Origin of the sequence: Buttiauxella sp. B2 (genome assembly GCF_006376615.1) — a bacterium.
Classification (GTDB): Bacteria; Pseudomonadota; Gammaproteobacteria; order Enterobacterales; family Enterobacteriaceae; genus Buttiauxella.
The window spans coordinates 57672-115342 of sequence record NZ_VEXQ01000010.1 but is presented as its reverse complement, the minus strand read 5'-3'; the positions used below and the strand labels follow the sequence as shown (position 1 = coordinate 115342).

The 57671-nt window shown below is 48.7% G+C and carries 48 protein-coding genes (1 of these 48 only partly in view); 30 read left to right on the top strand and 18 right to left on the bottom strand.

Translation table 11 applies throughout. The annotated features are described in order from the left end of the window. The first annotated feature begins 20 nt into the window (after nt 1–20). Both FH968_RS13140 and cirA read left to right on the top strand, forming a co-directional pair. The gene (locus FH968_RS13140; protein ID WP_139880236.1) at nt 21–1490 is read left to right on the top strand and encodes an amino acid permease; all 1470 of its coding nucleotides are present in this window, start codon (nt 21–23) and stop codon (nt 1488–1490) included. Between the two features lie 246 nt (nt 1491–1736). Next, on the top strand, nt 1737–3707 hold the full coding sequence (gene cirA, locus FH968_RS13135; RefSeq protein ID WP_139880233.1) for a catecholate siderophore receptor CirA: 1971 nt from the start codon (nt 1737–1739) through the stop codon (nt 3705–3707). 95 nt (nt 3708–3802) lie between these two features. Here cirA and fghA read toward each other — a convergent pair whose 3' ends face one another. Beyond that, on the bottom strand, nt 3803–4633 hold the full coding sequence (gene fghA / locus FH968_RS13130) for an S-formylglutathione hydrolase (RefSeq protein ID WP_139880231.1): 831 nt from the start codon (nt 4631–4633) through the stop codon (nt 3803–3805). Nucleotides 4634–4741: 108 nt separating this feature from the next. Between fghA and FH968_RS13125 the strand changes: the two genes are divergently transcribed. From FH968_RS13125 to mglC, 7 genes are all read left to right on the top strand, one after another. Continuing rightward, a complete protein-coding gene (locus FH968_RS13125) occupies nt 4742–5866 on the top strand; it encodes a YbfB/YjiJ family MFS transporter (RefSeq protein ID WP_139880325.1) in 1125 nt (374 codons plus the stop codon). 116 nt (nt 5867–5982) lie between these two features. Continuing rightward, the gene (folE, locus tag FH968_RS13120) at nt 5983–6648 is read left to right on the top strand and encodes a GTP cyclohydrolase I FolE (RefSeq protein ID WP_139880227.1); all 666 of its coding nucleotides are present in this window, start codon (nt 5983–5985) and stop codon (nt 6646–6648) included. 20 nt (nt 6649–6668) lie between these two features. Beyond that, on the top strand, nt 6669–7826 hold the full coding sequence (gene yeiB / locus FH968_RS13115) for a DUF418 domain-containing protein YeiB (RefSeq protein WP_139880223.1): 1158 nt from the start codon (nt 6669–6671) through the stop codon (nt 7824–7826). A 155-nt stretch (nt 7827–7981) separates the two neighbouring features. Beyond that, complete coding sequence (gene galS, locus FH968_RS13110) at nt 7982–9004, top strand: HTH-type transcriptional regulator GalS (protein ID WP_139880221.1); 1023 nt, start codon at nt 7982–7984, stop codon at nt 9002–9004. Nucleotides 9005–9293: 289 nt separating this feature from the next. Then, complete coding sequence (mglB, locus tag FH968_RS13105) at nt 9294–10292, top strand: galactose/glucose ABC transporter substrate-binding protein MglB (RefSeq protein ID WP_139880218.1); 999 nt, start codon at nt 9294–9296, stop codon at nt 10290–10292. Nucleotides 10293–10374: 82 nt separating this feature from the next. Beyond that, nucleotides 10375–11895: a galactose/methyl galactoside ABC transporter ATP-binding protein MglA gene (gene mglA, locus FH968_RS13100; protein WP_139880214.1), complete on the top strand. Its 1521-nt coding sequence runs from the start codon at nt 10375–10377 to the stop codon at nt 11893–11895. 20 nt (nt 11896–11915) lie between these two features. Further along, the gene (gene mglC / locus FH968_RS13095; RefSeq protein WP_139880210.1) at nt 11916–12926 is read left to right on the top strand and encodes a galactose/methyl galactoside ABC transporter permease MglC; all 1011 of its coding nucleotides are present in this window, start codon (nt 11916–11918) and stop codon (nt 12924–12926) included. A 99-nt stretch (nt 12927–13025) separates the two neighbouring features. On the opposite strand, the gene FH968_RS13090 is transcribed toward mglC, so the two are convergent. Continuing rightward, complete coding sequence (locus FH968_RS13090; RefSeq protein WP_139880206.1) at nt 13026–14720, bottom strand: aryl-sulfate sulfotransferase; 1695 nt, start codon at nt 14718–14720, stop codon at nt 13026–13028. Between the two features lie 383 nt (nt 14721–15103). Here FH968_RS13090 and FH968_RS13085 point away from each other — a divergent pair, with 383 nt between their 5' ends. From FH968_RS13085 to FH968_RS13070, 4 genes are all read left to right on the top strand, one after another. Further along, complete coding sequence (locus FH968_RS13085) at nt 15104–15829, top strand: outer membrane protein OmpK (protein WP_139880324.1); 726 nt, start codon at nt 15104–15106, stop codon at nt 15827–15829. A gap of 24 nt (nt 15830–15853) precedes the next feature. Next, nucleotides 15854–17362, top strand: a complete 1509-nt coding sequence (locus tag FH968_RS13080) for a sulfatase (protein ID WP_139880202.1) — start codon at nt 15854–15856, stop codon at nt 17360–17362. Nucleotide 17363: 1 nt separating this feature from the next. Then, entirely contained in the window at nt 17364–18566 is a 1203-nt protein-coding gene (locus tag FH968_RS13075) for an anaerobic sulfatase maturase (protein ID WP_139880198.1), read from the top strand. 99 nt (nt 18567–18665) lie between these two features. Then, nucleotides 18666–19880, top strand: coding sequence for a cytoplasmic protein (locus tag FH968_RS13070; RefSeq protein WP_223271320.1), 1215 nt, complete (start codon nt 18666–18668; stop codon nt 19878–19880). 36 nt (nt 19881–19916) lie between these two features. Here the strand turns inward: FH968_RS13070 and sanA are convergent, their stop codons facing one another. The 5 genes from sanA to ldtB form a co-directional block, all read right to left on the bottom strand. Next, nucleotides 19917–20657, bottom strand: a complete 741-nt coding sequence (gene sanA, locus FH968_RS13065) for an outer membrane permeability protein SanA (protein WP_139880189.1) — start codon at nt 20655–20657, stop codon at nt 19917–19919. Between the two features lie 129 nt (nt 20658–20786). Continuing rightward, on the bottom strand, nt 20787–21671 hold the full coding sequence (cdd, locus tag FH968_RS13060) for a cytidine deaminase (RefSeq protein ID WP_139880186.1): 885 nt from the start codon (nt 21669–21671) through the stop codon (nt 20787–20789). Nucleotides 21672–21801: 130 nt separating this feature from the next. After that, nucleotides 21802–22497: a CidB/LrgB family autolysis modulator gene (locus FH968_RS13055; RefSeq protein WP_139880182.1), complete on the bottom strand. Its 696-nt coding sequence runs from the start codon at nt 22495–22497 to the stop codon at nt 21802–21804. Beyond that, nucleotides 22494–22895, bottom strand: a complete 402-nt coding sequence (locus FH968_RS13050; protein ID WP_139880178.1) for a CidA/LrgA family protein — start codon at nt 22893–22895, stop codon at nt 22494–22496. The genes FH968_RS13055 and FH968_RS13050 overlap by 4 nt, the downstream gene beginning before the upstream one ends. Before the next feature lie 202 nt (nt 22896–23097). Beyond that, a complete protein-coding gene (gene ldtB, locus FH968_RS13045) occupies nt 23098–24018 on the bottom strand; it encodes a L,D-transpeptidase (protein WP_139880174.1) in 921 nt (306 codons plus the stop codon). 233 nt (nt 24019–24251) lie between these two features. Here ldtB and FH968_RS13040 point away from each other — a divergent pair, with 233 nt between their 5' ends. After that, nucleotides 24252–25847 carry an ABC-F family ATPase gene (locus FH968_RS13040; RefSeq protein ID WP_139880172.1) on the top strand — a complete coding sequence of 532 codons (1596 nt, stop codon included), beginning with the start codon at nt 24252–24254 and terminating at the stop codon, nt 25845–25847. 71 nt (nt 25848–25918) lie between these two features. Here the strand turns inward: FH968_RS13040 and FH968_RS13035 are convergent, their stop codons facing one another. Both FH968_RS13035 and FH968_RS13030 read right to left on the bottom strand, forming a co-directional pair. Further along, nucleotides 25919–28279 (bottom strand): TIM-barrel domain-containing protein, encoded by a 2361-nt coding sequence (locus FH968_RS13035; RefSeq protein ID WP_139880170.1) that lies wholly within the window; start codon nt 28277–28279, stop codon nt 25919–25921. A 17-nt stretch (nt 28280–28296) separates the two neighbouring features. Next, complete coding sequence (locus tag FH968_RS13030; protein ID WP_139880168.1) at nt 28297–29598, bottom strand: MFS transporter; 1302 nt, start codon at nt 29596–29598, stop codon at nt 28297–28299. A gap of 297 nt (nt 29599–29895) precedes the next feature. Here FH968_RS13030 and FH968_RS13025 point away from each other — a divergent pair, with 297 nt between their 5' ends. Beyond that, nucleotides 29896–30969, top strand: a complete 1074-nt coding sequence (locus FH968_RS13025) for a LacI family DNA-binding transcriptional regulator (RefSeq protein ID WP_139880166.1) — start codon at nt 29896–29898, stop codon at nt 30967–30969. Here FH968_RS13025 and moeB read toward each other — a convergent pair. Beyond that, complete coding sequence (gene moeB, locus FH968_RS13020) at nt 30957–31718, bottom strand: molybdopterin-synthase adenylyltransferase MoeB (RefSeq protein ID WP_139880164.1); 762 nt, start codon at nt 31716–31718, stop codon at nt 30957–30959. The genes FH968_RS13025 and moeB overlap by 13 nt on opposite strands. A 2-nt stretch (nt 31719–31720) precedes the next feature. Beyond that, a complete protein-coding gene (moeA, locus tag FH968_RS13015) occupies nt 31721–32953 on the bottom strand; it encodes a molybdopterin molybdotransferase MoeA (RefSeq protein ID WP_139880162.1) in 1233 nt (410 codons plus the stop codon). Between the two features lie 214 nt (nt 32954–33167). Between moeA and iaaA the strand changes: the two genes are divergently transcribed. The 5 genes from iaaA (at nt 33168) to gsiD (ending at nt 39426) form a co-directional block, all read left to right on the top strand. Beyond that, nucleotides 33168–34121, top strand: a complete 954-nt coding sequence (iaaA, locus tag FH968_RS13010) for a beta-aspartyl-peptidase (protein WP_139880159.1) — start codon at nt 33168–33170, stop codon at nt 34119–34121. Next, the gene (gene gsiA / locus FH968_RS13005; protein ID WP_139880157.1) at nt 34121–35971 is read left to right on the top strand and encodes a glutathione ABC transporter ATP-binding protein GsiA; all 1851 of its coding nucleotides are present in this window, start codon (nt 34121–34123) and stop codon (nt 35969–35971) included. The genes iaaA and gsiA overlap by 1 nt, the downstream gene beginning before the upstream one ends. A 16-nt stretch (nt 35972–35987) precedes the next feature. Continuing rightward, on the top strand, nt 35988–37526 hold the full coding sequence (gene gsiB, locus FH968_RS13000; RefSeq protein ID WP_139880155.1) for a glutathione ABC transporter substrate-binding protein GsiB: 1539 nt from the start codon (nt 35988–35990) through the stop codon (nt 37524–37526). 65 nt (nt 37527–37591) lie between these two features. Next, nucleotides 37592–38512 carry a glutathione ABC transporter permease GsiC gene (gene gsiC, locus FH968_RS12995; RefSeq protein WP_139880153.1) on the top strand — a complete coding sequence of 307 codons (921 nt, stop codon included), beginning with the start codon at nt 37592–37594 and terminating at the stop codon, nt 38510–38512. A 2-nt stretch (nt 38513–38514) separates the two neighbouring features. Next, complete coding sequence (gene gsiD / locus FH968_RS12990; protein ID WP_139880151.1) at nt 38515–39426, top strand: glutathione ABC transporter permease GsiD; 912 nt, start codon at nt 38515–38517, stop codon at nt 39424–39426. 46 nt (nt 39427–39472) lie between these two features. Here gsiD and rimO read toward each other — a convergent pair whose 3' ends face one another. Beyond that, on the bottom strand, nt 39473–40786 hold the full coding sequence (rimO, locus tag FH968_RS12985; RefSeq protein WP_139880149.1) for a 30S ribosomal protein S12 methylthiotransferase RimO: 1314 nt from the start codon (nt 40784–40786) through the stop codon (nt 39473–39475). A 210-nt stretch (nt 40787–40996) separates the two neighbouring features. Here rimO and FH968_RS12980 point away from each other — a divergent pair, with 210 nt between their 5' ends. From FH968_RS12980 to FH968_RS12965, 4 genes are all read left to right on the top strand, one after another. Beyond that, complete coding sequence (locus FH968_RS12980; protein WP_139880147.1) at nt 40997–41305, top strand: hypothetical protein; 309 nt, start codon at nt 40997–40999, stop codon at nt 41303–41305. A gap of 3 nt (nt 41306–41308) precedes the next feature. Beyond that, a complete protein-coding gene (locus FH968_RS12975; RefSeq protein ID WP_189389116.1) occupies nt 41309–42526 on the top strand; it encodes a serine hydrolase in 1218 nt (405 codons plus the stop codon). A gap of 141 nt (nt 42527–42667) precedes the next feature. Next, nucleotides 42668–43051 (top strand): biofilm formation regulator BssR, encoded by a 384-nt coding sequence (locus FH968_RS12970; protein ID WP_139880145.1) that lies wholly within the window; start codon nt 42668–42670, stop codon nt 43049–43051. Between the two features lie 105 nt (nt 43052–43156). Next, the gene (locus tag FH968_RS12965) at nt 43157–44278 is read left to right on the top strand and encodes a PQQ-dependent sugar dehydrogenase (protein ID WP_139880143.1); all 1122 of its coding nucleotides are present in this window, start codon (nt 43157–43159) and stop codon (nt 44276–44278) included. A gap of 4 nt (nt 44279–44282) precedes the next feature. Here the strand turns inward: FH968_RS12965 and FH968_RS12960 are convergent, their stop codons facing one another. Further along, nucleotides 44283–44909 (bottom strand): glutathione S-transferase family protein, encoded by a 627-nt coding sequence (locus FH968_RS12960; protein ID WP_139880141.1) that lies wholly within the window; start codon nt 44907–44909, stop codon nt 44283–44285. A 247-nt stretch (nt 44910–45156) separates the two neighbouring features. On the opposite strand from FH968_RS12960, the gene dacC reads away from it, so the two are divergent. Continuing rightward, the gene (gene dacC, locus FH968_RS12955) at nt 45157–46362 is read left to right on the top strand and encodes a serine-type D-Ala-D-Ala carboxypeptidase (RefSeq protein ID WP_139880139.1); all 1206 of its coding nucleotides are present in this window, start codon (nt 45157–45159) and stop codon (nt 46360–46362) included. Between the two features lie 96 nt (nt 46363–46458). Here the strand turns inward: dacC and deoR are convergent, their stop codons facing one another. Then, nucleotides 46459–47223 carry a DNA-binding transcriptional repressor DeoR gene (gene deoR / locus FH968_RS12950; RefSeq protein WP_139880137.1) on the bottom strand — a complete coding sequence of 255 codons (765 nt, stop codon included), beginning with the start codon at nt 47221–47223 and terminating at the stop codon, nt 46459–46461. A gap of 89 nt (nt 47224–47312) precedes the next feature. Then, nucleotides 47313–47921 (bottom strand): undecaprenyl-diphosphate phosphatase, encoded by a 609-nt coding sequence (gene ybjG / locus FH968_RS12945; protein ID WP_139880135.1) that lies wholly within the window; start codon nt 47919–47921, stop codon nt 47313–47315. Between the two features lie 334 nt (nt 47922–48255). Between ybjG and FH968_RS12940 the strand changes: the two genes are divergently transcribed. Then, the gene (locus FH968_RS12940) at nt 48256–49476 is read left to right on the top strand and encodes an MFS transporter (protein ID WP_139880133.1); all 1221 of its coding nucleotides are present in this window, start codon (nt 48256–48258) and stop codon (nt 49474–49476) included. Between the two features lie 62 nt (nt 49477–49538). Here the strand turns inward: FH968_RS12940 and metG are convergent, their stop codons facing one another. Continuing rightward, on the bottom strand, nt 49539–51572 hold the full coding sequence (gene metG / locus FH968_RS12935) for a methionine--tRNA ligase (RefSeq protein ID WP_139880131.1): 2034 nt from the start codon (nt 51570–51572) through the stop codon (nt 49539–49541). A 160-nt stretch (nt 51573–51732) separates the two neighbouring features. On the opposite strand from metG, the gene apbC reads away from it, so the two are divergent. The 4 genes from apbC to FH968_RS12915 all read left to right on the top strand — a co-directional run bounded on the left by apbC (nt 51733) and on the right by FH968_RS12915 (nt 56089). Next, entirely contained in the window at nt 51733–52845 is a 1113-nt protein-coding gene (apbC, locus tag FH968_RS12930; RefSeq protein WP_139880129.1) for an iron-sulfur cluster carrier protein ApbC, read from the top strand. Between the two features lie 291 nt (nt 52846–53136). After that, nucleotides 53137–54825: a sensor histidine kinase gene (locus FH968_RS12925; RefSeq protein ID WP_139880127.1), complete on the top strand. Its 1689-nt coding sequence runs from the start codon at nt 53137–53139 to the stop codon at nt 54823–54825. After that, nucleotides 54819–55547, top strand: a complete 729-nt coding sequence (btsR, locus tag FH968_RS12920; protein ID WP_139880125.1) for a two-component system response regulator BtsR — start codon at nt 54819–54821, stop codon at nt 55545–55547. The genes FH968_RS12925 and btsR overlap by 7 nt, the downstream gene beginning before the upstream one ends. A gap of 71 nt (nt 55548–55618) precedes the next feature. After that, nucleotides 55619–56089, top strand: a complete 471-nt coding sequence (locus tag FH968_RS12915) for a DUF1456 family protein (RefSeq protein ID WP_139880123.1) — start codon at nt 55619–55621, stop codon at nt 56087–56089. A gap of 168 nt (nt 56090–56257) precedes the next feature. Here the strand turns inward: FH968_RS12915 and FH968_RS12910 are convergent, their stop codons facing one another. Together FH968_RS12910 and FH968_RS12905 are read right to left on the bottom strand one after the other, a co-directional pair. Beyond that, a complete protein-coding gene (locus FH968_RS12910; RefSeq protein WP_139880121.1) occupies nt 56258–57226 on the bottom strand; it encodes an XdhC family protein in 969 nt (322 codons plus the stop codon). Continuing rightward, nucleotides 57213–57671, bottom strand: partial view of an NTP transferase domain-containing protein gene (locus tag FH968_RS12905; RefSeq protein ID WP_139880322.1) — the 3' portion only. Its footprint extends 132 nt past the window's final position; 459 of the gene's 591 nt are visible here — the last part of the coding sequence; its start codon lies beyond the right edge, outside the window; it ends in the stop codon at nt 57213–57215. The genes FH968_RS12910 and FH968_RS12905 overlap by 14 nt, the downstream gene beginning before the upstream one ends.

The window sequence follows — 57671 nt, the reverse complement described above, 5'->3', positions numbered from 1 at the left end:
TGTATGGACCGCAATTTTCTATGGTTTCTCAAGATAAAACAACACAAGCGCCTGGCTTACGTCGTGAGCTAAAAGCGCGCCACTTAACGATGATCGCCATCGGCGGCTCCATCGGTACTGGGCTATTTGTTGCCTCTGGCGCAACCATTTCTCAGGCGGGCCCTGGCGGCGCGCTGCTCTCCTACATGCTGATTGGTCTGATGGTGTATTTCCTGATGACAAGCTTGGGCGAGCTTGCGGCTTACATGCCGGTTTCTGGTTCTTTTGCTACCTACGGGCAACATTACGTAGAAGAAGGTTTTGGTTTCGCACTGGGCTGGAACTACTGGTACAACTGGGCGGTAACTATCGCCGTTGACCTTGTCGCATCACAACTTGTGATGAACTACTGGTTCCCGGACACCCCTGGTTGGATCTGGAGTGCGCTGTTCCTCGGCATTATGTTCTTGCTCAACTACATCTCCGTTAAAGGCTTTGGCGAAGCAGAATACTGGTTCTCACTGATTAAAGTGACGACGATAATTATCTTTATCATTGTCGGCCTGATGATGATTCTTGGCATCTTTAAAGGTGCACAACCTGCGGGCTGGAGCAACTGGGCGATTGGTGATGCACCGTTTGCCGGTGGATTCTCCGCCATGATCGGTGTGGCGATGATAGTCGGCTTCTCGTTCCAGGGGACCGAGCTTATTGGTGTGGCTGCGGGCGAATCTGAAGATCCAGGCAAGAACATCCCACGTGCGGTGCGTCAGGTGTTCTGGCGTATCCTGCTGTTCTATGTGTTCGCGATTCTGATTATCAGCCTGATCATTCCTTATACCGATCCGAGCCTGCTGCGTAACGATGTAAAAGATATCGGCGTTAGCCCGTTCACTCTGGTATTTGAACACGCAGGCCTGTTGTCTGCTGCGGCAGTAATGAATGCGGTTATTCTGACTGCGGTACTGTCTGCGGGTAACTCCGGGATGTACGCATCTACTCGTATGCTCTATACCCTGGCTTGCGACGGTAAAGCGCCGCGCATTTTCTCGAAGTTGTCCAAAGGCGGTGTTCCACGTAACGCGCTGTACGCGACTACCGTTGTGGCGGGTTTGTGCTTCCTGACCTCTATGTTTGGCAACCAGACTGTTTACCTGTGGCTGCTCAATACATCCGGCATGACTGGCTTTATCGCCTGGTTGGGGATTGCGATTAGCCACTACCGTTTCCGTCGTGGTTATGTGAAGCAAGGGCTTGATCTTAAAGATTTACCGTATGTCTCCGGTTTCTTCCCTGTGGGGCCAATCTTTGCCTTCGTCCTGTGCCTTGTTATCACTTTGGGTCAGAACTACGAAGCATTCCTGGCCGATAGAATCGACTGGGCAGGTGTAACGGCGACCTACATTGGTATCCCGCTGTTCCTGGCTATTTGGTTCGGTTACCGGATTACAAAAGGAACTCGTTTCGTTAAATACAGTGAAATGACCTTCCCAAAGACGTTTAAAAAGTAACCCCAGAAGGGCGCGATTATCGCGCCCTTTTTTATCTCTCCCCCGCAAACTTCCTTTCTATGTATTACAAATTTTAACAATTTGATTGATAACTATTCTCGTTTAATCTATGGTGTCGCCACTCTTTATCACCGCTGGATGTCGGTGAGTAAAGGCCGCAGTCGCTTGCCAAAGTAGCAAATGACGCATCAGGAATGTGAGCGCAATCCATCTATTTTGTTTGCTATTCACCTCATGGAGAAAGGAATGTTAAGGTTGAATCCCATCGTCCGGGGAGGACTTTGCGCGTCAATAATCAGTGCTGCGTTTCCGGTAATTGCCGAAGAACGTGAAGACACTATGGTTGTTACAGCTTCTGCTACCGAGCAAAACCTCAAAGATGCCCCTGCCAGTATTAGCGTTATCACTCAAGAAGACCTGAAAAAGAAACCTATCCAGAACCTGAAAGATGTCTTGCAGGAAGTCCCGGGTGTGCAACTTACCAATGAAGGGGATAACCGTCAGGGCGTCAGTATTCGTGGTCTGGACAGCAGCTACACGCTGATCCTGGTCGATGGTAAACGCGTTAACTCCCGTAATGCCGTGTTCCGTCATAACGATTTTGACCTCAACTGGATCCCGGTGGATGCCATCGAGCGAATCGAAGTGGTGCGTGGGCCGATGTCTTCGCTATACGGTTCAGATGCGTTAGGTGGCGTGGTTAATATCATTACGCGCAAAGTAGGCAAAGCCTGGCACGGCACCGTCACGGCGGATACAACCCTTCAGGAAGATCGCGATCGCGGTGATTCCTATAACAGCAACTTCTTCGCCAGCGGCCCGATCATTGACGATCTGCTCGGGGTGAAAGTATACGGCAACCTTGGTAAGCGCGAGAAAGACAAACCAGAACCTTCCAGCACCGCCGCAACGGGTGAAACGCCGCGTATTGAAGGCTTCACCACGCGCAGTGGGAGCGCTGAGTTTTCTCTAACACCAACTGAAAACCAGGACATGAGCTTTGGTTATGGCTTTGACCGCCAGGACCGCGATTCCGACTCTTTGAATAAAAACCGCATGGAACGCCAGGATTACTCTATTTCCCATAATGGTCGTTGGGATTACGGTAATACCGAACTGCGTTTCTACGGTGACAAGATTGATAACCTCAATCCTGGCAATAGCTCGCCTATTACCTCACGTAATAGCAGCCTGGATGGCAAACTGGTTCTGCCATTGGGTGAAATTAACCAGCTGCTGACCTTTGGTGGCGAATGGCGACACGATAAGCTGACTGACCCGGTAAACCTTACCGGAAGCAACAGCACTGAAACCTCTGCCAGCCAGTATGCGTTGTTTGTGGAAGATGAATGGCGGATTTTCGAACCGCTCGCGCTGACCACTGGCGTGCGTATGGACGACCACGAAACCTACGGTGACCACTGGAGCCCGCGTGCGTACCTGGTCTATAGCGCAACAGACACTGTTACCATGAAAGGTGGCTGGGCAACGGCGTTTAAAGCACCTTCTTTATTACAGCTAAGCCCAGACTGGACCAGTAACTCCTGCCGTGGTTCTTGTAAGATTGTGGGCACGCCAGATTTGAAACCAGAAACCAGTGAAAGTTTCGAATTCGGTCTGTACTACGCAGGCGATGAAGGTTTACTGGACGGCGTATCCGGCAGCATCACGACTTTCCAAAATAACCTCGACGATATGATTGATATTAATCGTACTTCGAACATCAGCCAGGCTCCGTCATATCCTAACTTTGTTGGTTTTGACAGTGCTGGCCGCCCAATCTTTAAATACTACAACGTCAACAAAGCGCGTGTTCGTGGTGTCGAAACCGAGTTGAAAGTGCCGTTTAGCGAGCAATGGAAACTGACGCTGAACTACACCTACAACGATGGCCGTGATTTGAGTGGCGGTGGCAATAAACCATTGGCCTCGTTACCATTCCATACTGCAAACGGTACGGTTGATTGGGCGCCATTGGATGATTGGTCATTCTACGTTTCTGCAAACTATACCGGTGAACAACGTGCCACCACCGACGGTGAAGCAACGCCTGGCGGTTATGTGGTGTGGAACACGGGCGCGGCATGGAAGGCAACGAAAGCTATCAAACTACGTGCGGGTGTCATGAACCTGGGCGATAAAGATCTGAGTCGTGATGATTACAGTTACAACGAAGATGGCCGTCGTTACTTTATGGCGGTGGATTACACGTTCTAATTTAGAGAGTTAGCGGTGGATGTCGCTTGCGCTAATCCACCCTACAATTGCGGTTTTGTAGGTCGGATTAGCGAGAGCGACATCCGACTTTCTTGTTACGCTAAATGCTCAGCGTGGAATCGCAAATGATCCTCTACAAACGACGCAATGAAATAATAGCTGTGATCGTAACCTGGCTGCACGCGCAAGGTCAGCGGCCAATTCTTTTGGCGTGCAACTTCCGCGAATTGTGCCGGTTGCAATTGATCTGCAAGGAACTGATCGGCGTCGCCTTGATCAATAAGAATGGGAATGGCATTCGCGCAATCGACCTGCATCAATAAGCAGCAGCTATCCCACTCGCGCCATTTTTCTTCATCAGTCCCTAAATAAGCGGCAAAGGTTTTTTGCCCCCATGGCACGCGTGTCGGATTAACAATCGGTGCAAATGCGGAAACTGAACAATAACGTCCCGGATTCTTCAACGCGATGCTCAAAGCACCGTGGCCGCCCATCGAATGCCCAAAGATAGACGCTTTATCGCTGATGCTGAAGTTATCGGCAATCAGAGCTGGTAACTCGTCGTTGATATAGTCGTACATGCGGAAATGCTGCGCCCACGGTTGTTCGGTGGCATTCAGATAAAAACCTGCTCCCTGGCCGAGATCGTAACTTTCGTTATTCGGCACATTTTCGCCGCGTGGGCTGGTGTCTGGCATAATCAGCACAATTCCCAACTCAGACGCGACACGCTGCGCGCCAGCTTTAGTGGTGAAGTTTTCGTCGTTACACGTTAAACCAGACAGCCAATACAGAACGGGAGGAGGAGTGGTACGCGGTGTTGGAAGAAAAATACTGAACGTCATCGGGCATTTTAGTGCCGTGGAATTATGGCGCCAACGCTGCTGCCAGCCTTCAAAACATCGGTGTTCTTCGAGGAGCTCCATTAAGACGGATCCTTATTTATATTCAATATCAATGAACAAGTTTCACTTCACCCAAGTCTAGTCATGCTGCATCATGCTGGCAACGAAATCGTAACAATCGGGGGCGGTGTGGCGGCACGTATCGCGTTGACGGGATTTCTGGTGTTGGTAGTCGCAATGGGCATTGGCCGTTTTGCGTTTACCCCGCAAGTCCCGCGGATGATAACTGAAGGGCAACTTACCTTAACCAGTGCGGGTTTGGTAGCGGCGATTAACTACCTTGGTTATCTGGTTGGCGCGTGGGATGCCATGCGTACGCATCGGCGTGTAGAGTTACGTTTAATGGCTGGCGTCTGGGGTGCGGTCGTTTTAACGCTACTTTCAGCAGCCGTGGATTCCGCACTGTGGCATGCGCTGGTACGTTTTCTCATCGGCGTAGCTAGCGGCTGGGCGATGGTATTGATTGCCGCCTGGAGCAATGAACAACTGGCACATTTAGGCAAGCCGGGATTAAGTGCTGCGGTGTTCGCAGGCCCCGGAGCCGGGATATTTATCAGTGGATTGCTGGCGGTTGCCATCCACAGCTATGGATTATCAGCGAGCTATGCATGGCTGGTTTACGGCGTTCTGGCGTTGTTATTGATTGTGTTTATTGCCCGCAACTTACCATGCAAAGGGGAGTTGCATCGCCCAGAAACAGCACCGGAACCTTTGGTCTTAACGCCACAGCTCAAACGATTAGTGTGGAGCTATAGCCTCGCAGGGTTTGGCTATATTCTGCCCGCGACGTTCTTATCGCAGATGGCCAGCGCACGTTTTCCTTGCAGTGCGTTCGCGCAATTCGTCTGGCCGATATTCGGCGGTGCGGCGGTATGCGGGATTTTACTCGGTATTGCTGCAAGACTTTGGTTACAAAGCCATCAACGCCTGGCGCTGGTTCTCTGGATACAGGCGCTCGGGGTATTCGCCTCAGGTATGATTCCCGGCATGACTGGGCTGGTTCTGGGAGCGTTGCTGGTGGGCGGTGGCTTCTTGTGTGCGGTGCAATTGTCGCTGCTCTATGGCCGCGAACTGGCACCAAAGCATACTCGCTATTTGGCAGGTCTCCTGACGACGGGCTATGCGATGGGGCAGTTGGTTGGGCCGATGCTATCGGCATTATCGACGTCGCTCACCGGACAGCTCGAGCCAGCATTGTATGTCGCCGGATTCGCATTACTGATTGGTGGCGGTCTGGTCTGGAGAAGGTATTGACGATTTCAATAATTATCGTTCGCACTACTGGATTATGCGACCGCGCTCACGCACAATGAACGCACACTTTACCCCAGGTAGGGTAGAGGTCAGTCACACCTGCAGGAGAAAACAACATGTCAGCATTAAGTCCAGAAGCCGCATTAGTTCACGAAGCACTGGTTGCTCGCGGTTTAGAAACACCGCTGCGCCCACCTTTGCGTGAGCTGGATAACGAAACTCGCAAACGCCAGATTGCCGAACATATGACGGAAATCATGCAGTTGCTGAATCTTGATTTGAGCGACGATAGCTTGATGGAAACGCCGCATCGCATCGCTAAAATGTATGTCGATGAGATTTTCTCCGGCCTTGATTACGCCAATTTCCCGAAAATCACCGTCATCGAGAATAAGATGAAGGTTGATGAAATGGTCACCGTGCGCAACATTACGCTCACCAGTACTTGTGAACACCATTTCGTGACGATTGACGGTAAAGCAACGGTGTCGTACTTACCGAAAGATACCGTGATTGGCCTGTCGAAAATTAATCGTATTGTGCAATTCTTTGCGCAGCGTCCGCAGGTTCAGGAACGCTTAACGCAGCAGATTCTGATTGCTCTGCAAACTCTGCTTGGCACCAACAATGTGGCGGTATCTATTGATGCGGTCCATTATTGTGTGAAAGCGCGTGGTGTACAGGATGCAACAAGTGCAACGACAACCACGTCGCTGGGTGGGTTGTTCAAATCCAGTCAAAATACACGCCAGGAATTTCTGCGCGCTGTTCGTCACAACTAATCGTTAAGCAGGCAGGATTTATGGAGAGAAACGTTACGCTGGATTTTGTCCGTGGCGTCGCTATTCTCGGCATCCTGTTGCTTAATATCGTAGCCTTCGGTTTACCGAAGGCAGCGTACCTCAATCCAGCCTGGTCCGGTTCAATTACCGATCGTGATGCCTGGACATGGGCGATTTTAGATCTTCTCGCTCAGGTAAAATTTCTCACCTTATTTGCCCTGTTATTCGGTGCCGGTTTGCAGATGTTGTTACATCGTGGCAAGCGCTGGATTCAGTCACGTCTGACGTTATTAGTCTTGCTCGGTTTCATGCACGCTATCTTCTTGTGGGATGGCGATATTTTGCTGGCCTATGGTCTGGTTGGGCTGGTGTGCTGGCGCTTGATTCGTGATGCGCCGGGGATCCGCCCGTTATTTAATACGGGTGTGATGCTGTACCTCACGGGTGTGGGAATTCTGCTGCTGTTAGGATTTATTTCTGGCGATGCGCCAAACCGTTCCTGGGTGCCGGATGCTGCTAACTTGCAGTACGAACAGTGGTGGAAACTGGGCGGCGGCAGCGAGGCCATCACTAATCGCATTGATTTGCTGTCATCTAATCTGGTTGCACTGGGCGCACAATACGGCTGGCAATTGGCTGGAATGATGCTTGTGGGCGCGTCATTAATGCGCAGCGGTTGGCTGCGCGGCGGGTTTAGCCTGCATCATTATCGCCGCATTGGTTTCTGGCTGATTTTGGTCGGTATGCTAATTAATATTCCGGCGATATATGCCCAATGGCATGTCGGTTGGACGTATCGTTGGTGCGCGTTCTTGCTGCAAGCGCCGCGTGAATTGAGTGCACCGTTTCAAACTATCGGCTATGCCGCGCTGGCATTTGGCTACTGGCCGCAGCTGTCGCGTCTGCGGATAGTGAATGCTGTGGCTCATGTCGGGCGCATGGCGCTGTCGAACTATTTGCTGCAAACGCTGATTTGTACCACCTTCTTCTTCCATATGGGGTGGTTCATGAAGTTTGACCGCCTTGCGCTGCTAGGTTTTGTGCCTGTGGTATGGGCCATTAACATTTTGTTCTCATTAATTTGGCTGCGTTATTTCCGCCAGGGGCCAGTAGAATGGCTATGGCGACAGCTAACCGCACGGGCCGCAGGGGTATCCCTGAAGCATCCAGCAAGATAATGATATACATCACAAACGTTAACGATTTGTATGTAACCGTTTTCATTGATGTGATCATCCTCACGTAGTCAATCCCGAGTCGCTGCCAGAATAGCCACCTTGCCAAATACAGGGTGCATTCATGAGACTTACTCCTTCCTCGCCTGGTGATATCTATGATCACCATTCGTGACGTTGCCCGAATCGCCGGCGTCTCCGTGGCGACCGTGTCCCGTGTACTCAATAACAGCGCGCTGGTCAGTGCTGATACCCGTGAAAGTGTGATGCAGGCAGTGGCGCAATTGGGCTATCGCCCGAATGCAAATGCCCAGGCACTGGCAACGCAAGTCAGTGACACCATAGGCGTAGTGGTGATGGATGTATCCGATCCGTTTTTTGGCGCATTAGTCAAAGCGGTGGATATTGTGGCGCAAGAGCACAACAAATACGTTCTCATTGGCAACAGTTACCACCAGGAAGAAAAAGAACGTCATGCGATTGAAGTGTTGATTCGCCAACGCTGCAACGCTTTGATTGTTCATGCTAAAGCTCTCAGTGACCAAGAGTTAAGCGACTTCCTCGAACACATTCCAGGTATGGTGCTGGTTAACCGCATTGTGCCGGGTTACGAACACCGATGTGTTGGGCTTGATAACGTCAGCGGTGCTTTGATGGCGACTCGAATGCTATTTAATCAGGGCCATCAACGCATTGGTTATCTTGCCTCAAGTCATGCAATTGAAGATAACGCACAGCGTCGTGAAGGGTGGTTACGCGGCATGACCGAGCAGGGGATAACACCGCCGGAAAGCTGGATTGGCGTGGGTTCACCCGATATGCAGGGCGGGGAAGCTGCGATGGTGGAATTGCTGGGGCGCAACCTGCAACTCAGTGCGGTATTTGCCTATAACGATAGCATGGCCGCCGGGGCATTAACTGCTTTGAAAGACAACGGAATTGTCGTGCCACATCATGTATCAGTGATTGGCTTTGATGATATTCCTATCGCGCGTTACACCGATCCGCAACTCACCACGGTGCGATACCCCATTGTTTCAATGGCGCGACTGGCAACAGAACTGGCGTTACAAGGCGCGGCAGGAACGCTCGATAATGGTGCAACACACTGTTTTATGCCAACTTTAGTACGACGTCATTCTGTGGCTCCACGACAAATTGCGGCACCGATCACTCTCTGAACAAAGTCTTTTATGTAACCGGTTTCAATTTGTGAGTAAATTCACAGTTAATTAACATTACGATGACTATGATGTCAGCGTTTTATCAGCTGAAACTATATGTAACGGTGATTAATCAGTTTGCCTATAGGTATCCAGCAAAAAAGATCAATAAAAGCAGTTATGGATCGTTACCGAACACGGAAGAGTTTTTTAATTATAGAAAATTTTCGGCTTTCAGTAACGTTTTCATAACATTGCTGCCTGCCTGAATACCCCTAGAACTACCCTGCAAAAAACCGGAGATACCATGAATAAGAAGGTTTTGACCCTGTCCGCCGTTATGTCTTGCATGTTGTTTGGCGCAACCGCTCATGCAGCTGATACCCGTATTGGTGTGACCATTTATAAATACGACGATAACTTTATGTCCGTCGTGCGCAAGGCAATCGAAAAAGACGCAAAAGCTTCACCAGACGTTGAACTGCTGATGAACGACTCACAGAATGACCAATCCAAGCAGAACGATCAAATTGACGTGCTGTTGGCAAAAGGTGTGAAAGCGCTGGCAATCAACCTGGTTGACCCTGCTGCTGCTGGCACCGTTATCGAAAAAGCGCGTGGTCAAAACGTTCCAATCGTTTTCTATAACAAAGAACCTTCTCGCAAAGCGTTGGATAGCTACGACAAGGCTTACTACGTCGGTACTGACTCTAAAGAATCAGGCATCATTCAGGGCGACCTGATTGCTAAACATTGGGCGGCTAACCCAGCCTGGGATCTGAACAAAGATGGCCAAGTTCAGTTCGTACTGCTGAAAGGCGAACCTGGCCACCCGGATGCTGAAGCACGTACTACTTACGTTATCAAAGAGCTGAACACCAAAGGTCTGAAAACCCAACAGCTGCAGTTAGATACCGCAATGTGGGATACCGCTCAGGCGAAAGATAAGATGGATGCATGGTTGTCTGGCCCGAACGCTAACAAAATCGAAGTGGTTATTGCCAACAACGATGCGATGGCAATGGGTGCTGTTGAAGCGCTGAAAGCACACAACAAATCTTCTATTCCAGTATTTGGTGTGGATGCCCTGCCAGAAGCTCTGGCATTGGTTAAATCTGGCGCAATGGCCGGTACCGTTCTAAACGATGCCAACAACCAGGCTAAAGCAACCTTCGATTTGGCGAAAAACCTGGCCGATGGTAAGCCTGCCGCTGAAGGCACTAAGTGGAAGATCGAAAACAAAATCGTTCGTATCCCTTATGTCGGTGTTGATCAGAGCAACCTGGCTGAATTTACAAACAAATAAGTTTTACAGTGATTACCGGGCGCATATTCGCGCCCGGTATCAAGCCTGATACTCAGTGACACTATTGGAACCAGGTACAACTATGGTCGACAATACTATAAATCAGTCGCCGGAATTCTTGTTGGAAATGACCAACATTAATAAATCATTCCCCGGCGTTAAGGCACTAGATAATGTTAATTTGAAAGTTCGTCCTCATTCTATTCACGCATTAATGGGTGAGAATGGAGCGGGCAAATCGACATTATTAAAATGCCTATTTGGGATCTACAGCAAGGATTCCGGCAGTATCCTTTTTCAGGGAAACGAAGTAAATTTCACCAGCACCAAAGAAGCGCTGGAAAATGGTATTTCTATGGTGCACCAGGAACTTAACCTGGTATTACAACGTACCGTAATGGACAACATGTGGTTGGGGCGTTACCCAACCAAAGGTATATTTGTCGATCAGGACAAAATGTACCGTGATACCAAACATATTTTTGATGAGCTGGATATTGATATTGACCCACGCGCCCGTGTTGGTACGTTGTCAGTATCACAAATGCAGATGATCGAAATCGCCAAAGCGTTCTCCTACAATGCCAAAATTGTCATTATGGATGAGCCAACATCCTCATTGACAGAAAAGGAAGTTAATCACCTTTTCAAAATCATTCGTAAATTAAAAGAGCGTGGTTGCGGTATTGTTTATATTTCTCACAAAATGGAAGAGATCTTCCAGTTATGTGATGAAATCACCATCTTGCGCGACGGACAGTGGATTACCACCCAGCCATTAGAAGGGCTGGATATGGACAAAATCATCTCCATGATGGTTGGCCGCTCTCTGAACCAACGCTTCCCGACAAAAGAAAACGTCCCAGGCGAAGTGATTATGGAAGTTCGTAATCTGACTTCTCTGCGCCAACCTTCAATTCGTGATATCTCCTTCGATTTACATAAAGGGGAAATCCTCGGCATTGCGGGTCTGGTCGGTGCAAAGCGTACTGATATCGTTGAAACATTATTTGGCATCCGCGAAAAATCTACCGGAACCATTACCCTGCACGGCAAAAAAATTAATAACCATTCTGCGAATGAAGCGATTAACCATGGTTTTGCGTTAGTCACAGAAGAACGTCGCTCTACGGGAATTTATGCTTACCTGGATATCGGTTTTAACTCGCTGATTTCTAATATTAGTAAATATAAAAATAAAGTCGGCTTGCTAGATAACTCACGCATGAAAAGTGATACCCAATGGGTAATCGACTCAATGCGTGTAAAGACACCCGGTCACCGTACCGCTATCGGTTCGCTGTCAGGTGGTAACCAGCAAAAAGTTATTATCGGTCGTTGGTTATTAACACAGCCAGAAATTTTGATGTTAGATGAACCCACTCGTGGGATTGATGTTGGTGCTAAGTTTGAAATTTATCAGCTAATCGCTGAGCTTGCCAAAAAAGGGAAAGGAATAATTATTATTTCGTCCGAAATGCCGGAGTTGTTAGGGATTACAGATCGTATTCTGGTGATGAGTAATGGTCTCGTTGCGGGAATTGTAGACACTAAAACAACCACGCAGAACGAAATATTACGTCTTGCGTCTGTGCATCTTTGATAATTTAGGGGCTATTAAAAATGAGTGCGTTAAATAAGAAAAGTTTTCTAACTTATCTGAAAGAAGGCGGCATTTATGTCGTTTTGCTGGTACTGCTGGCAATTATTATTTTCCAGGACCCAACGTTTTTAAGTTTGATGAACTTAAGTAACATTCTGACCCAATCATCAGTGCGTATTATTATTGCACTGGGTGTGGCAGGGCTGATTGTTACTCAGGGTACTGACCTTTCAGCGGGTCGTCAGGTGGGTTTGGCAGCGGTAGTTGCGGCAACGTTTCTGCAATCCATGGAGAACGTAAATAAAGTTTTCCCTGAAATGAGCACTATGCCAATTCCGTTGGTCATCCTAATCGTTTGTGCCATTGGCGCAATCATCGGTCTCGTGAACGGTATTATTATTGCCTATCTGAATGTGACGCCATTTATCACAACGTTGGGCACCATGATCATCGTTTACGGTATCAACTCCCTGTATTACGACTTTGTGGGGGCGTCACCGATTGCGGGCTTCGATAGCGGCTTCTCGACCTTTGCCCAGGGCTTTATCAAGATGGGCAACTTTAAGCTTTCGTACATCACGTTTTATGCGTTGATTGCGATTGGCTTCGTTTGGATCCTGTGGAACAAAACGCGCTTTGGTAAAAATATTTTCGCCATCGGCGGCAACCCGGAAGCAGCAAAAGTATCTGGCGTAAACGTGGCTCTTAACTTGATTATGATTTATGCGCTGTCTGGCGTGTTCTATGCCTTTGGTGGGATGCTGGAAGCAGGTCGTATCGGTTCTGCAACCAACAACCTTGGCTTTATGTACGAACTGGATGCGATTGCGGCGTGCGTGGTAGGTGGCGTGTCGTTCAGCGGTGGTGTGGGTACTGTTGTGGGGGTGGTTACCGGTGTAATCATCTTTACGGTAATCAACTACGGCCTGACGTATATCGGTGTAAACCCTTACTGGCAGTACATTATTAAGGGTGCGATTATTATCTTCGCGGTTGCACTGGATTCATTGAAATACGCCCGTAAGAAGTAAGTATTAACATTCCCCCTTATTCCATATATTGGGTAAGGGGGAAATATTATATAGATAGATGAGTTATCTTTTCTTTTGAATCTGCCAGTGAATTAGATTTCAGCCAAAAAGCGGTAATTTATAAGCCCGGAAGCAAGTTATATTGTAGCGATACATATTGCTGTCTGCTGCGGTTCGCGCAAGCCCTGAGCCCACTGTGATATCAACCAAAATATTCCCTTCTGCATCCATCTCTCGCAACGGTAATTTTCCCTCCGCTGATCCATCCCAGACAGCATAGTCAACATCGCTAAAGCCTGGATCACAGGTGAATGCCAAGCCTGTACCATCAAAAGTAGCACCACCGAAGCACACCACAATGTTGCCATTCGACATAATTTGTTTGGCACCACACAGACTGCTGTAACCCTCAGAACCTGATTCGTACTCTGACAATAATTGTACCGTCATGGTATTAAGGTCGATTCGATAATGACCAATTCGACTTTGATTATTCCAGGGGGCAATACTCAGAGCATCATCGCGCGAGCGATAATTGCCATTATTAATAATTGAGATCTCGAGAATATTGGCCGCATCGTTATGGATCTCAAGAACGTTGTGTTGACCCCAGTTCCAGAATACCTGGTTTGCCTCATTAACATCATTCGGGTCTGTAAAATCGTATAGCGGAGTTCCGGTACCATCGACAGGGATCAGTAAATAGTCCAGATAATCTGAAGCCCAGGCTTCATGTGTTCCCATAATAAATCGTAAAATGGATGTCGCAACATCGACACCAAAGACTGCACTTTGATTACGACCAGAGGTCACGAGAATATTATTTGTCTCATTAATATAACATTGATTGATATGCAACCAGTCAATACTGCCGTCTGTGGAAGGCGCATTTGAAGGGCGTGTTGCACGTGAAATATCCAGAACTTTGGCCATGTCATAATAAGCTGTCTCAAGTCCCGTATTGAGATCTATAAGAGATACACCATCCTCAAGACTTGTACCACCGTCAGGGCGTGTACCCAGCGCATATTCTGAAGCACCGGTCAGTAAACCATTTGACTGTTGATAGAGTGAGTGGTGTAACGCATTGTCCAATAGATACATAGTATGAATTCGACCAATCATATCGAATTCATACATTTTTAGATAATTATCTTGAGCCACTGCGGAAGAGAGAAAGTGACCATTAGCGATACGCAGTAAATTATTTGAAGGGATATCTTTAACCGTAAACCAACGGACATTTGCATTATAGTCGAGTGCTAAATTATTGCGATCAAAGCAAGATATGAAATAGAGCCCATCAGCTAGTGTAGCAGGGTTATCAACGGGCTTCTTCAAGGTTATTTGAGGAAAGAGATCGTAGCCGAGCGGATCTTGAGCATCGGTTGGTGGCAGCGGTTTAGTGAGAGTCGAGTAATTATTCACCCCGAGAGACGACTCGAGCGTAATTATATTTATGGTGTCCGGTAATAACCCAGCTACCGGGATTAAATTTACTCCCACAGAAATTTCCTGAGTGAAGTTCAATGCAGGAGCCAACAGGTTTTCGTCAACAACAGTAATATTCACTATTTCTGCTGTTTCAGACCAGAGTCCAATATAGAGACTCAGCGGGGCAGTGCCATAGGGGTCAAGCGTGATATTTGGATTTTCTTGGGTGATAAAGGTGCTGATATCTGCGAGTAAATTGTCATATACCTGAGTGTGTGCGACAACAAGTGAATCTTCTGGATCTATGCCTTGGTTAATAGCAGTTCGCGGGTTTGGCAAGGGAGGGGTTGAGAGCATCATAATGAAATCCTTTTAGTTGAAAAAGTAATAATGGCGAGGTGCACATTACCTATCCCATACCTAAAATATTTTGTAAACCTCACCTGCTTTATTATGCGTTCAGTTAATAACGAATATGCTGAATGAAATGACTCTCCCTGTTTTATTTTACAAATAACAAGCACATCAATTCAATTAGTTAAATAACAAAAAACAACACATTTTGTCACTCTTGGTCAGACGCAGATTTGATGTGATTTTTATCACAAAACACTTTCTATGCTTTAATTAGAATGGCACGGCCGTGGGGGTGTGAATAAATTAAAAGGAACTTAAATATGTTTGGTGTTAGCAATAAAAAATATACCGCAATAATATTATCCTTTGTGGCTTTACTTTCCTTAATGTCATTCTGTAAAAGAACAGAAGCTTTGGAATTAAATTTGAAGAATGCATATAGCTCTGTAAATGCGGGGTATGCAAACTGGAACAGTGGTTTTGTAAATGTGCCGCGTGGTGAGGTATGGAAATTAACAGCTGATTTCGGAGCCATTTTCGATAAAGGAGAATTTTATTCTTTTTATGAGAATAACGTACTCAATCATGATATCGAAGGGCAAAATTATGTTGTATCTGCGCAAACACATATTCGCTTGCTTAGTTCTGATTTTAGTCTTATGGGGAAACTCTATGGGCAGTTTGATAATAAATGGAGTGATGATTTAGATATGCTATATGGCCTTGGGTATTTAGGCTGGAGTGGGAAATCTGGTTTTTTTAAACCATACATTGCTTTCCATAATGAATCTTCTGATTATAAATCAAAAGAAATGGGTGGTAAAAGTGCTAGCGGAAGAAATGGATATACAGTTGGCTGGACTAGTGCTTATTTCTTTTCTCTGTGGGAAGAAAAATTTGTTTTATCTAACTGGAATGAGTTTGAATTTGATCGTAATGATGCCTATGCCGAACAACAGCACGGTAAAAATGGCATTAATGGTGGGTTGACACTGACATGGAAATTTTACCCCCATCTGAAGGCCAGTATGACCTGGCGTTATTTCGAAAATAAATTGGGATATGACGGATTCGGCGATCAGATGATTTATATGTTGGGCTATGAGTTCTGAATTTAATTATTAAAAGGAATTATCATGAAAAAGAAATTGTTGTCGAGCATGATTGGATCTTTATTATTTAGCTCTACCTTGTTGCATGCTAGTGAAACATCTAAGCCAGCCACAGAAACATCTGAGAAAAAAATTAATGTGATTATCATTATGGCTGATGATCTTGGCTACGGTGATTTGGGAGTCTATGGACATCCGATAGTTCAGACACCTAATCTTGATGCTCTGGCAAATGAAGGAATGCGCTTTACACAGTATTATGCACCTTCGCCATTGTGCTCACCTTCTCGAGCCGGATTATTAACCGGGCGCACTCCATTTAGAACAGGTATTCGATCCTGGATCCCTGCGGGCAAAAATGTCGCATTAGGGCGCAATGAAAAAACCATCGCTAATTATCTAAAAGACCAAGGTTACGATACTGCAATGATGGGGAAACTTCATTTAAATGCAGGCGCAGAACGAATCGATCAACCACAGGCAAAAGATATGGGGTTCGATTATTCTCTGGTTAATGCTGGTGGTTATGTTTCCAATGACCTGGAAAAAAGCAAAGAACGTCCGCGTTATGGTGTCGTATATCCTAACGGTTTTGTTCGAAACGGGAAGCCAATTGGAACAGTTAAACAGCTCAGTGGCGAACTCGTCAGTGACGAAGCACTTCATTGGCTTTCCGATCGTAAAGATAATAATCCATTTTTCATGTACGTTGCATTTACAGAAGTTCATTCACCTCTAGCTTCGCCTAAAAAATATCTAGATTTATACAGTAAATATATGAGTGAGTATGAGAAAAAAAATCAGGATCTATTTTATGCAGATTGGGCAGATAAACCATGGCGCGGAGCTGGAGAATATTATGCGAACATCAGTTATCTCGATGAGCAGGTCGGGAAGATTCTCAAAAAAGTGAAAGAAATAGGTGAGGAAGATAATACAATTATTATTTTCACCAGTGACAACGGGCCAGTCACGCGCGAGGCTAGAAAATGGTATGAACTCAATATGGCAGGAGAAACAGGAGGGTTGCGTGGCAGAAAAGATAACTTATGGGATGGTGGGATTCGTGTGCCTGCTATCATAAAATATCCCCATCATATTAAGGCTGGTAGTGTAAGTGATATACCGGTCACAGGACTGGATATTTTACCAACATTAGCAAGCATGCTCAATTTTACACTGCCAACAGATCGCATTATTGACGGTCAATCGATTAAACCAATTCTTGCAGGGCAAACAATCACGCGAACGAAGCCATTGATTTGGGCAATTGACATGCCTTATCAGGATGATCCTGTTGATATGTGGGCCATACGTGAAGGTGATTGGAAGATGATTATCGATCGTAATGGGAAACCTAAGTATTTATACAATATGAAGAATGATATTGGAGAAGTAAATAATTTACTTGGGAAGCAATCTGATGTTGAGAAAAAACTCTTGATAGATTTTGAAGAGTATAAAAATAGTATAGAACATGATGCACTGATGGCTGCCCGTGGCGAAAAACCAGTAGCGGTAAACTGGAATTAATATGAAAAAAAGTTGCCATGTTATGGCTAAACCTACAGGGTCACAGTGTAATATCAACTGTGACTACTGTTTCTATCTTGAGAAATCTCACCTGTACCCTTTGCGAAAGTCATCCTGTATGGATAATGCTACGTTGGATCTTTTTATCCAACAGCAGATTGATGCGCAGCAAACAGATGAAGTCATTTTTGCCTGGCAAGGGGGAGAACCTACGTTGGCAGGGATAGATTTTTTTTCAAGAGCTCGTACATTGCAAAAAAAATATGCGAAAGGTAAGCGGATAATAAACACTCTACAAACTAATGGAGTGCTAATTAATGATAAATGGTGCAATTTTTTTCGCGAGCACAATTTTTTGATTGGTATTTCAATAGATGGGGATGAAGAACTTCACGATTGTTATAGGAAAACTCAAGCGGGTAAATCGACACATCAACAAGTCCTTAAAGCAATTAGAAAACTTGTAGATCATGAGGTTGGTTTTAATACATTGACTGTTCTCCATGATGTTAATGTTCAGCATCCATTGAGAGTTTATAATTACCTTAAAGAAATTGGTAGCACAGATATGCAATTTATTCCCTTACTAGAACGTGAGGCCAGGAGTGATTTAACAAGTGATTATACATGGGTACCCCCTGATTTTCAGGGGGAAACTAAAGTATCCGCACAATCCATTACACCCGATGATTTTTCTAAGTTTATGAAAACAATATTTTATCATTGGTTAAGGCGTGATATTGGTAATATTGGCATTCAGTTTTTCGAACATATATTTTCAGTATGGTGCAAACTACCCGCGCAGATATGCATATTTGCGGAGCAATGTGGTACAGCTTTAGCTTTAGAAATGAATGGAGATGTCTATCATTGTGATCATTATGTTTATCCGCAGTATAAGGCCGGAAACATTCATTCAGACAGTATTATGAATATTCGGGATGGGCAGAATAATACCAACTTTGCGATAGCTAAAAGTAAAAAACTGGCTAATGAATGCCAAGTATGTGAGTTCAAATTTGCTTGCTATGGAGGATGCCCAAAACATCGTATTACACCCTCACTCTCTGGTGGGGAGAATCTGAATTATTTTTGTTCTGGCTATAAAGCCTTCTTTCACTATGCAAAACCTTATATGCTCATGATGAAGTCTCTTTGGGACAATGGAATTTCTCCCACTGAGATAAAAAACCTTATTCTTTAACATACGGATACATTTACTGTGAGTTCAGGGATATTCAAGTACACGGATGTAAATTTTTGCAAAACATATGGTTGTAAAAATCTCGGAGTGCTCAATAGTTTGTCCTACCAGAAAAGTGGATTAAATATATTGTGCTTAGAATGTGGGTTCTCTTTTCCTGTTATTAGTGCAAGAGCATTGAATGTTTTCAAAGCTCAGGTTAACAAAGGCTATCAAGGTATCATTTTGTCATGCCCTCATTGCGGGAAAAGCAAAGGGCTTACTCGTCATGGGCGTTCGAAAAATGGATTGCAACGGATCAAATGCCCTGATTGCAGTATCACTTTCATCCATTATTGTGATTTTCCCATATCGCCACGGTTATTGATTATTGGGGAGCTCGTTCGAAATGGTAGATCTTTAAAAGAATTACCCTATGGATCAGAATACAGCAGTACAGTACTAGGGCGTGATCTATCAAAAATGGCATCGATTTCTCGCCTTATCCAAACTCAATCATCTTCTATATCAATAGACTCTGAGCTATCTACAGCGGCATTTTTAATTAACTTTAACGCTTCGTCTAATCGAATGTATGCCATTGTGACAGCTGATAAAAGGAGTCGACGCATTATTGCTATCTCTACAAATTATGCACCTTCGGCTACATCTATCCCTGTAGATTTTCAATATAAAATAACTGATGAAGAAAGTTGTATTGGACAAAATTTAGTTTCGCGGATATTTGCTAAAGACAGATTAATGAGTCGGCGTGATGTATATTTTGATACACATTATGGTACTGCACAGTTAAAAAGTAATGATTCTGGAGCTATTGTCAAACCTGTTCTTGCAGCCTATCGGCATTTCGAACTTGTCAAAACACTTACGGATAGGTATAGCTTATATGTTCACCATTACCTGGAGCATGAGTGCTTCATCTATGGCGGATGTTTGGTAGCGAATTTAAAAAGTGTCCAGGACGGGAATTGCCATATTTCTTTTGTTTACGAGCAGGGTGACAGGAAATGTCGAAAGAATGTTCACTCTGAAATGATTGTCTCAGATATCGTTTGGAATGATGCTTGGTATTATTACTCTCAGCGGCAGTATCATCTGGCAGTCTGTAACTTGACTGGATTGCGTCGTGGGAACAGTGTGTTTGAAGCAACGTTAGAGCCCGCTCAAAGTTTTATACAATTCGTTCAGCAGCATCCATTTTATATGTGTCTCATTCGACATTCGCCAGCTAATGTTAATTACTTACTGGAGTTTTTGATGCAGGAATATAACCAGTATTTTTATAATGCTGATACTTTTCTCGGGAATACCTGAACCTATCATTATTGATAAGGACTACGCGTTGGTAGCTTATTGAGCATCAATGTGAGGGAGTGTTTTTTCTTTCTTTTGTAATTCCAAAACCTGCTCCGGCGTGACAGCTGGGTAACTCTGCGCGTCTTCCGGCACTTCATATAATGCAGGAATGGGCACTAATGGCCCAAGAAAACGCGGTTCACGTTTGAAGAGATACAAATCCGCCAACGCTCCTAAACGCGCTCCAAATTCCCGGATACGCACCGTCATCATATTTTTTGGGGAAGGAACGGCATAACACTGCGCTTGAATACCCATATGCAGGGCGATAAATAACGCACGTTCACAATGGAAACGCTGAGTGATAATAATAAAGTCGTTGGTATCAAACACTTTTCGTGTGCGAACGATGGAATCCAGAGTGCGGAAACCTGCGTAATCCAGCACGATATCAGCAGGATCAACGCCTCCGGCAATCAGGTCTTTGCGCATGGTCATCGGTTCGTTGTAGCTTTGCAGCGCATTATCACCGCTTAACAGCAGATAGTTTACCTTGCCGCTGTTATAGGCATTTAACGCACCCTGAATACGGAATTGATAGTACTGGTTAATCACGCCAGTGCGGTAGTACTTGGCTGTGCCCAGCACAACGCCGACCTGGCGGTAGGGCAAATCCTGCAATTCGTCGTAAACGTAAGGCGCAGTTTTCCAACTTATCCAGCGGTCAAGACACAGCGCAGCTACCACAGCCAAGCCGATTATCACCAACAGGCTATAAAACACGCGCTTCAACATGGACTTGCAGCTCAATAAAGGGATGAAATTTTATTCAAGGCTACTTTACCTGATGGTGAAGAGCAAGATTCGCGGAATTGGTTGCGTCAATTTTCATCACTGCGGGTGCTAGCGCACCCGCAGTGGGGATCAATTTAAAAGTGCGCGGTCGATATTCATACAGCCCAGAGCCTTCAGCGTTGCGGCAGTCGCATCCCACTGTGTCAAAGGTGCTTCAGCTTTTTCTGCCAGAATAGCACGCTGGATTTCGTTGTAGTCGTAACCTGAAAGACTCAGCAGATTCAGTGCCGCTTGCAGAGGTGGCAGGGAAGGGTTGAATGCGGCATTTTCCGCATAGCTTCCGGTGAATATCTTTCCGTCACGCATTTCCAGCGCCACACCCGATGGCGCGTTACTGTATGGTGCATGGCTACGATTTGCCGCAGCAATAGCGGCATGGTTCAACTCATCGCCTTGCAGCACAAAGCCATGATCCATTTCGTCAAGTAACAAGGTTTTGATTTCTAAATCACGCGGGCCAAATGCATCTGGTAGGTAGTCGCCCAGCGTTGCAGGTTTACGGCCTGGCAGATTAATGCGTAATGCAATGCCGCTATTGAGCTCATTCATAAACTGGCGACAGTGCCCGCATGGTGTGTAGTTAACGGTTATTGCAGTTAGTGCTTTTTCACCGCGCATCCAGGCGTGGGTAATTGCGCTTTGCTCGGCATGGACGGTTTGTTGCATGGTAGATCCAAGAAACTCCATATTGCCGCCAAAGTACAGATTACCGCTTATACCACGGGCCACAGCACCCACGTAGAAATGGGATAAGTCTGCCCGGGCGCAGGCCGCAGCGAGTGGCAATAAGGCAAATGCCAGCGCATCGTCATCCAGTCCTGACTGGGCTTTCAATGATTCCACTTCCGTTGCGCTAAACATCGCGGGGAAGTGGGGATCAGCAATCAAGGGTTGCAAAGCGGCTTGCAGGGAAGCCGGGAGTTGTGCGAGAGCAGCCTGAAAACGTGAGCGCATGGGTCATAGCCTCATAACAAGTAATTGAACCGTAGTTTACGGTTCTGTATGGGCTTTATATGTGATCTTTATCTAATTACAAATGCAACATATGAAATAAAGAATGAAAATGCGCGATCTCTCGCAAGTTTTAACCAAAGACAGCCAAAATTACCGGAAAAATTAACGGGGCAGTCAGTGACGTTATGATACCGCAAATGACCAGCGCCAATGAGCCAAAAGCACCCTCCTGGAAATCCAGCTCGGCACAGCGTGCGGTACCTAAGGCGTGTGAGGCTGCACCCATTGCCAGCCCGCGCGAAGCTTTGGTTTTGATGCGCATCAAATTCAGCAAAGTATGGCCGAATACCGCACCCAAAATGCCGACAAAAATGACGCACACGGCACTGATCGCCGGGATACCACCGATACTACCGCCAACGGCCATTGCAATCGGCGTGGTTACTGATTTAGGTAATACTGACGCTGCAATTTCAGGTGTTGCGCCCATTAGCAATGCAACCGACGTACCGGTAATCATCGCCACCATGCTGCCAATAAAACAGATAGTGATAATGGATTTCCAACGTGCGCGAATCTGATGAAGCTGTTCATACAGCGGGAAAGCAAGAGCAACGACTGCTGGTTGTAGTAAGTCATTCAACACCTTGCTGCCCTGGAAGTAATGTTCGTAAGGTGTGTGGGTAAACACCAAAATGGGAATGATAACAATCATTGAAACCAATAATGGGTTCAAAATTGGCGTTTTAAAACGCTTACCGATTTGGCGTGCGAGGAAAAAGGTTACAAGGGTTAACGGTAAAGACCACCAGATGTGATGAATCATTTTGTGTCGCCCTCACATTCACCCACAATTTTTCGCTCACCATGTACTAATTGTGAACTTAAACTCACCACAACGAACACCACTATCGTACTGATAAAACACGACACCACTACCGGGCCAAATTGCTGTTTTATTACATCAACATACTGCATCACGCCAACGCCAATTGGCACAAAAAGCAACGCCATATAGCGGATAAGCAAGTGGCAACTCGGCTTAACCCATTTAGCTGGCAGGATTTGTAGTGAGAGCAATACAAACAGAATTAACATGCCAATAATGCTGCCAGGAATAGTGATCGGAAGCAGTGAAGCAATCGCAATGCCTGCATATAAGCATATGTAAATTAATATAAAAGAACGCAGGTACTGCCAAATGACGGTGAGAGTGTTACGCATGGTGATTACCCTTTAATAAACGCATTCATCATACAATTAAAGCTGAAAATGTGCTACCGATCACATCATGAATTATGAGCATACCAAATATTCCCGTTTGGAACGTTCCAGAATGTTTTGGGCAATCTTACAACTCCACATTTTGCAGACATAAAAAAAGCGACCCACTGTGGGGTCGCTTTATTTGGCTTGAAACCGTTGATTAATTCAGACGTACCGGCATACCGGAACGGCCCTGAATTGCTTGATCCAATACGGTGCTATCCACATCAGGCTGAGCGGTAATCGCAGTCACATTGCTTTTCAGCGTGATTGGCACGATTTCAGTTGAGTTGAATTGCTGTTCAGTCGTAGACAGTGGGTTGTGCACTTCAATATAGCGCGTGCCATCTGGTTCAACGGTTGCTTTAACAGGTTCGTTGATGAACTGGACGCGTGTGCCGACTGGTACTTTCTCGAACAGGAACTTGATATCTTCGTTACGCAGACGCACACAACCGTGGCTCACGCGCAGGCCAATACCAAAGTTAGCATTGGTACCATGAATTGCGTACAGGCGGCCAATATAGAGCGCGTACAGACCCATAGGGTTGTCTGGACCCGCAGGAACAACGGCTGGCAGTGGAGTACCGGCAGCAATATATTCTGCGTGCATTTTCGCGGTTGGCGTCCAGGTTGGACCCGCTTTCTTACGTTCTACTTTTGTCGTCCAGTTCAGTGGGGTGTCTTTACCCAACTGGCCAATACCGATAGGTAACACGATGACTGTGTTAGTCCCTGCTGGGTAGTAATAGAGGCGCATTTCAGCACTGTTGATAACGATACCTTCATGAACGGTATCCGGCAGAATTAACTGCTGAGGAATGTTCAGGATGGTGCCAGCTTTTGGCAGGTATGGATCAACACCTGGGTTGGCTTCCAACATGTTGGAAAGACCCATCTGGTAACGCGCTGCGTATTCCTCCAGCGGTGCGGTACTACCTTCAGGAATGGTGACGACTTGGTTTTGACCAATCAGACGGCTGCCATCGGTTGGCAGAGGATAGGTCACGGCAGAAGCTGTTTTGCTAAAAGCCACAACAGCCACAAATGCCAGTAAAATTGTGCGTAGTTTCATATTCATGTATGCGAAGTATTTATGGCCATGCAGGCTAGTTAGTGAAGAAACGGAGCGGTTTGAGCGCGCATTATATGTGCATTCCATCAACCAGGGAAATCAGATGTGGATTAAATCACATTTTTTTGTGTATTGATTATTTTATCACCAGAGCACAAGCAGAGCGATCTGCACGTTGAGTTATGGCATAATGTGCCCGATCTCACATATTAAATAACTTATTTTACCAGGACATCTCTGTGCTAGTTTCCAGTAACGTCACAATGCAGTTCGGCAGTAAGCCGTTGTTTGAAAATATTTCTGTCAAATTTGGCGGCGGCAACCGTTACGGCTTGATCGGCGCTAACGGTAGCGGCAAGTCTACCTTTATGAAAATCCTCGGTGGCGATTTAGAGCCAACGCTGGGTAACGTTTCACTTGATCCGAACGAACGCCTCGGTAAGTTGCGTCAGGATCAATTCGCCTTTGAAAAATTCACCGTTCTCGACACGGTAATCATGGGCCATGCTGAACTCTGGGAAGTAAAAGAAGAACGCGACCGCATTTACGCGTTACCAGAGATGAGCGAAGAAGACGGCTACAAAGTTGCCGACCTGGAAGTCCTGTACGGCGAAATGGACGGTTACACTGCCGAAGCTCGCGCGGGTGAACTGTTGTTAGGCGTAGGCATTCCTGTAGAACAGCATTACGGCCCGATGAGCGAAGTTGCTCCAGGTTGGAAACTGCGCGTGTTGCTGGCGCAGGCACTGTTCTCAAACCCAGAAATTCTGCTGCTCGATGAACCGACGAACAACCTGGACATCGACACTATTCGTTGGCTGGAAACCGTGCTTAACGAACGTAACAGCACAATGATCATCATTTCGCACGACCGTCACTTCCTGAACATGGTTTGTACTCACATGGCGGATCTGGACTACGGCGAACTGCGTGTTTACCCAGGCAACTACGACGAATACATGACGGCGGCGACACAAGTGCGTGAACGTCTGTTGTCTGATAACGCCAAGAAAAAAGCGCAGATTGCAGACCTGCAATCCTTCGTTAGCCGCTTTAGCGCCAACGCCTCTAAATCTCGCCAGGCGACTTCGCGTGCTCGTCAGATTGATAAAATCAAACTGGACGAAGTTAAAGCATCCAGCCGTCAGAACCCGTTCATTCGCTTCGAGCAAGATAAGAAACTGTTCCGTAACGCGCTGGAAGTTGAAGGTTTGTCTAAAGGCTTTGATAACGGCCCGCTGTTTAAAGACGTTAACATGCTGCTGGAAGTGGGTGAAAAACTCGCCATTCTGGGTACTAACGGCGTGGGTAAAACCACTTTGCTTAAAACTCTGGTCGCCGAACTGACTCCGGACGCAGGTACTGTGAAATGGTCTGAGAATGTGCAAATAGGCTATTACGCACAGGATCACGAATACGAATTCGAAAATAACCTGACGGTGTTTGACTGGATGAGCCAGTGGATGCAAGAAGGTGACGACGAGCAAGCGGTGCGCAGCATCCTTGGCCGTCTGCTGTTCAGCCAGGACGATATTAAAAAACCTGCGAAGGTGCTGTCTGGTGGTGAAAAAGGCCGCATGTTATTTGGTAAATTAATGATGGAACGTCCTAACGTTCTGGTCATGGATGAACCGACTAACCACCTGGATATGGAATCCATTGAATCGCTGAACATGGCGCTGGAAATGTACCCAGGCACGCTGATCTTTGTTTCTCATGACCGTGAATTTGTTAGCTCGCTGGCAACACGTGTGATTGAGATTACGCCAGAGCGCTTGATTGACTTTACCGGTGGCTACGAAGATTACCTGCGTAGTAAAGGTATTGACGGTTAGTCAGCTAGCTGATTAATAGTTAAAATAAAAAAACCGCCTAATTGGCGGTTTTTTTATGGGGCTGACCGTTATTATTGCCAATAATCCTGCTCTTTCCCATCGACCAGTAAACGGCGTTTTTCGCCTGCCGGGAGTGTCAACTTCATCTCTCTCCATGCAGGTTGATATTCACCTTTACGGCTAAAGGTCACATGAATTTCATCTGCGTTGGTGTGAATTTCCCAGTTCAGCCATAGCGCGTTGCCTTGCTGATAACCCCATGATTCACCGTCATCTTCAAACAAGCTGCCGTGTGAAACGCCCGTACCTTGCAGCGGATACACTTTCAGCTCGCGCACATCGTCAGCGCTTGCTTTTATGTAAGTAATTCGTGCGGAATGCGGCAGGGCAGCACCGGCACGAACCAGCAATGGCAAGCGTTCCAGGGGGGCATCAACCACGATACTCTGACCGCCGCTATACCACTGACCGGTGTAATAGTCATACCAGCCCGTGTTATTTTCTGGCAGCCAAACTTCACGCCGGCGTTGGCCTTCTTCTACTACGCTTGCCACCAGCAAATCGCGGCCTAGCATGAAGTCGTCACACTCCTCGAAGGTTTTTACGTCATGTTCATGGTCGAGGAAAGTAGGGCGCAGCATGGGTTCGTCATCTGCATGGGCCTGCCACAGCAGGGTGTAGAAGTACGGTAACAGGCGATAACGTGTTTCGATAGCGCTGCGAATGGCCGGAGTAACAGATGAATACATCCACGGTTCATTGACGGTTTGATCATCATTCCACGAGTGAATGGTGAAACGTGGGTGCATTACGCCATTTTGTACCCAACGCACAAACAGCTCGGCTTCAGGTTTATCGCCAGAGAAGCCACCGACATCGTGCCCAACGTTATACAAACCAGACAGGCTCATGCCCACGCCCATACGGGTGTTATAGCGCAGCGTATTCCAGTTAGTGCGATTGTCGCCACTCCAGGTTTGCACATAACGCTGCATTCCAGCACAGCCTGAACGTGAAATCAGGTACGGACGTTTTTCCGGTGCGAAAGCTTGTTGCGCTTCCAGCGAGGCGCGCATCATCAACAGCGGCATGACTGGACGGATATTTTTGATGGCAATCTCTTCGCCAAAACCGTTGCAGCGGGCTTCCCCATCCCACACTTCATATTCGTTGTTATCATTCCAGGTGGAGTCGATACCCATCTCCAGCAGTTGCTTGGTGACGCCGTTTTGCCACCATTTCACGGTCGCCGGATTAGTGAAATCGAGGTGTGATCCTTCGTCATCCCAGAAGATGGATCTTTCTGGGCTATCTTGCTCGGAATCTTTAATAAACAGACCTTGCTCAACGACTTCCTGGTAACGCGGGTGATCCTGCAACAGACATGGCTTAATGTTCGCCGCCAGTTTAATGCCCGCATCGTGAAACGCCTGGCTCATCACTTTCGGCTGCGGCACTTTGTCGAAGTTCCAGTTAAAGACATAGCGCTTGTTATTAATGGAAGTGTAACCCGACGAAAGCTGGAACGAATCGCACGGAATAGCATGTTCATTGCACAAACGGATAAAGCTCATCAACTGGTTTTGCGCATCCGGTGCGTCGGTATAATGCATGGTTGAGCCGCTGTAGCCGAGGCTCCATTTCGGGCCAAACAATGTCTTACCCGTCAAGCGTACAAAGGCTTTGGTAACATCCAGCACTTGCGGACCGAGGAACAAGTAATAATCCACATCTCCCGATTCTGCCTGCCAACGACGATAGGGCAGGTGATAGTTGTCAATTTCGTTACCCAAATCCAACCAGCAACTGCTCAGGTTGTCGTAAAACATCCCGAAACTCACATCCGGGCGCTTAGTGATGGTGAACGGAATATGTTTGTACAGTGGGTCGGTAGATTCAGCGTTATAGCCCATCGCATCCAGGTTACGCATTTCATAACGGTTACCGGTGCGTTGAAGTGGGCCCGCTTTCTCGCCCAGGCCGTAATAACTCTCATCTTTAAAACGACGCTGATAATGTGCCACACCGTCGCCATGGGCATTGAGCAAATAAGCGCTGGTTGGGCGGTCGCTTGCCAGCATTTGCCACTCGTCGCTGTCGTTCTTATATTCCCACTCCAGCCACAGCGGCTGGTGAACGGTAACGCGCAGTTTATCGGTGCTAATACGCAGCATTTCATCACGTTCTTCAATCGTGAAACCAGGTAATGCAAAACCTTCCAGACTTTCGCGTGCGCGGCCTTCCCACGGCACATCGTTTTCAGGCGCAATACTCCAGGTGCGATTAAGCGCCAGTTTGTTCTCACGCTTAATTAATACGCGGAACATCCCTTGTTCCAGAACAAAAAGATTCAGGCGATGTTTGCCGTCCACGCTTAACTCAACGTGGTTGGAATCCGATTTCAACAGTGCCCATTTTTTCAAAGTTTTCATTGTTCACAATCCATCTATCAAGCGCGCTTAGTGCGGCGTTCAGCAATAAAAGAAACCAGGAATACAGCGCCAATCAGGTCAAAGAAGCCCATGGCGATAAACAGGGGGTTGTAGCCAATTTTGTCGGCGGTTACGCCAATCAACAGCGAGAACAGGAAGCTGGCAATCCAGGCGGCAGAGCCACGCATACCGTTAACCGTCGCCATTTGGCCTTTATCAAAGGAATCAACAACCAGTGCGCTCAACATGCACGAGATAATCTGGTGGCCAAAGCCGCCAACGGAAATCAGCGCGATGGTGATATACGGGTCTTTAGTGATGGCAACCAGTGCCAGGGCAATCATCATGAACGCGCCGGTAACTGAACTTGCCACGATGGAGTTGGTGCGTGAGCAGCCAAACCAGCGGGTGTAGATTTTGGTCAAATAACCACTGGCGATACTGCCGAGATCGGCGGCGAGGAACGGTAGCCAGGCGAACATGGCGATTTGTTTGAGGTCCATCCCGCGTTCGCTTGCCAGATACAGTGGTACCCAGAAACTCAGCACAGCCCAGGCCGGTTCAGCCATAAAAGCGGGAATGGCGATACCGTAGAAACGTTTGTTTTTACCTACAGTTTTCAGTGCGGTCAGAAACGGTAGTTTTACCGCTTCTGGCTCGTTATCCTGCTTGATAAACGCCAGTTCTTCTTTGCTCAGATTCGGATGTTGTTCCGGGTTGTGATAGAACAACCACCACAAAATGACCCACAGCATGGCCAGAACACCGGTAAACATGAACGCGCCCTGCCAGCCAAAAGAGGCGTGTGCAAAATAGATGATTGGCGGTGCAAGCATCGCACCAATCGAGAAGCCAACACCTGCCCAACCCGCTGCAATCGGGCGTTCTTTTTTCGGGAACCATTCACCGATAGTTTTGGCGTTCGCTGGCGTTGCTGCGGCTTCTGCTCCACCCATAAAAAAGCGCAAAATTGCCAGTTGCAGCCAACTCCCTGCACCGGCATGCATTATGCAAACAACAGCCCAAATACCTGCACAAACTAAGAAACCGAGCTTGAGGCCGATAACGTCAATTAACCAACCGCAGATAGGCTGGAATAGGGTATAGGCCAGTTGAAACGCACCGACAATCCAAGAATATTGTTCGGTGGTAATACCAAGACTGGTTTTCAGCTCAGGGGCCAAAATACCGAGTGAGTTGCGGGTAATGTAGTTAACGGTAACGCCTAACAAGAACAGCACCAGAACCCACCAGCGCAAGTTGCGGATAGTGCGTTTGCCCTTAACGGCGGCAACACCTGAATTTATGCCATGACTCATGTCTTTCTCCACGTAGAAGCATCTTCTGTCGGAATATTTTCTACAGTCATATGACTGCGTAAATTTGTATCTAATTGATTAATAATTATTTTATTATCTTATCGCCACATAATAGCAGGTTCAGTTATGGCAATGGAGTGAGCGTAAAACAGTTAGAAAATGCTCAATAGCAGCTTTGGTGAAAAAATTTTCATACGAAAGAGAAATACGTGCGTTTGATAACGAAAATCTCAGTGATTAAGCCATACACTTCGTCATGAAAAATTTTTCATTGCCGAAATGGGTGCAGATCACAGAATGAGTAAAAAGCTAAAAATCGCCGAAATTGCTGCGGAAACTGGGCTCTCAATTAGCACCGTTTCACGTGTGCTGGCGGGAAAATCAAACACCAGTGAACAGGCGCGCCAACAGGTATTGAATTGTGCCGGGCAAAAAGGTGTGCTGGCAGGAATGGCGGCAGGGCGCTTGCTACTTAACAGTTTGGTTGTTTTTGCGCCCCAACGCGCTTTTGATGAGCGAACTGACGTCTTTTATTATCGCGTCATTCAAGGGCTGAGCCAGGCGCTGTCGCCCCATGAAGTCCGGTTGCGTTATTGTGCTCTCGAAGAAAACGACAGCGACGCTAACCTGTTTCTGAGCAAAATAAATGAGGTGGAAACAGAAGCGGCGATCTTGCTCGGTATCGACTCACCGCATATCCACGACCTGGCCGTTGATCTCGGTAAGCCTTGCGTGTTGATCAACTGCCGTGATCGCAAAATGCGCTTGCCGGGAGTGGCACCGGATCACAAATTGATTGGTGATTTTGCAGCGAGCTATTTGTTCGAGCAGGGCCATAAAACAGTAGTGAATTTACTTTGCCTGCGGCGATACACCATGGAGTTACGTCTGGCGGGCATACGTGAGGCATGGGATGCCAACAATTTGCATTTTGATGACGCGCAGCATTTGATTACTGCGCAGAGTTTTAGCGCCAAAGAGAGTGAAAAGTTAATCAGTGAGTTTCTGGAGAAAACGCCGCGCCATTTGTTGCCCACAGCCTTGTTAGTTGGCGGCGATTTTATGGCAGCAGGAGCGGTGAGCGCTCTGCAAAACGCAGGATTGCGCGTTCCGCATGACATCTCAGTAATGAGTATCGACGGCTTTAACCTTGCAGCCATTCACGATGTGCCGCTGACCTCGGTGCATGTCCCGCGCGACACACTAGGAGAGGAAGCAGTACATATTCTTCAGCAACGTTTAATCCGTCCCGATGCACCAGTGGGGAATTTATTGCTAAACGGGACGCTGGTGGTGCGTGATTCGGTACGCCGTATTCGCCCCAACAAAAGCCATACGGCGGTCAGCAGCGTGGGGCTTTATGACGAATGATCGCCACACACTTCACATTGTGCATTACGCTGTAGTTTCATTTCGCGGAACTGGCAAGTCATCGCATCGTACATCACGATTTTTCCCGCTGCTGGCACACCGTAATGCGCCAGCAGTTTGATGGCTTCCATCGCCTGCAATGAACCCATCACGCCGACCAGCGGAGCCATTACACCCGCTTCTACGCAAGTCAGAGCATTATCGCCAAACAGGCGGCTCAGGCAGCGATAACAGGGTTCACCTTTCTGATAAGTGAAGACGCTGATTTGCCCTTCCATGCGAATCGCCGCACCTGAAACCAGCGGTTTCTTCAATGTGAAACAGCACTGATTGAGCTGATTGCGAATGGCTACGTTATCGGTGCAATCCATCACCAAATCATGGCTGGCAATCAACTCTAACAATTGCGCTTCGTCTAACAATGCATTAATCGTGTTTAGCTGAATATGCGGATTGATTGTCGCCAGTGACGCTTTAGCGGAGTCAACTTTCGGCTGTCCAATGGTGGCATCACAATGCAGCGTCTGGCGCTGCAAATTGGACAGTGCCACGGTGTCAAAATCTAGCAGCGTCAGGTGACCAACACCCGCAGCGGCCAGATACGGAGCTGCAGCACTTCCCAGACCGCCAAGCCCAACAATCAACACGTGCGCTGCTTTCAACGCTTCCTGGCCGTCAAAATCAAAACCTCGCAGAATAATCTGGCGGTTGTAGCGCAGCATTTCTTGATTGCTTAATTCAGCGGTCATGCTTAGCCTCCAAACAGGTGATTGAACGGTTCAATCTCAACCCAGTCACCCGCTTCAACATTGCCGCGTTCACGCTCCAGCACGATAAAACAGTTAGCCTGGCTAAAGGAGCTGAAAATATGCGAACCCTGATGCCCTGTGCTCAGCACTTCTAACTGCCCATCAATACCGGTGCGCATAATCCCGCGTTGGAAATCGAGGCGACCCGGAGATTTTTTCAATTTGCCAACAGTTCGGGCGCGCTGGCGTGGCGGCAGGGCGTTACCTTGTTGTCCGCTTAACTTAGCTAATAGCGGTTGAACCAGTTGATAGAAAGTCAACGCCGCTGAAACCGGATTACCTGGCAGGCCACAGAACCAGCTATTTTTCAGGCGGCCAAAAGCAAAAGGTTTGCCCGGTTTAATCGCAAGCTTCCAGAAACCGACTTCACCCAACTCTTCAAGCAATTGTTTGGTGTAATCCGCTTCACCGACGGAAACACCGCCGCTGCTGATAACCACATCAGCCTGGCTATCGGCTTCAATAAACGCCGCGCGCAGGGCTTCGGGGTCATCGCAGATTATCCCTAAGTCGACAACCTCGCAGCCTAGTTGCTCAAGCATGATATGGACCGCAAGACGGTTGGTGTCATAGATTTGGCCTTCGCCAAGCGGATGGCCTGGGAGTTGCAGTTCATCGCCGGTTGAGAATACCGCAGCGCGCACCTTACGCAGCACAGCCACTTGTGCAATGCCCAACGACGCAATCAGGGGTAATTCAGCCGCACTGAGTTTCTTACCCGCTGGTAACACGCTTGCACCCTGGCGAATGTCTTCCCCACGCAGACGAACGTTTTGCCCGTTTTTAACTTGTTCGTTAAAACGCACACCGCTTTCGGTTACGGTGGCTTCTTCTTGCATCACTACCGCGTCAGTTTCTGGCGGCACTGGCGCTCCGGTCATAATTCTAATGCAGGTCCCTTCTGGCCAAACATCTGCAAAGGGTTGTCCAGCAAACGCTTTTCCCGCCACCGGCAAGGCCACGCCTAATGCTAAATCTTTCAGGCGTACCGCGTAGCCGTCCATCGCTGAGTTATCGAAACCAGGTACGTCCAAAGGTGAAGTGACAGGGTGCGATGTAATGCGCCCAGCAGCTTGTAGCAAAGGGATTGACTCAGATTCGGTGACAGGAACAATTCGCGACAACATCTGTTCCATTGCGGTTTCAAGGGGGATAAGCCCGGCGGTAAATTCCATTAAAAGCTCCTGCAGCGCGGGAAAAAATATGTCGGACATTATGGCAGAGAAATGCAAATGGCTGAATGTCCCATTAGGAGTAATCCAAAATGCCATTTCTCTTTACATCACATTTACATCTTTCTATATTCGAAAATCGTCTCAAGCCGGTTCAACGAATCTGATATTTATAGAGAAAATGAAAACCGGATAACCATGACAGGGCTACGTCGAAATGAGCAAAGCAGTAATCGCTATTCACGGTGGCGCAGGAGCCATCACCCGTGCGCAACTCAGCCCCGAAAAAGAGCTGCTTTACATTAAAGCGTTATCGGAAATCGTTAAGGCCGGACAGGCGTTACTCGAAGCCGGTGGCAGCGCGCTGGATGCGGTTACCGAAGCGGTTCGCCTGCTCGAAGAATGCCCGTTGTTTAACGCCGGAATCGGTGCGGTGTTTACCCATGACGGTACGCATGAACTGGATGCCTGCATCATGGACGGCAACACCCTTGAAGCGGGGGCCGTTGCGGGCGTTAGCCATATTCGCAATCCCATTCTGGCCGCGCGTCAGGTTCTGGAACATAGCCCGCATGTATTGCTGATTGGCCGCGGTGCGGAAAATTTTGCCGAGCAGCAAGGGCTGGAGCCAGTATCGCCCGACATCTTCTCTACTCAGGAGCGTTGGGAACAACTGCAACGCGCCAGGGCGAATCAACAGACGCTGCTGGATCATGATGGTGTCGAACCCATTAATCCGGACACCAAATTTGGCACCGTGGGTGCTGTCGCACTCGACCAACACGGTAATCTGGCCGCAGCAACATCTACTGGCGGCATGACCAACAAAATGTCTGGCCGAGTCGGCGACTCCCCGATTATCGGCGCTGGATGCTACGCCAATAATGCTAACGTTGCGGTGTCTTGTACCGGAACGGGTGAAGTGTTTATGAAAGCCCTGGCGGCTTACGACATTGCAGCATTGATGGAGTATGGCGGCCTCAGCCTGCATCAGGCGAGTGAACGCGTGGTGATGGAAAAACTTCCGGCGCTGCAAGGTAGCGGCGGAGTGATTGCCGTTGATCTTGAAGGCAACGTCGCATTGCCATTTAACAGCGAAGGGATGTACCGCGGCTACGGTTATGTCGGTGATGCCCCGAGCGTCGGAATTTATCGCAGCCAGGAGCATTGATGCCCCACAGTCACGAACTGCCCGATGACGAAGTGCTGTCTGTTAGTGCACTGAACGTGAGTTTCCGCCAGGAAAAGGTCGACACCCAGGCGGTGTCTGAGCTGTCGTTTACGCTAAAACGCGGTGAGACACTGGCGATTGTTGGGGAGTCGGGTTCTGGGAAATCGGTTACGGCATTGGCGTTGATGCGCTTGCTGGAAAAGTCAGCAAGCTCGGTCAACAGCAATAAAATCCTGCTGCGCCGCCGCAATGGCCAGGTAATTGAACCGGCAACGCTGAATTCATCGCAAATGCGCAATGTGCGCGGTGCCGATATTGCGATGATCTTCCAGGAACCGATGACGTCACTAAACCCAGTGTTTCCTGTCGGCGAGCAAATTGCCGAATCCATCCGCTTGCATCAAGGGTTGGGTAAAAGTGAGGCAATGGAAGAAGCTAAACGCATGCTTGAGCGGGTGCGCATTCCGGAAGCAAAAGCGATTCTGGGCCGTTATCCGCACCAGCTTTCCGGTGGTATGCGCCAGCGCGTGATGATTGCAATGGCGCTATCTTGCCGTCCGGCGGTGCTGATTGCCGATGAGCCCACCACCGCACTGGATGTCACTATTCAGGCACAAATCCTCCAGCTGATTCGCGTTCTGCAAGATGAAATGCATATGGGCGTGATTTTTATCACCCACGACATGGGCGTGGTTGCAGATATTGCCGACCGGGTGTTGGTGATGTATCGCGGTCAGGCCGTGGAAACCGGTACCGTTGAGCAAATTTTCCGCGCACCTGAGCATCCTTATACCAAAACGTTACTTGCGGCAGTACCGCGCCTCGGCGCGATGAATGGCCGTGATTTACCCTGCAAGTTTCCACTGGTTAACCCAGACAATCCGCATAATCCCGAGACTGAAACCGAGCAAGACACGGTTACCCCAGGGTCAACACCTGTACTGCAAGTTCGTGATTTAGTGACACGTTTTGACATTCGTAGTGGCATTCTTAACCGAGTCACCAGCCGAGTACACGCAGTTGAAAAAGTGAGTTTTGATTTGTGGCCAGGTGAAACGTTGGGGCTGGTTGGGGAGTCGGGTAGTGGTAAATCCACTACCGGGCGTGCGCTGTTGCGGCTGGTAGAAACCCAAGGCGGCAGCATTCATTTCAACGGCCAGCGCATCGACACGCTTTCGAATGCGGATATGCAACATGTGCGCAAAGACATTCAGTTTATTTTCCAGGATCCTTACGCTTCACTCGATCCGCGTTTGACCGTCGGCTATTCGATTATGGAACCGTTGCTGGTTCACAATGTAATGCCCAAAGAACAGGCGCAACAACGCGTAGCCTGGTTGCTTGAGCGAGTCGGCCTGATGCCCGAACATGCCTGGCGTTATCCGCATGAGTTTTCTGGCGGACAGAGGCAACGCATCTGCATTGCCCGTGCGTTGGCGCTCAATCCAAAAGTAGTGATTGCCGACGAGTCTGTCTCAGCGTTGGATGTCTCGATTCGCGCGCAAATCATCAACTTATTGCTCGACCTACAGCGCGAGTTTGGCATCGCCTTTTTGTTTATTTCACACGATATGGCGGTGGTTGAGCGAATTTGTCATCGCGTTGCGGTGATGTATCTCGGGCAAATTGTCGAAATCGGCCCACGTCGTGCGGTATTCGAAAATCCGCAGCACCCATACACCCGTAAATTAATGGCGGCTGTTCCGGTTGCAGACCCTGCCCATCGTCGTCCAAGACCTGTTTTGCTTTCTGATGAAATCCCCAGTACCACGCATAAGCTGGGATATGAACCGCATGTTGCAACGCTTGTGAATGTCGGGCCCGGGCACTTTGTTGCCCTGCCACAATAATAATCAGGAGAACACAATGACCGTATTTGAAAGTAAAAAGTGGTTATTGGCTGCGGGTCTTGCGACCAGCGTCATTGCCGCTCCGGCATTTGCTGCTAAAGATGTTGTTGTCGCCGTCGCATCCAACTTCACCACGCTTGACCCGTATGATGCTAACGACACTCTTTCTCAGGCAGTGGCGAAATCGTTTTATCAGGGGCTATTTGGCCTGGATAAAGAGATGAAACTGCAAAATGTGCTGGCTGAAAGCTACACCGTTTCTGATGATGGGCTGGTTTACACCATCAAGTTGCAGCCAGGCGTTAAATTCCAGGATGGCACCGATTTCAACGCCGAGGCGGTGAAAGTAAACCTGGATCGCGCCAGTAATCCTGAAAATCACCTCAAGCGCTATAACCTGTACAAGGCGATTGCTAAAACCGAAGCGGTAGATGCCAACACGGTAAGAATCACGCTCAAACAGCCGTTCTCGGCGTTTATTAATATTCTGGCCCATCCGGCAACGGCGATGATTTCCCCGGCAGCACTGAAAAAATACGGCAAAGAGATTGGTTTCCATCCGGTAGGCACCGGCCCGTATCAGCTGGAAACCTGGAACCAGACTGACTTTGTGAAAGTGAAGAAATTCGCCGGTTACTGGAAACAAGGCCTGCCTAAACTGGATTCGATCACCTGGCGTCCGGTGGTGGATAACAACACTCGTGCGGCAATGCTACAAACCGGCGAAGCCCAGTTTGCGTTCCCGATTCCTTACGAACAGGCCGGAGTGCTTGAGAAAAACGACAAGCTGGAACTGGTAGCTTCGCCGTCTATCATGCAGCGCTACCTCAGCATGAACGTCACGCAAAAACCGTTTGATAACCCAAAAGTACGTGAAGCTATCAACTACGCAATTAACCGCCAGGCGTTGGTGAAAGTGGCGTTTGCCGGTTATGCGACACCAGCAGAAGGTGTTGTGCCGCCGTCTATCGACTTCGCACAAAAATACAAGCCGTGGCCATATGATCCGGCGAAAGCGCGTGAATTACTAAAAGAAGCGGGTTATCCGAATGGTTTCGAAACCACGTTGTGGTCATCGCATAACCACAGTACGGCGCAAAAAGTGTTGCAGTTCACTCAGCAGCAACTGGCCCAGGTCGGGATCAAAGTGAAAGTCACGGCGATGGATGCCGGGCAGCGTGCCGCAGAAGTGGAGGCCAAAGGGCAAAAAGAGAGCGGTGTAAGAATGTTCTACACCGGTTGGTCGGCATCGACAGGTGAAGCAGATTGGGCGTTGTCGCCACTGTTTGCATCATCTAACTGGCCCCCAACATTGTTCAACACTGCGTTCTACAGCAATCCGCAGGTTGATAAAGACCTGGTTGAAGCGCTGAAAACAACTAACCGTGATGAGAAAGCGAAACTGTACAAAGACGCACAGGACACCATCTGGAAAGAATCTCCGTGGGTGCCGTTGGTGGTCGAAAAACTGGTTTCCGCGCACAGTAAAAACCTAAGCGGTTTTTATGTGATGCCAGATACCGGGTTTAGTTTTGATAACGCGGATTTGAAATAAGGTGATGGATATTACCCTAACCCTCTCCCTAAGGGAGAGGGTTAGGGCGAGGGTGTTTAAAGAAGATGTTTAACTATTTTCTCAAACGTCTGCTGGGTCTGATTCCTACACTGCTTATCGTCGCGGTGCTGGTGTTTCTGTTCGTCCACATGTTGCCCGGTGATCCGGCGCGGTTGATTGCAGGGCCGGAGGCCGATGCCAGTGTTATTGAAATGGTGCGCAAACAGCTTGGGCTGGATTTACCACTGTGGCAGCAGTTCTGGCATTTTATCAGCAACGTTGTGCAGGGCGACTTCGGCACCTCAATGGTGTCACGCCGTCCAGTTTCTGAAGAGATAGCCAGCCGCTTTATGCCTACGTTGTGGCTGACGCTGACCAGCATGATTTGGGCGGTTATCTTCGGCTTGTTCACCGGGATCATTTCCGCAGTCTGGCGCAACCGCTGGCCGGACAGATTAAGCATGACGATTGCCGTTTCCGGTATTTCTTTCCCGGCCTTTGCGTTGGGAATGTTGCTGATGCAGATTTTCTCAGTGGAACTGGGCTGGCTTCCCACCGTGGGTGCTGACACCTGGCAACATTACATCTTACCTTCGGTAACGCTTGGTGCAGCTGTAGCCGCAGTGATGGCACGCTTTACGCGAGCCTCGTTTGTTGATGTGCTGCAAGAGGATTACATGCGCACTGCGCGTGCCAAAGGGGTGAGCGAAACGCTGATAGTGATAAAACACGGGCTGCGTAACGCAATGATCCCAGTTGTCACCATGATGGGATTGCAGTTTGGTTTTTTACTCGGTGGCTCAATTGTCGTCGAAAAAGTATTTAACTGGCCGGGGCTTGGGCGCTTGCTGGTGGATTCAGTCGAAATGCGCGACTATCCGGTCATTCAGGCGGAAGTCTTGCTGTTCTCGCTGGAATTTATTGTTATCAACTTAGTGGTGGATTTGCTGTACGCCGCCATTAACCCGGCCATCAGGTACAAGTAAGGATGCGACTCTTTAACTGGCGACGCCAGGCGGTACTGAATGCGATGCCGATTGTTCGGCCAAACCAGGTGCGCACTCCGTGGCACGAGTTTCTGCGCCGCTTACGCAAGCAACCGGTGGCGATGTTCGCTGGGACATTCGTGTTATTCCTGATTGTCATCGCGCTGGTTGCACCATGGATATCCCCGTTTGATGCCGAAAACTATTTTGATTACGACCGTCTTAACGATGGTCCATCAATGCTGCATTGGTTTGGTGTCGATTCGCTAGGGCGCGATATTTTTAGTCGCGTGCTGGTTGGTGCGCAAATATCGCTAGCAGCAGGTGTATTTTCGGTACTAATCGGCGCACTGATTGGCACCTTTTTCGGCTTGCTGGCGGGTTATTACGAAGGCTGGTGGGATCGCGCAATTATGCGAATTTGCGATGTGCTGTTCGCTTTCCCTGGCATTTTGCTGGCTATTGCTGTGGTCGCGGTGATGGGGAGCGGTATGTCGAATGTGATTATCGCCGTTGCCATATTTAGTATCCCGGCATTTGCCCGCCTGGTGCGTGGCAATACGCTAGTACTGAAACATCAAACCTTTATTGAATCTGCCCGCAGTATCGGTGCTTCTGATGCGACAATTATCTTTCGCCATATCCTACCGGGGACAGTTTCCTCGATAGTAGTCTATTTCACCATGCGTATTGGCACGTCGATAATCTCGGCCGCCAGCCTTTCGTTTTTGGGTTTAGGTGCGCAGCCACCAACGCCGGAGTGGGGGGCGATGCTCAACGAAGCACGAGCTGACATGGTGATTGCACCACATGTGGCAATCTTCCCAAGTCTGGCAATCTTCCTGACGGTGCTGGCGTTTAATTTGCTGGGTGATGGCTTGCGGGATGCGTTGGATCCGAAGATAAAAGGGTAGGGATGTTTTGCACCCTCACAGAGGAAGAGGGTGCAAATTGTAGAACTTAAACCACGCAACCCCACAGATCATATTCGTCCGCGTTTTCAACTTTCACGCGTACCACATCACCAGGTTTGAGTTTGGTTTCGCCGTTCAAATACACAGCTCCGTCGATTTCCGGAGCGTCAGCCATACTGCGGCCAATCGCGCCTTCTTCGTCAACTTCATCAACAATAACCAGAATTTCTCGGCCCACTTTTTCTTGCAGACGTTCAGCAGAAATCTGCTGTTGCAGTTGCATGAAACGGTTCCAACGTTCTTCTTTCACCTCTTCCGACACAGGGTCTGGCAGTTCGTTGGCTGTTGCACCGTCAACTGGGCTGAACTTGAAGCAGCCAACGCGATCAAGACGTGCTTCTTTCAGGAAGTCGAGCAGCATCTGGAAGTCTTCTTCGGTTTCGCCTGGGAAGCCAACAATGAAGGTTGAACGCAAAGTCAGATCCGGGCAGATCTCGCGCCATTGCTTAATGCGCTGCAACTGGCGGTCAACGCTGCCTGGGCGCTTCATCAATTTCAGAATGCGTGGGCTGGCGTGTTGCAAAGGGATATCCAGGTACGGCAGGATTTTGCCTTCTGCCATCAATGGAATCACATCATCAACGTGCGGATACGGGTAAACATAGTGCAGACGCGTCCACACGCCGAGTTTAGCCAGTTGTTCGCACAGGCTCACCATGCTGGTTTTCACCGGCTCACCGTTGTAGAAACCGGTGCGGTGTTTAACGTCCACACCGTAAGCGGAGGTATCTTGAGAGATAACCAGCAGCTCTTTCACGCCTGCATCGACCAGACGTTTAGCTTCTGACAGCACATCGCCAATTGGGCGGCTGTCGAGATCACCACGCATGGAAGGAATGATGCAGAAAGTGCAACGATGGTTACAGCCTTCGGAAATTTTCAGGTACGCATAGTGACGCGGAGTCAGCTTCACACCTTGTTCCGGCACCAGGCTCAGGAATGGGTTGTGTTTAGGTTTTGGCACATAGTGGTGAACGTGCTGCAAAACTTGCTCGTAGCTATGCGGGCCGGTGATTTCCAGAACTTTAGGATGCACTTCACGGATTTGATCTTCTTTGGCCCCTAAACAGCCGGTGACAATCACTTTACCATTTTCATTCAGCGCTTCGCCGATCGCTTCGAGCGACTCTTGTACGGCACTGTCGATAAAGCCACAGGTGTTAACGATAACCATATCGGCATCATCATAGCTAGGCACTACATCGTAACCTTCGGTGCGCAGCTCAGTCAGGATTCGTTCAGAATCAACGAGGTTTTTTGGGCAGCCGAGGGAGACAAAGCCAATACGGGGTTGTTGCATACAGGTCACGCTCACAAAGTAAACAGAAAATAAAAACCGAGCGATTCTACACGGGTTTGTGGCAAGGCTCTACAGGTTGTTTTTTTAAAGCGTCTGGCGAGCAAATTCGGACTAATGGAAGCGCCTTCCTTTTGCTTACCTGCGATGCTCGCTTTATTATCTTCCCGCTTTGTATATACATAACGTCCCGCTCAAAGAGAGAACCGCATTATGCGCAAGATTTTAACCCTTTCCGGGATGCTAACGGGTGTCCTTTTATTGTCAGCCTGCAATGTAATTCCTACGCCACTCAACACACCTCCTGCGACCGCGCAAAAATTTGTCTGTGGTAGCAGCGATAAGCTCGCGATAGACGGTGATTATGCCTGGCTTAATGGCAACCGTTACTCCTACCAGAATATGATCGGTGGGCAGGCGTTTTATCGCTATCACAGCAGCAACTTCGGTCTGAAAAAAGTCGGGGAAAATCGCACGTTGATGATGGGTCTTGATGCTAAACCTTGTAAAGCGGTGCAATAATTAATGAAATCGCCACGTCACCTGACGCGCCTGAGTACCTTGCTGCTCGGTTTTATGCTGACGGGGTGTGGAACGCTGTCAAATGTCGCGCCCGAGGCCGAAGTGCCGCAAAAGGCGCAGCGTGTGTGCGGTGACCCCGCAAGTCGTAATATTGATCAATGGCTGCCAACCATGGTTGAACAGCAGTCGCCCGCGATGGTGGTTGGGGTTATTGGCGCTAATAACCAACGTCACTACTGGCATTTTGGTATGACTGATGCCGAACACCCTATTCCAGTCGACGAACATACGCTTTTTGCCGTGGGCTCGCTCAGTAAAGGCATGACCGCCGAGGCAACAGCGGTGTTAGTGGCGCAAGGGCGTTTGCACTGGTCAGATACGCTCGAAACCTTGCTGCCGCCGTCGGTTGCATTAAGCGATGACGCTAAAAAAATTACTTTGCTCCAACTGGTTACGCATACCTCTGGCTTGCCACGGCAGAACATGGATTTGCCAATGCTGACCGCGTTTGTGCGCTATCTGGGTAACGGCGAGAATTTCTACTCCCATCTCGACAGCGACAATGTGGTTGCCGACCTGGCTGATTTTTCGAAACCATCCCGCGATGAGCCACGCTATTCGAACCTGGGTTTTGCCGTGCTGGATTATGTTCTGCGTTATCAAACCGGGCAGCGTGCTGATCAACTGGTTGAGTCGTTAATCTTTAATCCTCTGGATATGCGGAACAGCAGTTTTACCCCGCAAAAGTTGAAAAGTTATCCGCAACGCGCCATCGGCCATGCGGGCAGCCAGCCAAAATTTATTCCTCGTGGGCAAGTGGTGCCTGACTGGCAGTTCACCGGCAATATGATCGGGGCGGGTGGCTTGTACACTGACACCGCCGATTTGCTGACCTTTGCCGCCGCACATCTTGATGGCAGCGGCGATGCCACGCTGGATAAAGCAATTCACGATACGATGCAAATCTATTATCCCCGTGACAAAGAAGCGGCCAATATTGCCTGGGTGACGGATACTTATGGCGAGCAATCCATCACTTATCAGGTGGGGTATATTGGCGGATACTCCAGTTACATTGGTATTGACCGCGTGAATCATTTTGCCGTCGTGGTTTTGCAAAACAGCTTCACCTGGCAAAATAATCTTGGGCACAGTGTGTTACGCCAAATGCTCGAGGAACAGCGTCAATCCGCCACTTGCCGTGTAATTACCGCTGCGTAAGACCTTGTTTCTCAGGAAGTGTTAGCAATTGTAAAACTTTTTGCTGTGGATCAAAAAAATCAGCGAAAAAGCCTATTCAGCTTAAAATTTATCCATACTATAAGTGTGTGTAATGATTCAAACCACACGGAGGGTAAATGTATGACTGGGGAGCCAATCAAACGCGATCTCTTGAAAAAGATGATTATCGCCAAAATAGACGTAGCCGCTTATCTTGCCCTGAGAAAAGCCAAAGGCTATATGTCTGTCGTTGAAACTGAGCATTTACGCGATAACTTGTTCGATTTATCCAATGAGTATCACGAGAAGTCTCTACGTCTCAGGTCCCACCTCGCAGCACAAGAAATGGAGAATATTAACCAGGGAATGAATGCAGTGTGTTCTGCAGCCGTTTGTTTGATGACCGGGCGTCACGATTGCCCGCAATATATCGCTGTCGATGCTGAAAAACTCGATAACTGCTTGTCAGAGCTTTCCACCAGCCTGAAAAGTCTTATGGACAACCCGCTGGCTGTAGAAACCTGATGATTTTTGGGGGAGAGGACTCCCCCAACTTAAGCTTTTGTAAAATTGCCAACCTTCAATTCCTGGAAGACTAACCTTATCGGGTATATCCGATAAGGAGAAGGTATGCCACGGTCGTTACTGCATTCACTCATCGCCCCGTCGTTATTAGTTTGGGCAAACGTTAGTCTGGCCGCCGAGGTCAAAGTCGATGTGCTGCAAAGCAAACTTGCTAATCCCTGGTCTTTGGCATTTTTACCGGATAATCAGGGCATGCTTATCACGCTGCGTGATGGTCAATTGCGCCGTTGGCAGACTGGCGAAGGTTTAGGCGAGCCGATAGTCGGCGTGCCTAAGGTCTGGGCGCATGGGCAGGGGGGATTGTTGGACGTAGTACTGGCTCCGGATTTTGGAAAAAGCCGTCGCGTCTGGCTAAGTTTTGCCGAAGCTACCAGTGATGATGACAAAGCGGGCTTGGCAGTAGGATACGGCACATTAAGCAGCAACATGCAGCAGTTGGAAAGCTTCAAAGTGGTTTTCCGCCAGACGCCAAAACTCTCGACGGGTAATCATTTCGGTGGGCGTATGGCCTTTGATGGCAAAGGCTATTTGTTCATCGCACTGGGTGAAAATAACCAACGCTCAACCGCGCAGGATTTAGATAAACTCCAGGGAAAACTCGTACGCCTGACACAAAATGGTGGCATACCACCAGATAACCCGTTTGTCGGTAAACAAGGGGCGAGAAGCGAAATCTGGTCTTATGGGCATCGCAATCCACAAGGTCTTGCGTTTAACCCAACCAATGGCGAACTGTGGCTCAATGAGCATGGCCCGCGTGGCGGCGATGAAATCAACGTACCAAAGCCTGGCAAAAACTACGGCTGGCCGCTCGCAACATGGGGTATTAATTACAGCGGTTTGCCTATTCCTGAAGCGAAAGGTGAAATCGTTGCGGGCACCGAACAGCCGATTTATTACTGGAAAGTATCCCCAGCGGTGAGCGGTATGGCGTTCTATAACGCAGACAAATTCCCACAATGGAAGGGGAAGTTGTTCATCGGCGCGTTGAAGGAGAAAAACCTGATTGAGCTGACACTGGACGGCGAAAAAGTCACAGAACAAAAACGTTTACTGGACGACCGTGGCGAGCGTATTCGTGATGTGCGAGTCGGCCCGGACGGCTATCTTTATGTCCTGACCGACGAATCTGACGGGCAATTACTGAAAATTAGCCCATCAGCTTAATGCGTTAACTTAGTGGGATCATAACCACTTTCTTGAACGCCGGTCGTTGGGTCAATTGTTGATACCAGCGCTGCAAATTAGGGAAATCATTCCATTGGATATCGAGATTTAGAAGGTTGTAAATGCTCGGGCCAAGCGCAATATCTCCTGTGCCAAATTCGTCACCACCTAGCCACGGTTGTTTCGCAAGTCCGGCATCAACCATGGCAAATAAGGTATTGCACTGAGCAATGCTGTCAGTAATCAACTTTGCATCTCGTTGTTCAGGTGGAGTGCGTACCAGACTGAAAAATACGCCGCGATGCGGGCCTGCAAGCGCTGTACCTGCCCAGTCCATCCATTTTTCACCGCGTGCGCGTGCGGCAGGTTCTGCAACCCAGAGTGAGTCTTTGCCATACTGAGCTGCCAGATAACGCACAATGGTATTGGATTCCCAAAGTGTCAGACTGGTGGCGTCGTCATGAATGCACGGCACCAGTGCGTTTGGGTTCATCGCCAGATATTCTGCATCATGCGTTTTACCAAATTTGCCGCCAGCCGGGATGGAGTGATACGCCAGGCCTAACTCTTCCAGGCACCACAGTACTTTCTTCACATTCGTTGAATTGTCTCTGCCCCAAACTGTGATCATTTTGTTTCCTCATTGTTAGTTTGCACTTCAGTATGCCGTGCGCTGGCGAAGAAAACAGCACGTGAGTTCAACGGCAGGTAAAAAACTCGTCAACGTGGCGGCACGCGACGCATTTATCGAATAAACTTAAAAAACTTTACCAATGCTTTGTTTCTTTAAGCGGATTCACACGTTAGCTTACTGGCAACTTGATGATTAAGTAACGGCGTGCGTCGTGACTTTTATAGAATGGATACTGGGTGGTGTTATGAAAACTTTGCAAATCCCTGCTTCGCTACGAGCATTACTGGCAGGTACGACCCTGCTTTTGGTGGCCGCACCTGCGGTTAGTGCAGAACAGACTGCTGATGCACCACAAGTTGATGCTAAAGCCTGGATCTTAATGGATTACGCCAGCGGCAAAGTGTTGGCGGAAGGGAATGCCGATCTTCAATTGGATCCTGCTAGTCTGACTAAGCTTATGACCAGCTATGTGGTTGGCCAGGCTATCAAGGCTGATAAAATCAAGCTTACCGATATGGTCACTATCGGTAAAGATGCCTGGGCCACCGGTAACCCTGCATTGCGCGGTTCGTCGCTGATGTTCCTCAAACCGGGCGATAAAGTCTCGGTGGAAGATTTGAATAAAGGCGTGATCATTCAGTCAGGTAACGATGCCAGTATTGCTATTGCTGATTATGTCGCAGGTAGCCAGGATTCGTTCGTCAGCCTGATGAACAACTATGCGCAAAAGCTCAATCTCACCAACACCACCTTTAAAACCGTACATGGCCTTGATGCGCCGGGTCAGTTCAGTACCGCGCGTGATATGGCGTTGCTGGGCCAGGCGTTGATTCATGATGTGCCAGAAGAGTACGCCATCCACAAAGAGAAAGAATTCACCTTTAACAACATTAAGCAGCCGAACCGTAACCGCTTGCTGTGGAGTTCAAATCTTAACGTTGATGGTATGAAAACAGGCACCACCACCGGCGCAGGCTACAACCTTGTTGCATCGGCAACTTCCGGTGACATGCGCTTGATTTCTGTCGTGCTGGGCACCAAAACTGATCGTATTCGCTTCAATGAAAGTGAAAAACTGCTGACGTGGGGTTTCCGCTTCTTCGAAACCGTCACGCCAATTAAACCTGACGCCACCTTTGTGACGCAACGTGTGTGGTTTGGGGACACCAGCGAAGTGAACCTCGGTGCCGGTGAAGGTGGCTCGGTCACTATTCCTCGTGGCCAGTTGAAAAACCTGAAGGCGAGCTTCACTCTAACTCAGCCACAACTTACCGCACCGCTGAAAAAAGGCCAGGTTGTCGGGACTATCGACTTCCAGCTTAACGGTAAATCAATCGAACAGCGCCCGCTGATGGTCATGCAGGCAGTGGAGGAGGGTGGATTCTTTAGCCGGATGTGGGACTACGTGTTGATGAAGTTTCATGGCTGGTTCGGTAGCTGGTTCGCTTAATACCCTTCATATTTTGAGTTTCAGAGGTGTGGGCTATACGCCCTCACCTCTTGTTGCCAACCTGCATGCTCAAAATATTTTGGGTATCGTCAACAATTACCACTCTATTTGAATACTCTCCGACGTGGCGTAGTCAATAAAGGCCGCGTCGGGTTGTTCATTGCTGATTATCAAATCAAAAGCAGAAAGTGGCCCCATACAGGCCGAGCGCACTTTGCCAAACTTGCTGCTATCCACCACCAACACACGCTGCTGTGCCATCTCTAATGCCCAGTGTTTTACCGGCAATTCGTCCAGATTAAAACAGGTCGCCCCGTGACGGGTATGAATGCCTGCCGCCGAGAAAAAGGCTATATCCGGGCAGAAGTTGTTCAGGCATTCCTGGAAATTTATAGGTTTGAAAATCGCATTGCTGGCGTGAAATTCGCCGCCGCTTAAAATAACCCGACAGCCGGGTTTATCTTGCAACGCCAGAAAAGTGTTTAACGAGTAACATACTCCGGTAAATTCCAGTCCATCATCCAGCGCTTCAATGATGTAGGGCGTTGTGGTTCCGCAGTCAAAAAATATTGTTTGATGGGGGCGAACCAATGCTGCAGCCAGGCGCGCAGCATGGCGTTTTTCTTCAACACGACGGGTTTTTTGATCGCTTAAAAGATAGTGGTTGGCGGTCACGCTACGGGGTTCAAGTACAACATATCCCCCCAATAACACGACGGGCCCAGGCTCACTGCTGAGGTCACGGCGTATAGTCATTTCAGAGACGCCCAGCAAAGCAGACGCCTCTTTAAGATGAATTTTGTCGCTGCGTTTAAGCGCCTGAATCAGGCGATTGATGCGTTCGTCGCGCCGGGTTTCCATGTAAGCAGCTAAACCTTTGTTATTCCCCCGCCAGATGCGAGGGTTTGAGTGAGAGCGTTAATTAACGCATCTTACCTTTGCTCAAAGGCTTAGTCACGCACCCAGCCTTTACGGATGGGGAGGGCAAAACAGAAACGATAAACCTGATGCATTCGCAGGTAAATCTGTGCGCCGAATAGATTCCATACCATTTGTGCCAGCAGACAAGAACACAGACCTACGAGCAAACCGCCGAGCATATCCAGCGGCCAGTGCACACCAAGATAAACGCGTGACCACGCAATCGCACAGGCAATAGAAAATAATACAACTCCCGACCACACGCGATGCCAGAATAAAAACGCCAGCGCGAAGGTGAAAATTACAGTGCCGTGATCGCTTGGGAAGGAGTCGTCCGGCGCGTGATGCAGGAAGTTATAGCCAAAACCAGTCACAAACGGTCTGTCATGCGGGAACAGATGGCCGATTATCCACGACAACGACACGCTGATGATAATCGCCAGAGTGGTCTTAATCACCATTGCACGCTGGGCGGTCATTTGGCGGCGTTGCCCCCACAGCCAAAGAATGACTATCAACAGTGGCACGATGCTAATCAAATCTTTAGCGGTAAAAATAGCGAGCTTAATCAGCCACTCCGGAGAGGTGGGAGTAGCGTTAATCAGCAGGAAAAGTGTCTGATTGAGCTGTTCTAACATAACGATTTTTGTTCCTTAACCAGCCATATGGAGACAATGCTGTACACCCCAATTTGGGAGAACCCTGGACGCGCCAAACCACAAACCCACAGAATGGCGAACTGTGAAAGATAAAGCCGTATCGGTAAGTGATAAAGCAGCTTTGTCTTATTTGTCATGGGATTGTTCAAACAGCACGGGCTTATTCGATCAACATCTATCGGAAAGAATACGTAGAGGATATTAAGAAAACCTTAAACAACAGAACAATCGGCGATGTGTTACCAATAATTCACTATCTACAGCGCGGGCAATTTATTACACTTTGCGCGTTTTCTTATCTCTCGAGTTACTAATGCAAAATAATAAGCGACTAGGTCGCCAGGCACTGCTATTCCCGCTGTGTCTGGTGCTCTATGAATTTTCTACGTACATCGGCAATGACATGATCCAGCCGGGCATGCTGGCGGTTGTCGAACAGTACAACGCGGGAATCGAATGGGTGCCAACGTCCATGACCGCATACCTGGCGGGTGGCATGTTTTTGCAGTGGTTGCTGGGGCCGTTGTCAGACCGAATTGGCCGCCGTCCAGTGATGCTGACCGGGGTTGTGTGGTTTATCGTCACCTGTCTGGCGACATTGCTTGCGCAAAACATTGAACAATTCACCATCCTGCGTTTCTTGCAGGGCGTGAGCCTGTGCTTTATTGGTGCGGTGGGATACGCGGCGATTCAGGAATCTTTCGAAGAAGCGGTGTGTATTAAAATCACGGCGCTGATGGCGAACGTCGCGCTGATCGCGCCATTGCTAGGCCCATTAGTGGGTGCTGCCTGGATTCACTACGCGCCGTGGGAAACGATGTTTGTGCTGTTTGCCGCCCTTGCGGCGTTTTCGTTCTACGGCCTGCATCGAGCCATGCCGGAAACGGCTACGCGTTTGGGCGAAAAGCTTTCGCTGCGTGATTTAGGCCATGACTACAAACTGGTGCTGAAAAACGGCCGCTTTGTTGCCGGTGCGCTGGCAATTGGTTTTGTCAGCCTGCCTTTACTGGCGTGGATTGCGCAATCGCCGATTATCATCATCAGCGGTGAAAAGCTGTCGACCTACGAGTACGGTTTACTACAGGTTCCTATCTTTGGTGCGCTGATCATCGGCAACCTGGTGCTGGCGCGTTTAACCTCACGTCGTAGCGTGCGTTCACTGATTATCCTTGGCGGCTGGTGGATTGTACCGGGTCTGGCGGTTGCGGCTGTCGCGACGGTTGCCTCATCTCATGCTTATTTGTGGATGACTGCCGGTTTGAGCATTTACGCCTTCGGTATTGGCCTTGCCAACGCAGGCCTGGTGCGTTTGACGCTGTTTGCCAGCGACATGAGCAAAGGCACGGTATCTGCTGCGATGGGGATGTTGCAGATGTTTATCTTCACGGTGGGTATCGAAATAAGCAAACACGCTTACCTGTTAGGTGGTAACGGTTTGTTCAGTCTGCTGAACTTGCTGGGCGGCGTTATCTGGCTAGGTTTGATGTTTATGTTTTTGAAAGATAAGACCGTGGGTAACAGAACCGATATTTAGCTTTATTGTTGATAAAAAAATACCCCGGCATGCCGGGGTATTTTGTTTTTGCGGATGGGAAATTACTTAACAGCCATACCTGCTTGCGCACCGCTATCCGGGCTCAACAGGAAGATATCTTTTCCGCCAGGACCTGCTGCCATTACCATCCCTTCGGAGATGCCAAAGCGCATTTTACGCGGTGCCAGGTTTGCCACCATTACAGTCAAACGGCCTTCCAACGCTGCTGGGTCAGGGTAGGCTGAACGGATACCTGAGAACACGTTACGTTTCTCACCGCCAAGATCCAGCGTCAGGCGCAGCAGTTTGTCAGAGCCTTCAACAAATTCCGCTTTTTCAATCAGCGCAACACGCATATCGACTTTAGCGAAATCATCAAAAGTGATGGTTTCCTGAATCGGGTCGTCAGCCAGCGGGCCAGTTACTGGAGCAGCCGCAGCTTTCACTTCTTCTTTCGATGCTTCAACCAGCGATTCAACCTGTTTCATTTCAATGCGGTTATACAGCGCTTTGAAAGTATTCACTTTATGATTCAGCAGCGGTGTATTGATGCTGTCCCAGGTTAGTTCACAATTCAGGAAGTCTTCAACACGTTCGGAAAGCGTAGGCAGCACGGGTTTCAGCCAGGTCATCAGCACGCGGAACAAGTTAATGCCCATGGTGCAGATAGCTTGCAGGTCTGCATCACGGCCTTCTTGTTTTGCCACAACCCATGGAGCTTGTTCATCGACATAGCGGTTTGCCACGTCAGCCAGTGCCATAATCTCACGCACGGCACGACCGAACTCGCGGCTTTCCCAGGCTTCGCCAATAGTTTGCGCTGCATCGGTGAAGGTTTTGTACAGTGCCGGGTCAGCAATTTCAGCAGAAAGCTGGCCATCAAAACGCTTAGCAATAAAGCCCGCGTTACGGGAAGCCAGGTTCACAACTTTGTTGACGATGTCACTGTTCACGCGCTGCACGAAATCTTCCAGATTCAGGTCGATATCGTCGATACGTGAAGATAGTTTCGCGGTGTAGTAATAACGCAGGCTGTCGGCGTCAAAATGGTTCAACCAGGTACTGGCTTTAATAAACGTACCGCGAGATTTGGACATCTTCGCGCCGTTTACTGTCACATAACCGTGAACAAACAGGTTGGTTGGCTTACGGAAACCGCTCCCTTCTAGCATGGCTGGCCAGAACAGGCTGTGGAAGTAAACGATGTCTTTACCAATGAAGTGATACAGCTCGGTGGTAGAATCTTGCTTCCAGTATTCGTCAAAACTTTCAGTGTCGCCGCGTTTGTCGCACAGGTTTTTGAATGAACCCATATAACCGATTGGCGCATCCAGCCAGACGTAGAAATATTTGCCCGGTGCATCAGGGATTTCGAAGCCGAAGTATGGTGCATCGCGGGAAATATCCCACTGTTGCAGGCCAGATTCGAACCACTCCTGCATTTTGTTTGCCACTTGCTCTTGCAGTGCGCCAGAACGTGTCCAGGCTTGCAGCATTGCGCTAAACGATGGCAAATCAAAGAAGAAGTGCTCTGAGTCACGCATCACAGGCGTTGCGCCAGAAACCACAGATTGCGGGTTAATCAGCTCGGTTGGGCTGTAAGTCGCGCCACATACTTCGCAGTTATCGCCGTATTGGTCTGGTGCTTTACATTTCGGGCAGGTGCCTTTAACGAAACGGTCCGGCAGGAACATGCCTTTTTCCGGATCGTAAAGCTGAGAAATAGTGCGATTTTTAATAAAACCGTTCTCTTTCAGACGGCCATAAATCAGCTCCGCCAGCTCGCGATTTTCGTCGCTGTGCGTGGAGTGATAGTTATCGTAGCTGATATTAAAACCAGCAAAATCAGTCTGATGCTCTTGACTCATTTCGGCAATCATCTGCTCTGGCGTAATACCTAACTGCTGTGCTTTCAGCATGATAGGGGTGCCGTGTGCATCGTCTGCGCAGATGAAGTTGACCATATTGCCGCGCATTCGTTGGTAACGGACCCAGACGTCAGCCTGAATATGCTCCAGCATATGACCAAGGTGGATTGAGCCGTTTGCGTACGGCAATGCGCACGTTACCAATAATTTCTTCGCGGTTTGAGCCATAGTAGGAATTGCATCTTCTAAAGATAAAAGGGCTTTAGATGTTAACTGAGTGCCGCCTCGGGGTAAACCACACAAGGTGCACAAGGAAATTTTATTGCACATCATGGCTTCTGGTATGCTTAACAAACTGCAATGTCCTACAAAAAAATAAGGAGTCGGGATGAACTCTCAATCCCAGGCAAGCAAATCCCCCGAGCAGCTACGCGCTATGGTCGCCGGGACACTGGCCAATTTTCAGCACCCAACCCTCAAGCATAATCTGACGGCACTAAAAGCACTGCATCATGTCGCGATGTTAGACGACACGCTACATGTTGAATTGTTGATGCCATTCGTCTGGCGCAGTGGTTTTGAAGCGCTGCAAGAGCAATGCAGCTCGGATTTGCTGCGTATCACCGGGGCGAGTGCGGTTGACTGGAAACTCAGCCACAATATTGCCACCTTAAAACGTGTGAAAAACCACCCCGGCATTAGCGGCGTGAAGAACATTATTGCGGTGACCTCCGGTAAAGGCGGCGTTGGCAAGTCGAGCACGGCGGTGAACCTGGCACTGGCGCTAATTGCCGAAGGAGCGAAAGTCGGCATTCTGGATGCAGATATCTACGGCCCGTCGATCCCAACCATGTTGGGTGCCGAACACGAACGCCCGACGTCACCGGACGGCACGCACATGACGCCAATTATGGCGCATGGCCTGGCAACCAATTCTATTGGTTACCTGGTGACGGATGAAAACGCCATGGTGTGGCGTGGCCCAATGGCCAGCAAAGCGCTGATGCAAATGCTGCAAGAAACCATGTGGCCAGATCTGGATTATCTGGTGCTGGATATGCCGCCAGGTACTGGTGATATTCAGCTGACGCTGGCGCAAAATATTCCGGTAACGGGTGCTGTGGTCGTAACAACGCCACAAGATATTGCGCTGATTGATGCACGCAAAGGCATTGTGATGTTTGAGAAAGTGGATGTGCCAGTTTTGGGCATCGTTGAAAACATGAGCATGCATATTTGCAGCAACTGCGGTCATCACGAACCGATTTTTGGCACCGGTGGCGCACAGAAACTGGCGGATCAATACCATACGAAACTATTGGGCCAGATGCCGTTGCATATCACGTTGCGTGAAGATCTCGACGCCGGTAAACCGACAGTTATCAACCGCCCGGAAAGCGAATTTACAGCGATTTATCGTCAACTGGCGGGAAGCGTTGCAGCACAGCTTTACTGGGAAGGTGAAGTGATCCCGGCAGATATCGCCTTCAGAGCAGTTTGATAGTCATGGCGGGTGAGCAAATGCCTACCCGCCAAACATTTAAACCGTAAAATGCATCAAAAAATACTCGTCATCCTCGCTATAACTCTGTCTTTTCCTGCTATCCAAATTTGTTCATCTTATAAATACAGGGCTTCAAAAGCTCGAATACGCAAAATGAGTGGCTCCATCCTGAATAAACCCTGTAATTGTGGGTACTAAATCAAAAATTATTGAATCCCTTCAAAGAAAGTTATTTCGCATCATTGTATGCTCCGCCGCTTTTATACCTGACCCCGGCGAGCGCCAAATATGTACGAATTTAACCTGGTGTTACTGCTACTTCAGCAGATGTGTGTCTACCTGGTTATCGCCTGGTTGATGAGTAAAACGCGGCTGTTTATTCCGCTAATGCAGGTCACGGTACGTTTACCCCACAAGTTACTTTGCTACGTCACTTTTTCCATCTTCTGCATTATGGGCACCTATTTTGGCCTGCACATTGACGACTCTATCGCTAACACACGAGCAATTGGGGCGGTAATGGGCGGGTTGCTCGGCGGGCCGCTGGTTGGTGGGCTGGTCGGGTTAACCGGCGGTTTGCACCGTTATTCAATGGGTGGTATGACCGCGCTGAGTTGCATGTTTTCAACCATTGTTGAAGGGTTGTTGGGCGGGCTGTTACACCGTTTATTGATTCGCCGTGGGCGCAGCGATTTGCTGTTTAATCCGCTGACAGCGGGCGGTATTACACTGGTTGCCGAAATCTGCCAGATGGGCATCATTCTGCTAATTGCCCGCCCGTTTGCCGACGCGCTACATCTGGTGAAAAGCATTGCCGCACCGATGGTGGTTACTAACACTGTGGGTGCTGCATTATTCATGCGCATTCTGCTCGATAAGCGCGCGATGCTTGAGAAATACACCTCCGCATTCTCTGCCACTGCGCTGAAAGTTGCCGCCTCCACCGAAGGGATTTTGCGCCAGGGTTTTAACCAGGAGAACAGCATGAAAGTGGCGCAGGTGCTGCATCAGGAGTTGGATATCGGCGCAGTCGCGATTACTGATAATGAAAAACTGCTGGCGTTTACCGGCATTGGTGCAGACCACCATTTGCCGGGGCGGCCTATCTCTTCTGGCTACACCTGGCAGGCGATTGAACGCGGCGAAGTGGTTTATGCCGATGGTAACGAAGTGCCATATCGTTGTTCGTTGCATCCGAATTGTAAGCTCGGTTCAACGCTGGTTATCCCGCTATACGGTGAAAATAGCCGCGTCATCGGCACCATCAAATTATATGAAGCAAAAAACCGCCTTTTCAGTTCGATTAACCGCACATTGGGCGAAGGTATCGCACAGTTGTTATCCGCGCAGATTCTGGCGGGCCAGTACGAGCGGCAAAAACAGATGCTAACGCAGTCGGAAATCAAACTGCTGCATGCGCAGGTGAACCCACATTTTCTGTTTAATGCCTTGAACACGCTGGTGGCGGTTATCCGCCGCGATAACGAACAGGCGTGTCAACTGGTGCAATATCTTTCAACGTTCTTCCGTAAAAACTTGAAGCGCCCCAGTGAAATAGTGACGCTTGCCGACGAAATCGAACATGTGAATGCTTATCTACAAATAGAACAGGCGCGTTTTCAGACACGTCTGCGCGTCCAGTTGAACATTCCGCAGGCGCTGGCGCAGGTTCGGCTGCCGGCTTTCACTTTGCAACCTATCGTCGAAAACGCCATTAAACATGGGACTTCACAGTTGCTCGGCGTGGGTGAAATTACTGTGAATGCCTACCAGCAAGATGGGCATCTGCATCTTTCCATCGAGGATAACGCGGGTTTGTACCAGGAAAACACCAGTGCCAGCGGGCTGGGTATGAGTCTGGTAGATAAACGCCTGCGCGCCCGTTATGGCGACGATTGCGGCATTAAAGTGGATTTTGAGAGCGACAGATTTACCCGTATTACCCTACGTTTACCACTGGAGGAAACCCCATGTTAAAAGTGCTGATTGTCGATGACGAGCCGCTGGCGCGTGAAAATCTGCGAATAATGCTGCAAAGCGAGCCTGATCTTTCGATCGTAGGGGAGTGTGGTAATGCGGTGGAAGCGATTGGCGCCGTGCATCGTTTGCACCCGGATGTGGTTTTCCTGGATATCCAGATGCCGCGTATCAGTGGGCTTGAAATGGCGAGCATGCTTGATCCTGAACAACGGCCCTACATTGTGTTTCTCACGGCATTTGACGAATACGCGGTGCAGGCCTTTGAAGAACATGCTTTCGACTATTTGCTCAAGCCAATCGACAGTAAAAGGTTGGAGAAAACCTTGCACCGCCTACGCCATGAGCGTGTCGACCAGGATATGACTCTGCTGACGCCGAACCAGGAAGATCTCAAATTTATTCCCTGTACCGGTCAGAGTCGTATCTATCTGCTGCAAATGAATGATGTGATGTTTGCCAGCAGCCGGATGAGCGGCGTGTATGTTACCAACGCGCAGGGAGCTGAAGGTTTTACCGAGCTTACGTTACGCACGCTGGAAAGCCGCACACCATTAGTGCGCTGTCATCGGCAATACCTGGTGAATATGGCGCATCTCAAAGAGATCCGCTTTGAAGAGGGCGGGCAAGCTGAATTGATGTTGCGCGACGGGCAATCTGTTCCAGTCAGCCGCCGTTATCTAAAAAGTCTGAAAGAGGCGTTGGGGCTTAAAGCTGTGTAGTATTTATGTCATTACTGCCACATCCCTATATACTGCCCGCTTTCAAGATTTGGAACGAGAGAATCACCACTATGATGAATAACGATGTATTACGCAGCGTGCGCTACATGCTGAATTTGGGTAACGACGATATGGTGAAAATTTTCGCCCTGACCGACACGGCCGTTACCCCAGAGCAAATTGTTTCCTGGACTAAAAAAGAAGACGAAGATAACTTCAAACTTTGCCCTGACATCCTGATGGCAAACTTCCTTAACGGCCTGATTTACTTCAAGCGTGGCAAGGATGAAAGCAAACCAGCACCAAAAATTGAACGCAAGATGACCAATAACATCATCCTGAAAAAACTGCGTATTGCGTTTGATTTGAAAACTGATGATGTGCTGGAAATTTTGACAAGCCAGGAATTCCGCATCTCAATGCCAGAAATTACCGCGATGATGCGTGCACCAGAGAACAAGAACTTCCGCGAATGTGGTGACCAGTTCCTGCGTTACTTCCTGCGTGGGTTAACGGCACGCGTTCACGTTGCGAAAAAGTAATACCCATCATCTTTCGAGTTGCAGGGGTGTTGGCTACACTCACTTACCCGAATCCCTTACCTTAGTAAGCTCATCGGGATAAGCTCCCTTGCCGCCTACCTGCAACTCGAATGCTAATGGGTATATTTATTGAAGGGCGGATAAGCGCAACGCGCAGCCCGCCAAAAATTAACCCCGCGCTTCGTTTTTCATCTTCACAATATCAGCCATCACTGCCAGGGCAATTTCTGCGGGTGTTTTGCTGCCTAATGGCAAGCCGATAGGCGCGTGAATGCGTTCAAGCTGAGCTGGGTTTAATTCCGCAATCTTCTGCAAACGCTCCAGTCTTCGCGCACTGTTCTTCTGCGACCCCATCACTCCAATATAAAACGCAGGCGTATTTACCGCCTCCATCATCGTCAGGTCATCCATGCGCGGATCGTGCGTCAGTGCGACAATTGCCGTGTTGGCGTGGCACGCGTATTGTTCAAGGTAGTTCGCGGGGAATTGCTTGAGCAGCGTAATGTCTGATTTAAGGGAAGTAGCGAAATTCTCTAACGCGTCCGGGCGATTTTCACAAACCAACACTTCAAAACCCAATGAACTTGCAAAATCGGCGCAGTACAACGCGACGCTCGACAGCCCGGCAATCAGCAAGCGAGGTGCTGCGGCAACGTGCACCGTCACCTGTTGTCCGTTACGTTCGACTTGGGTTATATCGGCAAACTCAGTGACTTCAAGATGGCGGCACGGTTCGGGAAGCGTGAGGCATTTTTGCAACGCAAAATGACCATTCAATGCATCCGCCATTTTTTCGAGATACTGCACATTACCGGTTGTGACAGGCAGATATTCAACCAGAATATCCAGAACGCCACCGCAGGGCAGCGCGATACCCGGTTCCAGGCCGCCTTCACCATAACGCACAATCTGGCTGGCTTGCTGGTACTCACCCTGTGCAATTCGCTGCAAAAAATCCTCTTCTACACAGCCGCCTGAAAGCGAGCCACAAAAGCGCCGGTCTGCAGTAGCAGCCATCAAGGCACCGGGTGAACGGGGCGAAGAACCAAAAGTATTTAACACCGTACATAACCAGACCGGTTGTTGAACAAGCCACTCACGCGCCTGGCTTATCACACTGATATCAAGATGCTGCATGATTATTTCCACTCCGTTGAGCCAGTTGCAACGGGAGGTCGATGTCACGCTGAGAATCGGCATCATTCACATCAATAAAATGTACCGCTTCACCGCGCAGCAATTCACGCGCGCCGTTATCACCCGATAGCAGGCAAAGTTTTTCGTAGTGACTGCGGGCGAAGCCTACGGGGTGACCCGGTTGTTGGTTAGCGCAAGGCCGCACCAGCTCGTGGGTTTCAAGTGCATCAGCAACCTGTACAAATAACTCAGGGGGAACAAAAGGCATATCAGCCAGATGAATTAGCCAGCCATGCCAGTGCTGGGTTGCGCAAACCCCTGCGGCGATAGACTCGCCCAGACCGGCACTATCAATAAGCGTAAAAGGAATCTGTTGTTCAAGGCACAGCTGTTGAACCTGAGTATTCTCTGGGCGAGTGACAACATGAACGGTCAGACCTGATGC

Bases quoted from the DNA above. Each gene is read 5' to 3' on its own strand.
- FH968_RS12960 (WP_139880141.1), bottom strand. From the start codon at position 44,909: ATGATCACAGTTTGGGGCAGAGACAATTCAACGAATGTGAAGAAAGTA.
- rimO (WP_139880149.1), bottom strand. From the start codon at position 40,786: ATGCAACAACCCCGTATTGGCTTTGTCTCCCTCGGCTGCCCAAAAAAC.
- FH968_RS12925 (WP_139880127.1), top strand. From the start codon at position 53,137: ATGTACGAATTTAACCTGGTGTTACTGCTACTTCAGCAGATGTGTGTC.
- btsR (WP_139880125.1), top strand. From the start codon at position 54,819: ATGTTAAAAGTGCTGATTGTCGATGACGAGCCGCTGGCGCGTGAAAAT.
- FH968_RS13055 (WP_139880182.1), bottom strand. From the start codon at position 22,497: ATGATTCATCACATCTGGTGGTCTTTACCGTTAACCCTTGTAACCTTT.
- iaaA (WP_139880159.1), top strand. From the start codon at position 33,168: ATGAGCAAAGCAGTAATCGCTATTCACGGTGGCGCAGGAGCCATCACC.
- moeA (WP_139880162.1), bottom strand. From the start codon at position 32,953: ATGGAATTTACCGCCGGGCTTATCCCCCTTGAAACCGCAATGGAACAG.
- mglA (WP_139880214.1), top strand. From the start codon at position 10,375: ATGGTCGACAATACTATAAATCAGTCGCCGGAATTCTTGTTGGAAATG.
- ldtB (WP_139880174.1), bottom strand. From the start codon at position 24,018: ATGAATATGAAACTACGCACAATTTTACTGGCATTTGTGGCTGTTGTG.
- mglC (WP_139880210.1), top strand. From the start codon at position 11,916: ATGAGTGCGTTAAATAAGAAAAGTTTTCTAACTTATCTGAAAGAAGGC.
- moeB (WP_139880164.1), bottom strand. From the start codon at position 31,718: ATGACCGCTGAATTAAGCAATCAAGAAATGCTGCGCTACAACCGCCAG.
- fghA (WP_139880231.1), bottom strand. From the start codon at position 4,633: ATGGAGCTCCTCGAAGAACACCGATGTTTTGAAGGCTGGCAGCAGCGT.
- yeiB (WP_139880223.1), top strand. From the start codon at position 6,669: ATGGAGAGAAACGTTACGCTGGATTTTGTCCGTGGCGTCGCTATTCTC.
- FH968_RS12940 (WP_139880133.1), top strand. From the start codon at position 48,256: ATGCAAAATAATAAGCGACTAGGTCGCCAGGCACTGCTATTCCCGCTG.
- FH968_RS13035 (WP_139880170.1), bottom strand. From the start codon at position 28,279: ATGAAAACTTTGAAAAAATGGGCACTGTTGAAATCGGATTCCAACCAC.
- folE (WP_139880227.1), top strand. From the start codon at position 5,983: ATGTCAGCATTAAGTCCAGAAGCCGCATTAGTTCACGAAGCACTGGTT.
- FH968_RS12965 (WP_139880143.1), top strand. From the start codon at position 43,157: ATGCCACGGTCGTTACTGCATTCACTCATCGCCCCGTCGTTATTAGTT.
- FH968_RS13025 (WP_139880166.1), top strand. From the start codon at position 29,896: ATGAGTAAAAAGCTAAAAATCGCCGAAATTGCTGCGGAAACTGGGCTC.
- FH968_RS12915 (WP_139880123.1), top strand. From the start codon at position 55,619: ATGATGAATAACGATGTATTACGCAGCGTGCGCTACATGCTGAATTTG.
- gsiB (WP_139880155.1), top strand. From the start codon at position 35,988: ATGACCGTATTTGAAAGTAAAAAGTGGTTATTGGCTGCGGGTCTTGCG.
- galS (WP_139880221.1), top strand. From the start codon at position 7,982: ATGATCACCATTCGTGACGTTGCCCGAATCGCCGGCGTCTCCGTGGCG.
- cirA (WP_139880233.1), top strand. From the start codon at position 1,737: ATGTTAAGGTTGAATCCCATCGTCCGGGGAGGACTTTGCGCGTCAATA.
- FH968_RS13140 (WP_139880236.1), top strand. From the start codon at position 21: ATGGTTTCTCAAGATAAAACAACACAAGCGCCTGGCTTACGTCGTGAG.
- gsiA (WP_139880157.1), top strand. From the start codon at position 34,121: ATGCCCCACAGTCACGAACTGCCCGATGACGAAGTGCTGTCTGTTAGT.
- FH968_RS13090 (WP_139880206.1), bottom strand. From the start codon at position 14,720: ATGATGCTCTCAACCCCTCCCTTGCCAAACCCGCGAACTGCTATTAAC.
- gsiD (WP_139880151.1), top strand. From the start codon at position 38,515: ATGCGACTCTTTAACTGGCGACGCCAGGCGGTACTGAATGCGATGCCG.
- metG (WP_139880131.1), bottom strand. From the start codon at position 51,572: ATGGCTCAAACCGCGAAGAAATTATTGGTAACGTGCGCATTGCCGTAC.
- FH968_RS12970 (WP_139880145.1), top strand. From the start codon at position 42,668: ATGACTGGGGAGCCAATCAAACGCGATCTCTTGAAAAAGATGATTATC.
- FH968_RS13080 (WP_139880202.1), top strand. From the start codon at position 15,854: ATGAAAAAGAAATTGTTGTCGAGCATGATTGGATCTTTATTATTTAGC.
- FH968_RS13030 (WP_139880168.1), bottom strand. From the start codon at position 29,598: ATGAGTCATGGCATAAATTCAGGTGTTGCCGCCGTTAAGGGCAAACGC.
- dacC (WP_139880139.1), top strand. From the start codon at position 45,157: ATGAAAACTTTGCAAATCCCTGCTTCGCTACGAGCATTACTGGCAGGT.
- FH968_RS13050 (WP_139880178.1), bottom strand. From the start codon at position 22,895: ATGCGTAACACTCTCACCGTCATTTGGCAGTACCTGCGTTCTTTTATA.
- apbC (WP_139880129.1), top strand. From the start codon at position 51,733: ATGAACTCTCAATCCCAGGCAAGCAAATCCCCCGAGCAGCTACGCGCT.
- mglB (WP_139880218.1), top strand. From the start codon at position 9,294: ATGAATAAGAAGGTTTTGACCCTGTCCGCCGTTATGTCTTGCATGTTG.
- deoR (WP_139880137.1), bottom strand. From the start codon at position 47,223: ATGGAAACCCGGCGCGACGAACGCATCAATCGCCTGATTCAGGCGCTT.
- FH968_RS13085 (WP_139880324.1), top strand. From the start codon at position 15,104: ATGTCATTCTGTAAAAGAACAGAAGCTTTGGAATTAAATTTGAAGAAT.
- FH968_RS12980 (WP_139880147.1), top strand. From the start codon at position 40,997: ATGCGCAAGATTTTAACCCTTTCCGGGATGCTAACGGGTGTCCTTTTA.
- sanA (WP_139880189.1), bottom strand. From the start codon at position 20,657: ATGTTGAAGCGCGTGTTTTATAGCCTGTTGGTGATAATCGGCTTGGCT.
- gsiC (WP_139880153.1), top strand. From the start codon at position 37,592: ATGTTTAACTATTTTCTCAAACGTCTGCTGGGTCTGATTCCTACACTG.
- ybjG (WP_139880135.1), bottom strand. From the start codon at position 47,921: ATGTTAGAACAGCTCAATCAGACACTTTTCCTGCTGATTAACGCTACT.
- FH968_RS12975 (WP_189389116.1), top strand. From the start codon at position 41,309: ATGAAATCGCCACGTCACCTGACGCGCCTGAGTACCTTGCTGCTCGGT.
- FH968_RS12910 (WP_139880121.1), bottom strand. From the start codon at position 57,226: ATGCAGCATCTTGATATCAGTGTGATAAGCCAGGCGCGTGAGTGGCTT.
- FH968_RS13075 (WP_139880198.1), top strand. From the start codon at position 17,364: ATGAAAAAAAGTTGCCATGTTATGGCTAAACCTACAGGGTCACAGTGT.
- cdd (WP_139880186.1), bottom strand. From the start codon at position 21,671: ATGCGCTCACGTTTTCAGGCTGCTCTCGCACAACTCCCGGCTTCCCTG.